Annotated in this window: 46 protein-coding genes (1 of these 46 running past the window's edge); 26 read left to right on the forward strand and 20 right to left on the reverse strand. The window is 61.6% G+C overall.

The features are described from left to right. Window positions 1-280 precede the first annotated feature (280 nt). Entirely contained in the window at window positions 281-898 is a 618-nt protein-coding gene (locus NPX02_RS13145) for a LysE family translocator (protein WP_260294144.1), read from the reverse strand. Between the two features lie 512 nt (window positions 899-1410). Between NPX02_RS13145 and NPX02_RS13150 the strand changes: the two genes are divergently transcribed. Together NPX02_RS13150 and NPX02_RS13155 are read left to right on the forward strand one after the other, a co-directional pair. Continuing rightward, the gene (locus NPX02_RS13150) at window positions 1411-2562 is read left to right on the forward strand and encodes an MFS transporter (RefSeq protein WP_260294146.1); all 1152 of its coding nucleotides are present in this window, start codon (window positions 1411-1413) and stop codon (window positions 2560-2562) included. Window positions 2563-2856: 294 nt separating this feature from the next. Continuing rightward, window positions 2857-5034 carry a malate synthase G gene (locus tag NPX02_RS13155; RefSeq protein ID WP_260294148.1) on the forward strand — a complete coding sequence of 726 codons (2178 nt, stop codon included), beginning with the start codon at window positions 2857-2859 and terminating at the stop codon, window positions 5032-5034. A 146-nt stretch (window positions 5035-5180) separates the two neighbouring features. On the opposite strand, the gene pckA is transcribed toward NPX02_RS13155, so the two are convergent. Further along, window positions 5181-6800 (reverse strand): phosphoenolpyruvate carboxykinase (ATP), encoded by a 1620-nt coding sequence (pckA, locus tag NPX02_RS13160; protein ID WP_260294150.1) that lies wholly within the window; start codon window positions 6798-6800, stop codon window positions 5181-5183. Window positions 6801-7167: 367 nt separating this feature from the next. Between pckA and NPX02_RS13165 the strand changes: the two genes are divergently transcribed. Next, window positions 7168-7722, forward strand: a complete 555-nt coding sequence (locus tag NPX02_RS13165; RefSeq protein WP_260294152.1) for an RBBP9/YdeN family alpha/beta hydrolase — start codon at window positions 7168-7170, stop codon at window positions 7720-7722. 136 nt (window positions 7723-7858) lie between these two features. Here NPX02_RS13165 and NPX02_RS13170 read toward each other — a convergent pair whose 3' ends face one another. The 3 genes from NPX02_RS13170 to NPX02_RS13180 form a co-directional block, all read right to left on the reverse strand. Further along, window positions 7859-8191 carry a hypothetical protein gene (locus NPX02_RS13170; RefSeq protein ID WP_260294154.1) on the reverse strand — a complete coding sequence of 111 codons (333 nt, stop codon included), beginning with the start codon at window positions 8189-8191 and terminating at the stop codon, window positions 7859-7861. Between the two features lie 77 nt (window positions 8192-8268). After that, entirely contained in the window at window positions 8269-9054 is a 786-nt protein-coding gene (locus NPX02_RS13175) for an SDR family NAD(P)-dependent oxidoreductase (RefSeq protein ID WP_260294156.1), read from the reverse strand. Then, on the reverse strand, window positions 9051-10565 hold the full coding sequence (locus tag NPX02_RS13180; protein WP_260294158.1) for an efflux transporter outer membrane subunit: 1515 nt from the start codon (window positions 10563-10565) through the stop codon (window positions 9051-9053). The genes NPX02_RS13175 and NPX02_RS13180 overlap by 4 nt, the downstream gene beginning before the upstream one ends. A gap of 92 nt (window positions 10566-10657) precedes the next feature. On the opposite strand from NPX02_RS13180, the gene NPX02_RS13185 reads away from it, so the two are divergent. The 4 genes from NPX02_RS13185 (at window position 10658) to NPX02_RS21620 (ending at window position 15839) form a co-directional block, all read left to right on the forward strand. Further along, entirely contained in the window at window positions 10658-11275 is a 618-nt protein-coding gene (locus NPX02_RS13185; protein ID WP_260294160.1) for a TetR/AcrR family transcriptional regulator, read from the forward strand. A gap of 84 nt (window positions 11276-11359) precedes the next feature. After that, entirely contained in the window at window positions 11360-12478 is a 1119-nt protein-coding gene (locus tag NPX02_RS13190) for an efflux RND transporter periplasmic adaptor subunit (RefSeq protein WP_260294162.1), read from the forward strand. After that, window positions 12475-15576: an efflux RND transporter permease subunit gene (locus tag NPX02_RS13195; protein WP_260294165.1), complete on the forward strand. Its 3102-nt coding sequence runs from the start codon at window positions 12475-12477 to the stop codon at window positions 15574-15576. The genes NPX02_RS13190 and NPX02_RS13195 overlap by 4 nt, the downstream gene beginning before the upstream one ends. Window positions 15577-15671: 95 nt before the next feature. Then, window positions 15672-15839: a hypothetical protein gene (locus NPX02_RS21620; RefSeq protein ID WP_418067335.1), complete on the forward strand. Its 168-nt coding sequence runs from the start codon at window positions 15672-15674 to the stop codon at window positions 15837-15839. A 255-nt stretch (window positions 15840-16094) separates the two neighbouring features. On the opposite strand, the gene NPX02_RS13210 is transcribed toward NPX02_RS21620, so the two are convergent. Both NPX02_RS13210 and NPX02_RS13215 read right to left on the reverse strand, forming a co-directional pair. Beyond that, a complete protein-coding gene (locus tag NPX02_RS13210; protein WP_260294170.1) occupies window positions 16095-18980 on the reverse strand; it encodes a bifunctional diguanylate cyclase/phosphodiesterase in 2886 nt (961 codons plus the stop codon). Continuing rightward, entirely contained in the window at window positions 18980-19921 is a 942-nt protein-coding gene (locus NPX02_RS13215; protein WP_260294171.1) for a substrate-binding domain-containing protein, read from the reverse strand. The genes NPX02_RS13210 and NPX02_RS13215 overlap by 1 nt, the downstream gene beginning before the upstream one ends. Window positions 19922-20461: 540 nt before the next feature. Between NPX02_RS13215 and NPX02_RS13220 the strand changes: the two genes are divergently transcribed. From NPX02_RS13220 to NPX02_RS13240, 5 genes are all read left to right on the forward strand, one after another. Then, window positions 20462-21541, forward strand: coding sequence for a TRAP transporter substrate-binding protein (locus NPX02_RS13220; protein ID WP_260294172.1), 1080 nt, complete (start codon window positions 20462-20464; stop codon window positions 21539-21541). A gap of 54 nt (window positions 21542-21595) precedes the next feature. Then, window positions 21596-22132 (forward strand): TRAP transporter small permease subunit, encoded by a 537-nt coding sequence (locus NPX02_RS13225; RefSeq protein WP_260294173.1) that lies wholly within the window; start codon window positions 21596-21598, stop codon window positions 22130-22132. A gap of 18 nt (window positions 22133-22150) precedes the next feature. Next, window positions 22151-23440 (forward strand): TRAP transporter large permease, encoded by a 1290-nt coding sequence (locus NPX02_RS13230; RefSeq protein ID WP_260294174.1) that lies wholly within the window; start codon window positions 22151-22153, stop codon window positions 23438-23440. A 166-nt stretch (window positions 23441-23606) separates the two neighbouring features. Further along, window positions 23607-24956 (forward strand): cache domain-containing protein, encoded by a 1350-nt coding sequence (locus NPX02_RS13235; protein ID WP_260294176.1) that lies wholly within the window; start codon window positions 23607-23609, stop codon window positions 24954-24956. 20 nt (window positions 24957-24976) lie between these two features. Continuing rightward, on the forward strand, window positions 24977-25624 hold the full coding sequence (locus tag NPX02_RS13240) for a response regulator (RefSeq protein WP_260294177.1): 648 nt from the start codon (window positions 24977-24979) through the stop codon (window positions 25622-25624). A 176-nt stretch (window positions 25625-25800) separates the two neighbouring features. Here the strand turns inward: NPX02_RS13240 and cfa are convergent, their stop codons facing one another. Then, entirely contained in the window at window positions 25801-26997 is a 1197-nt protein-coding gene (cfa, locus tag NPX02_RS13245; RefSeq protein WP_260294179.1) for a cyclopropane fatty acyl phospholipid synthase, read from the reverse strand. Window positions 26998-27266: 269 nt separating this feature from the next. Between cfa and NPX02_RS13250 the strand changes: the two genes are divergently transcribed. The 8 genes from NPX02_RS13250 to panP all read left to right on the forward strand — a co-directional run bounded on the left by NPX02_RS13250 (window position 27267) and on the right by panP (window position 34656). Next, window positions 27267-28601, forward strand: coding sequence for an NTP/NDP exchange transporter (locus tag NPX02_RS13250; RefSeq protein WP_260294181.1), 1335 nt, complete (start codon window positions 27267-27269; stop codon window positions 28599-28601). A gap of 3 nt (window positions 28602-28604) precedes the next feature. Continuing rightward, window positions 28605-29531, forward strand: a complete 927-nt coding sequence (locus NPX02_RS13255; RefSeq protein ID WP_260294183.1) for an aldo/keto reductase — start codon at window positions 28605-28607, stop codon at window positions 29529-29531. Between the two features lie 126 nt (window positions 29532-29657). Then, entirely contained in the window at window positions 29658-30308 is a 651-nt protein-coding gene (locus tag NPX02_RS13260) for a class I SAM-dependent methyltransferase (protein WP_260294185.1), read from the forward strand. Between the two features lie 119 nt (window positions 30309-30427). Beyond that, a complete protein-coding gene (locus NPX02_RS13265; protein ID WP_260294187.1) occupies window positions 30428-31543 on the forward strand; it encodes a methyl-accepting chemotaxis protein in 1116 nt (371 codons plus the stop codon). Between the two features lie 11 nt (window positions 31544-31554). Beyond that, the gene (locus tag NPX02_RS13270; protein ID WP_260294189.1) at window positions 31555-32040 is read left to right on the forward strand and encodes a hypothetical protein; all 486 of its coding nucleotides are present in this window, start codon (window positions 31555-31557) and stop codon (window positions 32038-32040) included. Next, window positions 32031-32564 (forward strand): EAL domain-containing protein, encoded by a 534-nt coding sequence (locus NPX02_RS13275; protein ID WP_260294191.1) that lies wholly within the window; start codon window positions 32031-32033, stop codon window positions 32562-32564. The genes NPX02_RS13270 and NPX02_RS13275 overlap by 10 nt, the downstream gene beginning before the upstream one ends. Window positions 32565-32572: 8 nt before the next feature. After that, on the forward strand, window positions 32573-32917 hold the full coding sequence (locus NPX02_RS13280) for an EAL domain-containing protein (RefSeq protein WP_260294193.1): 345 nt from the start codon (window positions 32573-32575) through the stop codon (window positions 32915-32917). A 77-nt stretch (window positions 32918-32994) separates the two neighbouring features. Then, window positions 32995-34656 carry a pyridoxal-dependent aspartate 1-decarboxylase PanP gene (panP, locus tag NPX02_RS13285; RefSeq protein ID WP_260294196.1) on the forward strand — a complete coding sequence of 554 codons (1662 nt, stop codon included), beginning with the start codon at window positions 32995-32997 and terminating at the stop codon, window positions 34654-34656. 257 nt (window positions 34657-34913) lie between these two features. On the opposite strand, the gene NPX02_RS13290 is transcribed toward panP, so the two are convergent. From NPX02_RS13290 to glgC, 6 genes are all read right to left on the reverse strand, one after another. Then, window positions 34914-35909 carry a glucokinase gene (locus tag NPX02_RS13290; protein WP_260294198.1) on the reverse strand — a complete coding sequence of 332 codons (996 nt, stop codon included), beginning with the start codon at window positions 35907-35909 and terminating at the stop codon, window positions 34914-34916. A 10-nt stretch (window positions 35910-35919) separates the two neighbouring features. After that, window positions 35920-37581 carry a glucose-6-phosphate isomerase gene (gene pgi / locus NPX02_RS13295; protein ID WP_260294200.1) on the reverse strand — a complete coding sequence of 554 codons (1662 nt, stop codon included), beginning with the start codon at window positions 37579-37581 and terminating at the stop codon, window positions 35920-35922. Window positions 37582-37838: 257 nt separating this feature from the next. Then, the gene (locus NPX02_RS13300; RefSeq protein WP_260294202.1) at window positions 37839-40337 is read right to left on the reverse strand and encodes a glycogen/starch/alpha-glucan phosphorylase; all 2499 of its coding nucleotides are present in this window, start codon (window positions 40335-40337) and stop codon (window positions 37839-37841) included. A 4-nt stretch (window positions 40338-40341) separates the two neighbouring features. Then, entirely contained in the window at window positions 40342-41841 is a 1500-nt protein-coding gene (gene malQ, locus NPX02_RS13305) for a 4-alpha-glucanotransferase (protein ID WP_335342564.1), read from the reverse strand. Beyond that, window positions 41838-43550, reverse strand: coding sequence for a glycoside hydrolase family 57 protein (locus NPX02_RS13310; protein WP_260294203.1), 1713 nt, complete (start codon window positions 43548-43550; stop codon window positions 41838-41840). Before NPX02_RS13310 ends, malQ begins: the two co-directional genes overlap by 4 nt. Continuing rightward, the gene (glgC, locus tag NPX02_RS13315; protein WP_260294204.1) at window positions 43540-44808 is read right to left on the reverse strand and encodes a glucose-1-phosphate adenylyltransferase; all 1269 of its coding nucleotides are present in this window, start codon (window positions 44806-44808) and stop codon (window positions 43540-43542) included. Before glgC ends, NPX02_RS13310 begins: the two co-directional genes overlap by 11 nt. Window positions 44809-45168: 360 nt before the next feature. Here glgC and glgB point away from each other — a divergent pair, with 360 nt between their 5' ends. Both glgB and glgA read left to right on the forward strand, forming a co-directional pair. Then, a complete protein-coding gene (gene glgB, locus NPX02_RS13320) occupies window positions 45169-47421 on the forward strand; it encodes a 1,4-alpha-glucan branching protein GlgB (protein ID WP_260294205.1) in 2253 nt (750 codons plus the stop codon). Continuing rightward, a complete protein-coding gene (glgA, locus tag NPX02_RS13325) occupies window positions 47418-48878 on the forward strand; it encodes a glycogen synthase GlgA (protein WP_260294207.1) in 1461 nt (486 codons plus the stop codon). Before glgB ends, glgA begins: the two co-directional genes overlap by 4 nt. Here the strand turns inward: glgA and NPX02_RS13330 are convergent. Together NPX02_RS13330 and NPX02_RS13335 are read right to left on the reverse strand one after the other, a co-directional pair. Further along, on the reverse strand, window positions 48875-49081 hold the full coding sequence (locus NPX02_RS13330; RefSeq protein ID WP_260294209.1) for an SAP domain-containing protein: 207 nt from the start codon (window positions 49079-49081) through the stop codon (window positions 48875-48877). The genes glgA and NPX02_RS13330 overlap by 4 nt on opposite strands. 272 nt (window positions 49082-49353) lie before the next feature. Continuing rightward, the gene (locus NPX02_RS13335; RefSeq protein WP_260294211.1) at window positions 49354-49824 is read right to left on the reverse strand and encodes a c-type cytochrome; all 471 of its coding nucleotides are present in this window, start codon (window positions 49822-49824) and stop codon (window positions 49354-49356) included. Between the two features lie 327 nt (window positions 49825-50151). On the opposite strand from NPX02_RS13335, the gene NPX02_RS13340 reads away from it, so the two are divergent. Beyond that, a complete protein-coding gene (locus NPX02_RS13340) occupies window positions 50152-50658 on the forward strand; it encodes an RNA polymerase sigma factor (protein ID WP_260294212.1) in 507 nt (168 codons plus the stop codon). Then, window positions 50655-51428 carry an anti-sigma factor family protein gene (locus NPX02_RS13345; protein WP_260294213.1) on the forward strand — a complete coding sequence of 258 codons (774 nt, stop codon included), beginning with the start codon at window positions 50655-50657 and terminating at the stop codon, window positions 51426-51428. Before NPX02_RS13340 ends, NPX02_RS13345 begins: the two co-directional genes overlap by 4 nt. Before the next feature lie 142 nt (window positions 51429-51570). On the opposite strand, the gene NPX02_RS13350 is transcribed toward NPX02_RS13345, so the two are convergent. From NPX02_RS13350 to NPX02_RS13360, 3 genes are all read right to left on the reverse strand, one after another. Continuing rightward, complete coding sequence (locus tag NPX02_RS13350; RefSeq protein WP_260294214.1) at window positions 51571-54411, reverse strand: AMP-binding protein; 2841 nt, start codon at window positions 54409-54411, stop codon at window positions 51571-51573. Between the two features lie 354 nt (window positions 54412-54765). Next, window positions 54766-55158, reverse strand: a complete 393-nt coding sequence (locus NPX02_RS13355; RefSeq protein ID WP_260294215.1) for a YybH family protein — start codon at window positions 55156-55158, stop codon at window positions 54766-54768. Between the two features lie 162 nt (window positions 55159-55320). Beyond that, on the reverse strand, window positions 55321-55731 hold the full coding sequence (locus tag NPX02_RS13360; protein ID WP_260294218.1) for a DUF4357 domain-containing protein: 411 nt from the start codon (window positions 55729-55731) through the stop codon (window positions 55321-55323). An 811-nt stretch (window positions 55732-56542) separates the two neighbouring features. On the opposite strand from NPX02_RS13360, the gene NPX02_RS21480 reads away from it, so the two are divergent. Continuing rightward, window positions 56543-56800: a hypothetical protein gene (locus NPX02_RS21480; RefSeq protein ID WP_335342565.1), complete on the forward strand. Its 258-nt coding sequence runs from the start codon at window positions 56543-56545 to the stop codon at window positions 56798-56800. Window positions 56801-56912: 112 nt separating this feature from the next. Here NPX02_RS21480 and NPX02_RS13370 read toward each other — a convergent pair whose 3' ends face one another. Continuing rightward, on the reverse strand, window positions 56913-57368 hold the full coding sequence (locus NPX02_RS13370) for a tellurite resistance TerB family protein (RefSeq protein WP_260294220.1): 456 nt from the start codon (window positions 57366-57368) through the stop codon (window positions 56913-56915). Between the two features lie 280 nt (window positions 57369-57648). Between NPX02_RS13370 and NPX02_RS13375 the strand changes: the two genes are divergently transcribed. Next, window positions 57649-57671 carry the 5' end (the start) of a pirin family protein gene (locus NPX02_RS13375; protein WP_260294222.1) on the forward strand. It continues 676 nt past the right edge of the window, so 23 of the gene's 699 nt are visible here — the first part of the coding sequence; the start codon lies at window positions 57649-57651; its stop codon lies off the right edge, out of view.

The raw sequence follows: 57671 nt of genomic DNA on the forward strand, positions 1-57671 counted from the left end.
GCAAAGAACGCAAAGAACGCAAAGAACGCAAAGAACGCAAAGAGCTACGATGACTTACCTGCACGTCAGGGCAAGCCCGGCAGGTGAAGGATCGGGAGGATACAAGCCGGTGTTTTCCTTCGTGTTCTTTGCGTCCTTGCCGGTTGAAATAAGGTTTTGGTTGTAGGTCGCGTTAGCCGAAGGCGTAATCCGATAGATCGGGCTTATTCGTCGGATTACGCTGCATTTCTCCGACCTGCGATCCTGATGGCTGAGCCAGGTGGGTAATCAGGTAACCCTATCAGTGCCGCAGCCCGATATAGGCACCGGCCGCCATCATGATGGAGCCGGCCACCCGGTTGAGCCCGCGCATCGCCCGCTCGGAACGAAACTTCTTGCGTGCCCAGGAGGCGCTGAGCGCGATCAGCAGCAGACCCAGCATCAACCCGACCAGGGTGATCACCGAGGCCAGAACGATATCCCGGGTGGTCAGCACGCTCAGGTCCATGAAGGTGGGCAGGAAGGCGATGTAGAACAGGATCACCTTGGGGTTGGAGGCCGAGATCAGGAAGCCCTGGATAAAACTCTTCACCTGATCGCTCGACTTCACCCCGGCCGCTTCGGTGGCCAGGCTGGGCCGGGTGCGCCACATCCGCCAGCCGAGATAGAGCAGGTAGGCGGCGCCCAGGATCCGGATCAGCGTAAACAGCCCGCCCCAGTGTTCGGCTACGGCGGCCAGGCCGTAGCAGGCGAAGACCAGGTAGACGATGTCGCTGATCGCCATCCCCAGCGCCAGGGTAACGCAGGCCGCCGTCCCCTCGGTCATGGCACGCGCCAGAATGGCGAACACCCCGGGACCCGGGGTGATGGAGAAGATGAAGATGGCCACGAAAAAGGCCAGAGCGCTTTCTGTCGACATGGGAGAGACCTGTATCCGCCACCTGATCTGCCTGAGGGTGTCGGAGTCGCGCGCCCGCTGTAGTGGGCACGCCACCAAAACCTCCGCGCGACTCCGACACCTGCGGCGATGAATTCGCCAGATCATAACCCATTGACACGGCCAAGACAGTCGCCGAGAAGACAATTTCAATCTCTTTTGTCCCCCGCACCTTCCGTTGCATGGGTAACTTGGGGGTCGTAACTTGAGGGGTCGGAGTCAAATTGAGTTCATGATTTTGGCTTAACCGTCCAGGCTTGATCCAATTTGACTCCGACCCCTGCGGCCTAAATACTGCGAACCCCGACCCTTGCGGCCTGATCGGTTGCAGATGAAACTAACCCTTCCCCGTCCCTGTTATTAATTACGCCGAAATCGGGTACCATGCGGCATCCGCCGAAACCGAAGGGAATCCATCGTGAGCGCAAATAATCCCAACCTGCCCCACTTGGCGCACCCCGCTGCTGGTCATCATCGCCGGCTGCCTGATCGCCATGATCGGCTTCGGCATCCGCTCGGTGTTCGGCCTGTTCCTGGAACCCATGACCCTGACCCACGGCTGGAACCGCGAGACCTTCGCCATCGCCATGGCGATCCAGAACTTGCTGTGGGGCATCGGCGTACCGGTAGCCGGGGCCATGGCCGACCGCTTCGGGCCGATGCGGGTGCTCTCCTTCGGCGCCCTGCTCTACGCCATCGGCGTCTGGGGCATGGCCACCACCGACAGCAGCCTGGGGCTGCACCTGTTCGGCGGTGTGCTGACCGGCCTCGGCATCGCCTTCTCCGCCTTCTCCATCGCCCTGGCGGCCATGGCCAAGGTGGTGGGGCCGGAGCGGCGCACCCTGGTACTGGGACTCGGCACCGCCGCCGGTTCCCTCGGACAGGTGGTCTTCTCGCCCCTCGGCCAGCAGTTCATCGCCGCCTTCGGCTGGCAGGCGGCATTGCTGATCCTGGCCGCCTCCGCGCTGTTGATCATTCCCTTTGCCCTGGTACTGCCGGACAGCCACACCCACCTGGGTGAACCGGCCTACGACCAGTCGCTGGTAGAGGCGCTACGCGAGGCGGCTGGGCATCGCGGCTTCGTGCTGCTCACCGTCGGCTTCTTCGTCTGCGGTTTCCACGTCGCCTTCATCACCGTCCACTTTCCCTCCTATGTGAAGGATCTGGGACTGGCACCGGAGGTGGGGGCCTACGCCCTGGCAATTATCGGCCTGTTCAATATTATCGGCTCGTTCCTCTCCGGTGCCGCCGGCACCCGCTGGAGCAAGAAGGGCGGTCTCGCCTTCATCTACTTCACCCGGGCGGCGGTCATCACCGCGCTGCTGCTGGCGCCGAAGACCCCCCTGACCATTTACCTGTTCGCCGCCGCCATGGGTATCCTCTGGCTCTCCACCGTACCCCTCACCTCCGGCATCGTCGCCCAGGTGTTCGGCGTGCGTTACATGGCCACCCTGTTCGGCATCGTCTTCTTCAGCCATCAGATCGGCAGCTTCCTCGGGGTCTGGCTGGGCGGGCGGCTGTATGACACCACCGGCACCTACAATGCCATCTGGTGGGCCGGGGTGGTGCTGGGGCTGCTGGCCGCCCTGATTCACCTGCCGATCAATGAACGTCCCCTGGCCCGACTGGCGCCCGAGCCCCGGTGAAACAAATCCGTAGATTCGCAAGGGTACATTCCATACACGATTTTGATAGACTGATTATTTGCCGTTATCACCCGAAACGGTGAAGTTGTTTACTGCAGGGTGCGGACAGCCGTCAGTGCTGCCAGGTGTCAGGTAAGGCCACTCCTCCCGGGAGACGACTATTATATAAAGATGTAGTCATTAGGCCGTGCCGGAATCCCGTGGCGCGGTGGCGGGTGAGCCGTTGCAACACCCCTGCAGGCACCCGGGATGACGGCATTTCCATTGGATTATCAACTGCGACAAGGGCATTACATGACAGCACGTACACAGATCGGCGGCTTGCAAATCGCCAACGTGATCAAAGAATTGGTAGAGAACCGGATCATACCGGGGAGCGGGGTTAACGCCGCCGACTTCTGGAGCCGACTCGAGCAGATCGTCGACGACCTGACCCCGAAAAACCGTGCCCTGCTGGCCAGGCGTGACCAACTCCAGGCGCAGATCGACCAGTGGCACCGGCAGCAGGCCGGCCAACCGCTGGATGCGGCCGCCTACAAGACGTTCCTGGTCGAGATCGGCTACCTGCTACCGGAGGTGGCGGACTTCACTATCGGGACCGAGAACGTCGACCCGGAGATCGCCGAGATGGCCGGTCCCCAGCTGGTGGTGCCAATCAACAACGCCCGCTACGCCCTCAACGCCAGCAACGCCCGCTGGGGCAGCCTGTACGACGCCCTCTACGGTACCGATGCCATCGCGCAGAGCGGCGACCTGGCGATCACCGCCGGCTACAACCCGGCGCGCGGCGCCAAGGTGATCGAGACCGCGCGCAACCTGCTGGATGAGGCGGTAGCGCTGGCGAACGGCAGCCATCGGGACGCCACCGGCTACCGCATCATCGACGGCGCGCTCACGGTCAGCCTGGGCGACGGCAGCGAGACCGGCCTGGCGCAGCCGGAAAAACTGGCCGGTTTCAACGGCGAGGCCGACGCCCCCAGCGCGGTGCTGCTGAAGAACAACGGCCTGCACCTGGAGATCCAGATCGACCGCAACTCGCCGATCGGTAAGGGGGATGCGGCCGGGGTGAAGGACGTGCTGCTGGAGGCGGCCATCACCACCATCCAGGACTGTGAGGACTCGGTCACCGCCGTGGACGCGGAGGACAAGGCGCTGGTCTACAGCAACATGCTGGGCCTGTTCATGGGCGACCTGAGCACCGACATGGAGAAGGGCGGCAAGACCATCACCCGCCACCTGAACCCGGACCGTAGCTACCGCACCCCCGACGGCGGCAGCCTGACCCTGCCGGGCCGCAGCCTGCTGTTCATCCGCAACGTCGGTCACCTGATGACCAACGAGGCGATCCTCGACCGCAACGGCGACGAGATACCCGAGGGCATCCTGGACGGCATGATGACCGCCCTGATCGCCCTGCACGACTTGAAAGGCAACGGCAAGTACCGCAACAGCCGGCGCGGCAGCATCTATATCGTGAAACCGAAAATGCACGGTCCGGAAGAAGTCGCCTTCACCTGCGAGCTGTTCAGCCGCATCGAGGAGGCCCTGGGCCTGGCGCGCAACACCATGAAGGTCGGCATCATGGACGAGGAGCGCCGTACCACGGTCAACCTGAAGGCCTGTATCCAGGCCGCCAGGGAGCGCGTGGTGTTCATCAACACCGGCTTCCTCGACCGCACCGGCGACGAGATCCACACCAGCATGGAGGCCGGTCCGGTGGCGCGCAAGGAGGCGATGAAACAGCTCCCCTGGATCAAGGCCTACGAGGACTGGAACGTGGACATCGGACTGCGCTGCGGGCTGCGCGGCAAGGCGCAGATCGGCAAGGGCATGTGGCCCATCCCCGACCAGATGGCCAACATGCTGCAGGCCAAGATCGCCCACCCGCTGGCCGGTGCCAACACCGCCTGGGTGCCCTCGCCCACCGCCGCCACCCTGCATGCCATCCACTACCACAAGGTGAACGTGGCCGAGCGCCAGAACGAACTGGCGAGCCGCGAGCTGGCCAGCCTGGACGCCATCCTGGAGATCCCGCTGATGGGCGACCGGAGCTACAGCGCCGAGGAGATCCAGCAGGAGCTGGACAACAACGCCCAGGGCATCCTCGGCTATGTGGTGCGCTGGATCGACCAGGGGGTGGGCTGCTCCAAGGTGCCCGACATCAACGACGTCGGCCTGATGGAGGACCGCGCCACCCTGCGCATCTCCAGCCAGCACATCGCCAACTGGCTGCGCCACGGCGTCTGCAGCGAGGCGCAGGTAATGGAGACCCTGAAACGCATGGCCGCCGTGGTGGACCGGCAGAACGCCGATGACCCCAACTACCGCGACATGGCACCCGGCTTCGACGGCGTCGCCTTCCAGGCCGCCTGCGACCTGGTGTTCAAGGGCACCGAACAGCCCAACGGCTACACCGAACCGGTGCTGCACGCGCGGCGCCGCGAGGCCAAGGCAAAGTACGGCCAGGCCTGATCGCTCCCGCACACGGGCGATTCGGACCCCGGACCACGCCACAGTGAAACCCGGGGAAAAAATATCCCGTAACAAATGGAAACGCCCGTCTTAGACGGGCGTTTTCATTGTTGCCTGCGCCGACCCGCGCCGGAGCGCCAGCGCGGTCAGTCGATCTGCGGACCCGCCGCCACCAGCCGTTTGCCCTCCGCCGCGTCGGTATAGCGACCGAAGTTTTCCGCGAACAGGTGGGCCAACGCCTTTGCCTTGGCATCCCACTCCGCCGCGTCGGCATAGGTGTCCCGGGGGTCCAGAATGCCGCTGTCACAACCGGGTAGCTCGGTCGGTACCTGCAGATTGAATACCGGAATGCTCTTGGTTGCCGCGTGCTCGATGGAGCCATCCAGGATGGCATCGATAATGGCGCGGGTGTCCTGGATAGAGATGCGCTTGCCGGAACCGTTCCAGCCGGTATTCACCAGGTACGCGGTGGCGCCCACCGCCTCCATGCGCTTCACCAGCTCCCTGGCATACCGGGTCGGGTGCAGTTTCAGGAACGCGGCCCCGAAGCAGGCCGAGAAGGTGGGGGTCGGCTCGGTGATGCCGCGCTCGGTACCCGCCAGCTTGGCGGTGAATCCGGAGAGGAAGTGGTACTCGGTCTGATCCGGCGTCAATCGGGAGACCGGTGGCAACACGCCGAAGGCGTCGGCAGTGAGGAAGATCACCTTCTGTGCATGCCCCGCCTTGGAGACCGGCTTGACAATATTTTCGATATGGTGGATCGGATAGCTGACCCGGGTGTTCTCGGTACGCGAACCGTCGCTGAAATCGATCTTGCCGTTCTCATCGACAGTCACATTCTCCAGCAGCGCATCGCGCTTGATCGCATGGTAGATATCCGGCTCGTTCTCCTCGCTCAGATTGATGGTCTTGGCATAACAACCGCCCTCGAAATTGAAAATGCCGTCATCGTCCCAGCCGTGTTCATCATCGCCAATCAGGGCGCGCTTGGGATCGGCCGAGAGGGTGGTCTTGCCGGTACCGGAGAGACCGAAGAAGATCGCCACATCACCCTGCTCTCCCACATTTGCCGAACAGTGCATGGAGGCGATGCCGCGCAGCGGCAGCAGGTAATTCATCATCGAGAACATGCCCTTTTTCATCTCGCCGCCGTACCAGGTGCCGCCGATCAGCTGCATCCGCTCGGTAAGATTGAAGGCGACAAAATTCTCACTGTTGAGGCCCTGACGCTGCCAGTGGGGATTAGTCGCCCTGGCGCCGTTCAGCACCACAAAGTCGGGCTCAAAGTGCCGCAACTCCTCCTCACTCGGCCGGATGAACATATTTTTCACAAAGTGCGCCTGCCAGGCCACCTCGGTGATGATGCGTACGCTGAGACGGCTGCTCACATTGGCACCGCAGAAGGCATCGATGACGAACAGGCGCTTGCCGGAAAGCTGCCGGGCAACCAGTTCCTTCAGTTCTCCCCAGGTCTCCTGGGAGAGCGCCTTGTTATCGTTCTTGCCGTGGTGCGACCACCAGAGGGTATCCTCGGTCGTGGCGTCGCGAACGATATACTTGTCCTTCGGGGAACGGCCGGTGAAATCACCGGTACTCACCGCAACCGCCCCAAGCTCGGTAACCACACCCCGCTCAAAGCCCTCAAGGTCGGTACGGGTCTCCTCCTCGAAGAGCTGTGCATAGGAGGGGTTATAGACAATCTCCGCCACATCGGTAATGCCAAATCGACTGAGATCCGCTGGGGCCGAAAGGCCTCTGGTCGGCATGTCCATACTATCTCCTGGCAACTGTTCACATTGAAGGGGATTCCGGCGGCTCATCCCGCTTGGTTTCAGTGCCCCAGAACACCGAACCCCGCCATGCCTTGCCAACAATCTCCCGGTCCACCACCCCGTATCCGGGGGAATAACACAGCAAGTTTAGCTGCTATAGCAGGTCTGGCAGGGTAATGATAGAAAATATTAATCATCTATAATTTTTTCTTATGATATCTATTTGTTGCCCTTAACAACCTGAAGTGGATGAACTGGCATAACCGAACCGACTGGTATCATAATCAGGCAGTCTTTTTCCGCCCCGCATTGGCAACCTATGCTCGGTCCTCATCCATACAACCCACGACCCGGTCAAACCATGCACACCAGCAACCCTATCCACCACATCATCGTCCCCGGTTACGGCAACTCCGGCCCCGATCACTGGCAGAGCCACTGGCAGCAGCGGCTGCCCAACAGCCGCCGCACCCGCCCCGCCAGCTGGGACTTCCCGGAACACGACGACTGGGTCGCCGCCCTGGACCGGGAAATCACCGCCGCCGCAGGCCCGGTGATCCTGATCGCCCACAGCCTGGGCACCATCACCGTGGCCGAATGGGCCGCTGAACACGCCTCGGACCGGGTCATCGGTGCCCTGCTGGTGGCCATCCCCGACGTGCAGCGCCCCGACCTGCCGGACGCCATCCAGGGCTTCTCCAACCCGCAACTCGCCCCGCTGCCCTTCCCCGCCATCGCCGTGCTGAGCCGCAACGACCCCTACTCCGCCCTGCAACGCGGCCGGCTGTTCGCCGAACGCCTGGGCGCCCGCATCGAGCTCCTCGGCGACTACGGCCACATCAACCACGAATCGGGTCTGGGGGAGTGGGAGCAGGGGCTGAAATGGCTGGATGAATTGCGTGCTGCGGATGAGTGATGCCAACGGTCTCAACGCGAATCAGGTTCGGCGCTGGATGCGCGACCCCGGCGATCAGTCAGTGCGCTGTCAGGAAGTGTTGCCAATCGCTCCCACGCGCTGATCATCCGTTGAGCGTCCGCAGGATGATGTGGCACTAATCCCGCAACTCACCCGAGCTTCCCAGAATCGAGCGGCGCGCACGCAGGTGCGGGTCGATCGTCGACTGCGATCCCGTCGCGAGTGCGGGCTGGAACGCGACGCCCGTCACGGGTGGCACGACAATTCGCTGACGCGCGAACTCATGCGGATCCGTCGGCGCCAGCGCCGCAGTTGCCGTCGTGCTGCGGATGGCTGCCGAATGCTGTGTCACGCTCAGTATCAACTGCCGCGCCTGCTCGTGAGGGTCCAGCGGGCGACCGGCATCGGCCAGCGCGGTGTGGGCGGAAAGGACGAGGGCGATGCCGGACAATGCCAGAGTCGAGTTCATGATGAGTCTCCTGTTCAGGTGATGCGGTGGGCGGGCGGCACCGTTGGCGCTTGGCACCGCTCGGCCGGAAATACGTGTCATCCGTTCATGGCACGCGACAAAAAGGCCTGGTGCAACCAGCGTGGCGTCGCCCACGTGAGGATCACGAGGGCCTTGTTCGCCCAGCCCGGCACGACGCTGATGCGTCCGGCCTGCAAGGCGCGGATACCGGCGCGCACCACGGTGGCCGGCTGCATCATCAACCCCTTTAGCGCGGGTGTGATCTTCATCTGCGCCGCGGTGACGAAGCCGGTGTCCGACACGCCCGGGCAAAGCGCCGTCACCGTGACCCCATCGCGCTTGAGTTCGCGATGCAGCGCTTCACCCAGGCGCAACACGTAAGCCTTGGCAGCGGCATAGACGGCGAAGTTCTGCACCCCCTGGTAGGCCAGCAGGCTGGCCACCAGCAGGATCTTCCCGCGTCCGCGTGCCCGCATGTCTTGCGCAAAGACGTGGGTAATCGCGGTCAGGCTCGTCACATCCAGCTGCACCATTGCCATCGCCGCGTCCAACTGGCTCTCCACGAACGGGCCTTGCAGTCCATGGCCGGCGTTGTTGATCAGGATGTCGATCGCAATGCCTCGCTCGCGGAGGCCCCGATGCAGTTGGGTGACCGCCGCAATATCCGAGAGATCGACCTGCTCCACCACGACGTCGATGTCGTACTGTCGGCGTAGTGTCTCGGCGAGTGCTTGAAGCCGGGCCAGCCGGCACGCCACCAGGACCAGCGAATGGCCCTGCTCGGCATATTGGCGGGCGAACTCCTCGCCGAAGCCGCTCGATGCGCCCGTGATGAGCACCCATGAATTGTCTGTTGTGGTCATTTTGCTTTCCTGCTGTCGGGAGTGGCGATGTCGTTGGTGGAGAGGTCGCTGTAGAGGCGGTTGCTGCTTGCATTGGGCGCCTCCCATCCGCCCCCCAAAGCGCGGAAGGCGGCGATGGCGGCGCGCGCAACCTCGGTTTGCGCCTGTGCTTTCGCGTCGCGCGCCTGCAGCAGCTTGCCATCGGCATCGAGCACCTCGATCAGGCTGACGCCGCCGCCCTGGTAGGCGGCAAGCGAGTTCTCGCGCGCACGGGCGAACGACAATTCACCCCGCGTCAGGACGCCGACCTGGGCCTCGCGTTTGACCAGCGCGGAGAAGGCGTTCTCGACATCCTCGGTCGCCCGTAACACGGCCATCCGGTAGGCCGCCAGGGCTTCGGCCTCCTGGCCACGCGCCGCGGCGATCTGCGCGTCGACGCGGCCGAAGTCGAACAGGCGCCAGCGCAGTCCGAGGATGCCCTGGGCCTGACTGGCGGCCCCGGCGAAGAGGTTGCCACTCGCGATCGCGGTGGCGCTGCCCAGCAGGGCGGCGAGCGAGAACTTGGGGTAGTACTCCGAGACCGCCACGCCGATGCGCGCATTGGCTGCGGCAAGGCGCCGCTCGGCGACAATGAGATCGGGCCTGCGCCGAAGCACCTCGGCCGGGGTGCCGGTCTCGGCCAGCCCCGGAGCGACCGGGACCGGCGCCACCGGGGCCAACTCCCTGCGGTAGGTTCCCGGCTGCACCCCGAGCAGCACGTCCAGCGCGTTCATCGCCGTATCAAGGCCAGCCTCCAGGACGGGGATCTGCGCCTCGGCCTGGGTAAGCGAACCCTCGGCCTGGTTCATCTGGAGCTCGGCGGCGATCCCCTTTTCGTACTGGAGCGTGACCATGGCGAGCAACTGGCGGCGGGTCTCCACCTGCTGTCCGGCGATCGCGATGCGCGCCTGCAAGCCCCGGATCGTGACGTACACGTCCGCGGTCTGCGCGGCTACGGCCAGCCGCGTCGCCACCGCACCGGCTTCAGAAGCCTCGTACGCCGCGCGGGCGACCTCCTGCCCTCGGCGCAGACCGCCGAACAGGTCGGTTTCCCAACTCGCACCGAGGTTGGCCTCGTAGGCACTGCCGCTGCGATCGAAGCCTGGCATGGCGTTGAGCACCTGCCCCAGCGGGGTCTCGACCGACTGGTAGCCTCGCTCAGCGCTTATACTCACGTTGGCCGCCGGAAGCAGCCCCGCATCGGCGTGGCGCAGCGACGCGCGCGACTGGACGACACGTGCCGCCGCTTGTGCGATGTCCAGATTCTGTTCAAGGGCCAGAGAGACGAAGCGCGTCAGCAGAGGATCATCGAAGGCGGACCACCAGACCGTGAGGTCTGCCTTGTGCTGAACCAGCCGCTGATTGACACTTTCCTGCCCGAAGAAGGTGGACGACAGTGCGATCTCGGGAGTTCTGTAGTCGGGGCCAACGGCGCAACCCGTCAAGATGCCGACATTCAGAAGAAGGGCGAGAGAGCGGGGATGTGCGATCATGAGAGTCCTTCGGGTAGTTGAACTGTTCGAGTGACTATTATCCGTATTAGTCACTAATTGTCAAACTGTAGAATATGAGGTATTGTTTTCCCATGAGTGAAATTGAGTCTTCCACCCCGCAGGCGCGTGGCCCTGCCGACCACAGCGTTCGAGAGCAGATCGTCGAGGCAGCCGGAGAGCACTTCAGCCACTACGGCTACGAGAAGACCACGGTCTCCGACCTGGCCAAGTCGATCGGCTTTTCCAAGGCCTATATCTACAAGTTCTTCGATTCCAAGCAGGCCATCGGCGAGGCCATCTGCGCCAGGACCCTGAGCGCCATCATCGCCGCGGTCGAAGAGGCGATGGCAGGCGCGCCCACGCCGACGGAAAAATTCCGCAGGATGTTCAAGACCTTGGTGTCGACCGGCGTGAGCCTATTCTTCAACGATCGCAAGCTGTACGACATCGCCGCGTATTCCGCCGGCGAGGGGTGGCCGTCCGCCCGCGCCTATTGTGAGCGCATCCGGCAGATCCTGACGGAGGTGGTCCGCGAAGGGCGGGAGAGCGGCGAGTTCGAGCGCAAGACGCCGCTCGACGAGACGGTGCATGCGATCGATCTCGTCATGCAGCCTTATGTGAATCCGCTCCTGCTCCAGTACAACCTTGATGTTGCCGACGAGGCGCCGGTCCAGCTTTCCAACCTGGTGCTGCGCAGCCTGGCCCCATAGCCAGTTCAAAAATCTGGGTTGTGACTATTGACAATATTAGTCACTCGCTAGAGAATAAAGGCCTTCGCGTTACCGGAGGTCGCCATGCTTCAGCACCGTAATATTTCCCTCGCCGTCGTCGCTCTGCTGCCCTTAGTCCTGGCTGCGTGCAGCGACGCCACTTCTTCAATTGATCCACGGGCCCGGATCCCCCTGGTGCGGGTAGCGCCGGTGGCGCCCGCCGTCCAGGCGGAGCGTTCATTCACCGGAGTCGTCGCGGCGCGGGTTCAGAGCGATCTGGGCTTCCGCGTTCCCGGCAAGATCCTGGAGCGTTTGGTCGATACCGGGCAGGCCGTCAAGCGCGGCCAACCGCTGATGCGCATCGATCCGACGGACTTGAAGCTCGCCACGCGCGCCCACGACGAGGCCGTTGCCGCCGCCAGGGCGCGGGCGCACCAGACCGCGGAGGACGAAGCGCGCTATCGCGACCTCGTCGCCACGGGCGCGGTGTCGGCTTCCGCCTACGACAAGGCCAAGGCGGCCGCCGATTCGGCGCGAGCGGAGCTCAAGGCGGCCAAGGCCCAGGCCGACGTTGCCCACAACGAAACGGGCTACGCCGTCCTGCTCGCCTATGCGGACGGCGTGGTGGTGGACACCCTGGCGGAGCCGGGCCAGGTCGTCGGTGCGGGCCAGGTTGTCGTCCGCGTGGCGCATGCCGGGCGCCGTGAGGCGGTCATCGCGCTCCCCGAAACCCTGCGCCCGGTGATCGGCTCCAACGGCCGGGCACGCTTGTATGGAAACGGGCTGACGGGCGCCGCGAAGCTTCGCCAGTTGTCCGACGCCGCCAACCCTCAGACGCGGACCTTCGAGGCGCGCTACGTACTGGAGGACCGCCTGGCAGACGCGCCGCTGGGCTCAACCGTCTCCATCGAGATTCCTAACGGCCAGTCCGCCCCGGCGCTACAGGTGCCGATCGGTGCGATCTTCGATCCGGGCAAGGGGCCCGGCGTATGGCTGGTCGAAGGGGAAACGCCTCGGGTCACCTGGCGTCCCGTGCAGGTCGCCGGCCTCAGTGAAGATGCCGCTCTGATCGTCGACGGCCTTGCTGCGGACGATCGCGTCGTCGCGCTCGGCGCGCACCTGCTGCGCGAAGGTGACCACGTGCGGCTGGCTGAAGGCGAAGTCACACCAAGCGTGGCGGCGACCGGTGGGGAACGGCAATGAGCGGCCTCAACCTCTCCGCCCTAGCCGTACGCGAGCGTCCGGTCACCCTGTTCCTGCTGGTGGCGATTTCCGTCGCTGGAATCCTGGCCTTCCTGAGCTTGGGCCGGGCGGAAGACCCCCCTTTCACGGTCAAGCAGATGACCGTGATCACGTCCTGGCCGGGGGCCACGGCCAAGGAAATGGAGGAACTGGTCGCCGAACCCCTGGAAAAGAGGATGCAGGAACTACGCTGGTATGACCGGACCGAGACCTTTACGCGCCCGGGCCTGGCCTTCAGCACGGTCTACCTGCAAGATAGCGCCCCGCCCGCCGACGTTCCCGATCAGTTCTATCAGGCACGCAAGAAGCTCGGCGACGAGGCCGGCAGCCTTCCGCATGGCGTTATTGGTCCGATGGTGAACGACGAATACGCCGACGTGACCTTTACGCTCTATGCGCTGAAGGCCAATGGCGAGCCGCATAGAAGCCTGGTCCGCGATGCGGAGGCCCTGCGCCAGCGGCTGCTTCACGTGCCAGGCGTCAAGAAAGTGAACATCATCGGCGAGCAGGCCGAAAGGATCTTCGTCGAGTTCTCCCAAGACCGCCTCGCAACCCTGGGCGTGTCCCCGCGCGACCTCTTCGCAGCGCTCAATAGCCGCAACGCGATGACGCCAGCAGGCTCGGTCGAAGCCAAGGGTCCGCAAGTCTTCATCCGGCTGGACGGTGCGATCGACGACCTGGAGGCGATCCGCAATACGCCCGTCGTCGCGCAGGGCCGTACGCTGAAGCTCGGCGACATTGCCGACGTGAAGCGGGGGTACGAAGATCCGGCGACCTTCCTGATCCGCAACAACGGTGAGCCGGCCCTGATTCTCGGCGTGGTCATGCGCGAGGGCTGGAACGGCCTCGATCTGGGCAAGGCGCTGGAAGCGGAAGCGGCGGCCATCAACGCAGCGATGCCGCTCGGCATGAGCCTGTCCAAGGTGACGGACCAGTCGGTCAATATCCAATCGGCCGTCGACGAGTTCATGCTCAAGTTCATCGCTGCCCTCGGCGTGGTGATGCTGGTGAGCTTCCTCAGCATGGGATGGCGGGTCGGCATCGTCGTTGCGGCGGCGGTGCCGCTGACGCTGGCGGCGGTGTTCGTCGTCATGGCCGCCACCGGCAAGAACTTCGACCGGATCACGCTCGGTTCCCTGATCCTGGCCCTGGGGCTGCTGGTCGACGATGCGATCATCGCGATCGAGATGATGGTCGTGAAGATGGAGGAGGGCTACGAGCGGGTACACGCAGCGTCCTATGCGTGGAGCCACACCGCCGCGCCCATGCTCGCCGGGACCCTGGTGACCGCGATCGGCTTCATGCCCAACGGCTTCGCCAAGTCGACCGCCGGCGAGTACGCCGGCAATCTGTTCTGGATCGTCGGCATCGCGTTGATCGTGTCCTGGATCGTCGCCGTCGTATTCACCCCCTACCTGGGAGTGAAGTTGCTACCGAACTTCGAACCGCGCGCCGGCGGTCACGACGCGATCTACGGCACACTGCGCTACGAGCGCTTCCGTCGCCTGCTGGGATCGGTGATCCAGCGCAAATGGCTGGTCGCCGTGAGCGTGATCGGTGCCTTTGTGATCGCGGTGATGGGCATGAGTGTCGTGAAGAAGCAGTTCTTCCCCACTTCCGATCGGCCCGAGGTGCTGGTCGAAGTGCAGATGCCCCATGGCACTTCCATCGAGCAGACGAGTGCCGCCTCCAAAAAGGTCGAGGCCTGGCTGGCCAAGCAGCCGGAAGCCAAGGTCGTGACCGCCTACGTCGGACAGGGCGCGCCGCGCTTCTACCTCGCCATGGCGCCGGAACTGCCCGACCCCTCGTTCGCGAAGATCGTCGTGTTGACGGGAGGCGCCGAGGAGCGCGAGGCGCTCAAGCACAGGATGCGCCAGGCGGTGGCCGACGGGCTGGCACCGGAAGCCCGCGTGCGGATTGCCCAACTGGTGTTCGGACCCTACTCGCCCTACCCCGTCGCCTTCCGCATGATGGGGCCCGACCCCGACAAACTGCGCGACATCGCGGCACAGGTGCGTGGCGTGATGCAGGCCTCTGCGCAGATGAGAACGGTCAACACCGACTGGGGCGAGCGTGTGCCGACGCTGCATTTTTCGCTCGATCAGGATCGCCTGCAGAGCATCGGCTTGACGTCCACCGACGTGGCTCAACAGCTGCAGTTTCTGTTGAGCGGCATCCCGATTACCGAGGTGCGCGAGGACATCCGTTCGGTACAGGTCACGGCCCGCTCGGCCGGAAACACGCGGCTAGATCCGGGCAGGATCACTGACTTCACCCTGGTGGGCGTGACCGGCCAGCGGATTCCATTGTCCCAGATCGGAAAAGTGGACGTCCGCATGGAAGATCCGATCCTGCGCCGCCGCGATCGCACACCGACGATCACCGTGCGCGGCGACATCGCCGAGGGCTTGCAGCCGCCGGACGTGTCCACCGCGGTATGGAAGGATCTTCAACCCGTCATCGCCAAGTTACCGGCCGGCTATCGGATCGAAATGGGTGGCTCCATCGAGGAATCCGGCAAGGCGAATCGCGCCATGGCGCCGATCTTCCCCATCATGATCGCCCTCACGCTGATTACGATCATCTTCCAGGTGCGCTCGATCTCCGCGATGATGATGGTGTTCGCCACCGCGCCGCTGGGCCTCATCGGGGTGGTGCCCACCCTGCTGTTGTTCCAGCAGCCGTTCGGCATCAACGCGCTGGTCGGCCTGATCGCACTGTCCGGAATCCTGATGCGCAACACGCTCATCCTGATCGGTCAGATACACGACAACGAGAAGGATGGAGTGACGCCCTTCGATGCCGTGGTAGAGGCCACCGTGCAGCGAGCGCGTCCGGTCATCCTGACCGCGCTCGCCGCCATGCTGGCGTTCATACCGCTCACCCAGTCGGTGTTCTGGGGAACTCTGGCCTATACCTTGATCGGTGGCACCTTCGCCGGCACGGTTCTAACCCTGGTGTTCTTGCCGGTGTTGTACGCGATCTGGTTCAAAATCAGGCCGGCGGCGGGGAACGGACGGGCCGTTCCTGCGATGCGAACGGAATCTGTCACGGCCTAGGGCACGTCAGTCTCCCTTTCCGTGACCCGGCACGGGAGACTGACTTCTCCGCCCTGCAACGGGGCCGGCTGTTCGCCGAACGCCTGGGCGCCCGCATCGAGCTCCTCGGCGACTACGGCCACATCAACCACGAATCGGGTCTGGGGGAGTGGGAGCAGGGGCTGAAATGGCTGGATGAACTGATCACAACGGCGGGCCAAACCCACACACTCTCTATCCAACACGAAGGCGTAACTAGTTTCTATACTGAAGCTTGTTGGTGATGGCTTTCCACATGCGTTTTCTATGGACTGGAATCGATAACGCACAGACCAACGGAAAGGGCCGAGGTACCACTCCACGGCGCCCCCGGAGATCCCCATCTACGGCTATGTCTATGCTTGCAGGACGGGAAAACTGCTGGAAGTTCCTGAAGCGACAGCGGCCGGCAAGACACGCCAGGAGTCTGTTCCGGTAAAAAACGGGACGGCGGGAACGGCTTTTATTCCCTCTGTTCGGCGTCGATAACGGGGGAGGGTTCAGCGATCGTGGACTTGACGGCTGCGGCTATCGCTATCGAGCCAGGCACTGAATCCTGCGGCGGGGAGCGGCTTACTGAAGTAGAAGCCCTGGATCAGGTCACAGCCGTGGGCCTGCAGGAACTGTAACTGCTCCAGGGTTTCGACGCCCTCCGCCACCACCTGCAGGCGCAGGCTGTGGGCCATGGAGATGATGGAGAGGGTCAGTTCGGCATCATCCGGGTCGGTAGTCAGGTCGCGAATAAAGCTGCGGTCGATCTTCAGGATATCGAAGGGAAAGCGTCGCAAATAGCTGAGCGATGAGTATCCGGTACCAAAATCGTCCAGCGCCAGGGTCACACCCAGACCCTTGAGCTCCCGTAACAGGGCCTCCTTCTCCTCCGGGTGCTCCATCAGCAGACCCTCGGTCAGCTCCAGCTCCAGCATCGCCGGCGGCAGGCCGCTCTGTTCAAGCGCCCGGCGCACCACCGGGACGATCCTGCCGTCGCGAAGCTGCAGCGGCGAGACGTTCACCGCCATGCGAAACGGTAACTGACGTTCGCCGAACCAGGTGTACGCCTGGCGACAGGCGGTGAGCAGGATCCATTCGCCGATTTCGTGGATCACCCCGAGATCCTCGGCCAGGGGGATGAACTTGTCCGGCGGCACCTGACCCAGCACCGGGTTGTGCCAGCGTAACAGCGCCTCGGCCCCCAGCAGCTCAGCGCCGTCGGCACTCACCTGGGGCTGATAATGGAGTGACAGCTCGCCGTTCTTCAGGGCATGGCGCAGACGCGATTCCATCTCCAGGCGTCGCAGGGCATTCTCGTTCATTGCCGGCGTGAAGAAGCGGTAAGTGTTACGACCGCTGTCCTTGGCGTTATACATGGCGGCATCGGCGTTGCGCATCAGGATCGGTGAATCCTGGCCATCCGTGGGATAGAGGCTTATTCCCAGACTCGCCGTGATATAGATATCCCGCCCCTCCAGCCTGATCGACTGCTCCAGGGTTCGAATGATCTTTTCAGCGATATTGCCGGCCTCATCCTGCCCCGTCACATCGGGGATAACCACCAGAAACTCATCACCGCCCAGTCTGGCAAGGGTATCGCCACCGCGCAGCACCTGGCCGAAGCGATGGGCGATCTTGACCAGCAGCGCATCCCCCACCGCATGACCGAGGGTGTCGTTGACCTTCTTGAAGTTGTCCAGATCGATAAAGATGACTGCCACGCTGAGCTCATGGCGCCCGGCATAAGCGAGCGCCTGGGAGAGGCGGTCGAGCACCAGCAACCGATTGGGCAGTTCGGTCAGGCTGTCATAATTCGCCTGGCGCAACAGCTGCTCCTCATAGGATTTGCGCAGGGTGATGTCCTCCTTGACCGCGATCAGGTGGGTGACCTGGTCGTGGCCGTCCTTGACCGGCGCGATCACCGCCTCTTCCCAGTAGATCTCCCCGTTCTTGCGCCGGTTGCACAGCTGGCCGCGCCAGACGCTGCCGCCGAGTACCGTATCCCAGAGTTGTCGGTACCTTTCCAGGGGGGTGTTGCCGGACTTGAGCAGGCTGGGTTTTACACCCAGCGCCTCCTCGCGGCTGTAGCCGGAGACCTCCACGAAATGGGCATTGACATACTCAATCCATCCGTCGGGATCGGTGATCATCACCGACACCGGACTCTGCTCGACGGCCAGGCTGAGCTTGCGCAGGCCCACCTCTCGGCTCTGCAGCGCCCGACTCATCTCATTGAACGAGCCCGCCAGCTCCCCGATCTCATCCCGGCTTCCCCGGGTATTCAATTCGATGTAATCGCCCCGCCCCAACGCCCGCACCCCGGAAGCGAGCCGTTCCAGGGGCTGGGAGATATTGCGGCTGAGCAGGAAAAAGCCCGCCGGCAGCACCAGCATGGCCATCACGATCAGCACCGCGATGATCGAGGTTTTGAATACCTCGAAACTCTTCATCAGCTCATCCTTGCTGATGCCGAAGACGAAGACAACCGGCTGCGCCCCCTGCAGCGATAATTTGCCGACGCCGAGAAAATGTTTGTCGTCGTGCCGCCACAGGGGTTCCGAACGGGTAAAATCTGCATTATCCAGCTGCGGCAGATCGGTGGCGGCACCCGGGGTGACCCCATCCAGCCCACCGTAGCGAAGCCGTTCTCCGACCGAAAACATGAACTCGGCGGTGCTGTGCTGCCGGATATGTTCGACAAACGCGTCATCCAGATACTCGATTATCCGCACCACCCCCAGCAACCGGTGGGTTCCATCCGGGAATGTCCGGGTGACCGGCATAAAGGCATCGATCACCAGCTGGTCATCGAGCAATCGGAACAGCAGGGTACGTACCGTCGGCAGGTGCTCCGGCAGTGACTGGAGCTGGTTGAAACGGCTGTCCCGGAGCAGTTCCCCCTGTTCGATCCCCAGGTAAGTGAGCACCCCATCCCGGACGCTGGTATAGCCCCCGCTCTTACCCCCGGTCGGAGACGCACAGTTGCAGGCGATCAATTGCCGTTTACTGTCATAAATGGAGATATGCTGCAGGTTGCTGGCCATCGCCTGTTGCGACAGCAAGCCGGCAAGACGCCGCTTCTCGCCATCGAACACCAGCGGCTGATAGTCACCAACATTCTGATAGGTATCCACCAGGCTGGTGATGGAGACCACATCTGCTCTGGCGGCCAGCAGGGAGACCTGGTGTTCCAGTTTGACCTGGAGGCCGCTCAATTCGCTGACGAGGGTATGAAAATCGATGGCGATCTTTGCCCGGGCACTCGCCTCATACTGCCGGGAGATCAACAGCGACAGGGTAATTCCCAGCAGCAACAGGGAGAGCAGGATGGCGCCAAACCAGAACAGCAGCAGCTTCTGTCTGATCTTAAGATTGAGCAGGGAGACGACCCTCATCAGAAGATTGGCTCGATGGCGTCGACATTCTCATGCGTCACCATCAGCGAATCCACCGTGACCTCCTTGGGTACCGTCTCGCCGCGCAGAATACGTATGGCGTATTCCGCCCCTTCCCTGCCGAACGTGGGATAGGTGAAACTGGCGGCCTGCTCTCCGGCACGGATGGCCTCCCGCGCCTCGCCGATATAGTCAATGCCGGTAATGGGAATCGCGGCCGGATCCCGGCCCGCCTGCTTCAGCGCAATACGCGCGCCGGTGGCCATGCTGTCACTCTGGGCATAGATGGCATCGAATTCGATCCCCTCGGCCAGGGCCTCCTCTACTGCCTTGATCGCCAGGTGGCGCAGTGAGTCGGCGCGCTTGATCGCGGCGATCTCGATACCGGGATAGTTGGCCAGTTGCTCCCGGAACCCCTCAGTGCGGTCGATCCCCGGGGTCGAGGTGGGGATGTGCTGCAGCACCAGGATGCGCCCCTTGCCGTGCAGCCGTTCAGCGAAGAAATCGGCCGCCTGGCGGGCGATCCGACGGTTGCTGGCGCCGATAAAGAGGCTGTAATCGTCGCCTATGGTACGGCGGCTCAGCAGGATCACCGGGATACCGGCGTTGTAGACGCTGGAGATGACCGGCGCCATGGCCTCGGCATCGCGCGGGCTGGTGATCAGCAGATCCACTCCGCGCGCCCGCAGGTTCTCGATATCCACCACCTGCTGGGCGGTCTTGCCGCCGGCATCGGTATAGACGAAACGGATGAAGGGATAACGGGCGAACTCCCGTTCGATATCCCGCACCTGGGCGGCCCGCCAGTCGTTGGCCATGTGATCCTGGGCAAACCCCACCAGGAAAGTGCGGTCCCCCGGCCACTCCCCGGCGCGGACCATCGACGCCATCGAGAACAGTCCCAACAGGACAAACGCGGCGGCGATCAATCGCCCCGACAAAGAAACACCACGATTCATTATTTTCATGATTGCCGATACTACTTGAGGCCCCCCGCCTCTCCGCGCTATCAGTAATACAACTATCGGTATAACCAATCTAAACTTTAGGGTTTTATGAACTGAATTTCAATCCCAATCTCGAAAGGGCGTTCCAGCGGTCCGCTCTCGGGCGGTCAGAGCGGTAGTTATTTCTTCGCAGATCTCAGAGGGGGCTCCCGGGGAACGGGGCTGACCTGAAATCGCACGCAGGTGTAGGAGTCAAGCCGCTCGGAATGGATCATCCGATTCCCGGAAACACGCGGCTTGACTCCGACACCTCTCTACCAGCTTCCATCAACGGGATGCACCTGGGTGTTATTACCTACCGGCACTCGGCAATAACCGCCCCGCCACTCGGTAGTGTCCGGTGCCGGTCTGCGCACTATTGCGAGTAGCCGCCTCCTCTCCCGGTTGTCAGCATGAATAAGCGGCCCCAAGCCGTGTTTGAGTCCTGACAATAAACCGCCGATCAACGCATCGGCCGAGAGAGGATCCGTTACCATGTTCAAATCCCGATTAACCCGAAAACTGCTGGCGGCCGCGGTCTGCGCCGTGGCGCTGATCAACCCCGCCTTTGCCGCCGAGAAGAGCTACCGGCTGAGGCTGGCCGAGACCTGGCCCTCCAATTTTCCGATCTTTGGCGATGCCACCAAAAACATGGCGGCGATGGCGGAGAAGATGTCCAACGGGCGCCTGAAGATCAGCATCGACTCCAAGAACAAGCACAAGGCACCCCTGGGGGTGTTCGACATGGTGCGCGCGGGCCAGTACGACATGGGCCACTCCGCCTCCTACTACTGGAAGGGCAAGGACCCCAACACCCTGTTCTTCACCACCATGCCGTTCGGCATGACCGCGCCGGAGCAGTACGGCTGGTTCTACTTTGGCGGCGGCATGGAGCTGATGAAGAAGGTGTATGACAAGCACGGCGTGCTCTCCTTCCCGGGCGGCAACACCGGCAACCAGATGGGCGGCTGGTTCCAGAAGGAGATCAACTCGGTGGAGGATCTGCAGGGCCTGAAGATGCGTATCCCCGGCTTCGCCGGCGAGGTGCTGGCCAAGCTGGGCGCCAAGCCGACCAACATCCCGGCGGGCGAACTCTACACCGCCCTGGAGCGCCGCACCATCGACGCCCTGGAGTGGGTCGGCCCCTCGCTGGACCTGCGCATGGGCTTCCACAAGATCGCCCCCTACTACTACACCGGCTGGCATGAACCCGCCACCGAACTGCAGTTCATGATCAACCAGAAATCCTGGGACAAGCTGCCGGCCGATCTGCAGGAGATCCTGCGCGTGGCCATGCGCACCGCCGCCTATGACATGTACGTGCAGTCCTATCACGCCAGCGGCGAGAACTGGGCGAAGATGAAGAGCGAATACCCCGAGATCAAGATCAAGACCTTCCCCAAACCGGTGATCGCGGCAATGGAAAAAGCCAACAGCGAACTGCTGGCCGAGCAGGCCGCCGGGGACCCACTGGCCAAGGAGATCATCGACTCCCAGGCCAGCTACCTGAAGCAGGTGCGGGTGTGGAGTGACATCTCCGACGTCGCCTACCTCAACAGTCAATCCACTCAGTAATGCCACAACCGCCGGACGGCCGCCAGGCGGCCGTCCGGTCTTCGGGGTCGATTTATGTTTCTCATGCAACTGGAAAAGGCCATCAACGGCTTCTCGGATCTGTTGGGCAGGATCGCCGGGGCGTTGTTGATCGGGCTGCTGCTGAATGTTTTTTACGACGTGGTGATGCGCTACCTGTTCAACGATGTCTCCATCGGCATGCAGGAGCTGGAGTGGCACCTCTACGCCAGTGTGTTCCTGCTCGGCGTCTCCTACGCCCTGCGCCACGACGGCCACGTGCGGGTCGACCTGATCTATGAACGTCAGTCGGTCAACGCCAGGGCGTGGATCGACCTGCTCGGCAGCCTGCTGTTCCTGCTGCCGTTCACCCTGCTGGTCTGTTACTACGGCGTGGATTTCGTGCGCGAGTCCTTCGCACTGGGGGAGCAGTCGGGCGATCCCGGCGGCCTGCCCTACCGCTGGCTGATCAAGTCGATGATCCCGTTCGGCTTCTTTGCCATGACCGTCAGCGGCGTCGGGATGATCCTGCACTCGGTCAACACGCTGCTGGGGCGGCACCCGCAAGCCCCCCATGAAGAGTCCTTTTTCTGATCCGGCAGGTAGAGTGCAATGATTGGTATCGTTATGTTTTTCGCGGCCCTGGCGCTGCTGCTGCTGGGCTTCCCGGTGGCCTTCACCTTCGGCGGCGTGGCGCTGCTGTTCGGCCTGTTCGCGGCCGGCCCGGACCTGTTCGCCTTCATGCCGTTCCGTATCTACAGCATCATGGAGAACACGGTGCTGATGGCCATCCCGCTGTTCATCTTCATGGGCATCATCCTGCAGAAAACCCAGTTGGCGGCCCAGCTGCTGGAGTCGATGGGCAAGCTGTTCGGTGGCGTGCGCGGCGGGCTGGCCATCTCCACCATCCTGGTGGGCGCCCTGCTGGCCGCCTCCACCGGCGTGGTGGGTGCCTCGGTGGTGGCCATGGGCCTGATCTCCCTGCCGGTGATGCTCAAGTTCAACTACGACAAGCGCCTCGCCTGCGGCACCATCTGCGCGGCGGGCACCCTCGGCCAGATCATCCCGCCCTCGATCATCCTGATCATCCTCGGTGACGTGATGGGCATCCCGGTGGGCGACCTGTTCAAGGCCGCCGTCGGCCCCGGCCTGGTGCTGATCGGCTCCTATGTCGTCTATATCCTGATCAAGGCATTCCTGCACCCGGAGGTGGCCCCGGCCATGCCAATGGATGAGGATCTGAACCACCGGCACGAACAGTATCTGCGGGCGCTGAAGGCGGTGTTGCCGCCCCTGGTGCTGATCCTGGTGGTGCTGGGATCGATCTTCGCCGGTATCGCCACACCGACCGAATCCTCCGCCCTGGGCGGCTTCGGCGCCCTGCTGCTGGCCCTGTTCTACCGCCAGTTCAGCTGGAGCATGCTGTTCGAGTCGGCCCTGGAGACGGTCAAGGTGACCGCCATGGTATTCGCCATCCTGCTCGGCGCCACGGCCTTTTCCATGACCTTCACCTACTCCGGCGGCGACCTCATCGTGGAGGAGATCCTCGGCGGCCTGCCGGGCGAGCAGATGGGATTCCTGATCCTCTCCATGCTGGTGATCCTGGTGCTGGGCTTCTTCATCGACTTCGTCGAGATCTCCTTCATCATCGTGCCGATGCTGGCGCCGGTGGCCGACAGCCTGGGGATCGCCCCGCTCTGGTTCGCCATCCTGATCGCGATGAATCTGCAGACCTCCTTCCTGACACCACCGTTCGGTTTCAGCCTGTTCTACCTCAAGGGGGTGGCGCCGCCGGCGGTACGCACGGTCGACATCTACCGCGGGGTGCTGCCGTTCATCCTGATGCAGATCGCTATCCTCGTCTCCATCCTGCTGTTCCCCGGGCTGTACGGGCTGAGCTGATGCGCGGAAGCGGAATTGCTTGCGATTCCGCTTCCGGCCTTGTTCCACTCCCGTGTGGTCTACCCCGGGGATTCAACTCCGTATTACTGCGTATTTTTCCCCCGCGGGCGTTACATGGGCGGCTTTTTTTGTCAGGATAGGGCCGTATCACACTGCGTAGTCTTTTATGTCCCTGAAAACCAAAATATTGCTGCTGGCCATACTCCCCCTACTGCTGGTGGCCAGCCTGATCACCCTGATCAATGTGAATCAGGCCCACACCCTGTCGGAGGAGGAGATCCACACCTTCGAGGAGAATCTGCTGGCGTCGAAAAAGCGCGAGCTGAAGAACTACGTCAGCCTGGCCCTCACCTCCATCGACCATATCATCCGCGATCAGAACCTCGACGAGCAGACGGCCCGCGACGGGGTAAAACGGATTCTGAATGAACTGACCTACGGCGAGGATGGTTATTTCTTCGTCTATGACCGTAACGGGATCAATCTGGTACACCCGATCCTGAACGAGATCGTCGGACGCAATCTCTACGACCTGCGGGACAGCAACGGCGACTACGTAATCCGCAACCTCCTGCGCATCGCCGCCGAGGGCGGCGGCTTCCACCGTTACCTGTGGAACAAGCCCTCATCCGGCCGGGAGGAGGAGAAGCTCAGCTACGCCGTCCAGGTCCCCGGCTGGAACTGGATGCTCGGCACCGGGCTCTATATCGACGATATCGCCAGCGAGGTGGAGAAGATCCGGGCCCAGGTCAATATCAATATTCGCAACACCTTTTTCACCATGCTGATGGTGATCGTCGGCACCGTCATCATCATCACCCTGATCGGCATCGCCATCAATCTGCACGAGAGCCGGCTGGCCGATATCCGGTTACGCGAACTGGTCCACCGCTCGGTTCGCTTCCAGGTGAATGAACGGCGGCGCTTTGCCCGGGAACTGCATGACGGCATCAATCAGTTGATGGTGTCGGTGAAATTCCGCATCGAATCGGCCATCAGCAAGCTCCAGAAGGGTCACGCCACGGCCCTGGAGGACCTGAAGAGCGGTGCCGGCGTGCTCAATGACGCCATCCAGGAAGTACGGCGCATCTCCCATGACCTGCGCCCCCGGTTGCTGGACGATATGGGCCTGGGGGTGGCGCTGGAGAGCCTGACCGGCCATTTCAGCGAGCGCACCGGCATCATGACCGATCTCGCGCTGGAACTGGCGGATGAGCGATTGCCGGAGGATATCGAAATCACCCTCTACCGGGTGGTGCAGGAGGCGCTGACCAATATCGAGCGCCACGCCGGCCTGTGCAAGGTGCAACTGAGGCTGCAACAGCGCGGCGGCAATGTCACCCTGGACATTCGCGACGACGGCTGTGGTTTCGACCCCCAGACGAATCACTTTGACGAAGGCATCGGCCTGCGTAATATGCGTGAACGTATCGAACTGCTGGGTGGCGAGTTCAGCCTCATGAGCCGGACCGGCGAAGGCACCCGCCTCAAGGCCCGGCTGCCCGATGAACCCTGATCCGTGATGGTACCTGGCCAATGAACGAGCACACACCGATACGCGTATTGCTGGTGGACGACCACCCCCTGGTGCGGGACGGCATCAGCTCGCGCCTGCAGGAAGAGCCGCACATCGAGGTGGTGGGCCAGGCCGGCAACGGCCGGGAGGCGATAGCACGGGCCCACGAACTGTGCCCCGACGTGGTGCTGATGGACATCACCATGCCGGTAATGGACGGGCTGGAAGCCACCCGCCGCTTCAAGGCGGAACTGCCGGAGGTCCGGGTCCTGATCCTGAGCATGCACGACGATCAGGAGTACATCGTCAAGCTGATGCACGATGGGGCCAACGGCTATGTGCTCAAGGATGTCTCATCCGACGAATTGATCAAGGCGATCGAGGCGGTCCACCAGGGCAGCACCTACTTCAGTGCTGGCGCCTCCCAGAGCCTGTTCAACAATTTCCATGGCAGACCGGGCGGGCACGAGCCGGTATTGACCCGCCGCGAGGAGACCGTGCTCAGGCTGATCGCCGAAGGTCAGTGCAACAAGGATATTGCCCGCAGCCTGAATATCTCGGTGAGGACCGTCGAGACCCACCGCCAGAACATCAAGGGCAAGCTGGATATCCACACCGCCGCCGGACTGGCCCGCTACGCCATCGAGCACAAGCTGGTGGCGCTGTAGTATTACTTCAATGTAACTACTCACGGGGTGAGTAGTTACACTTCAATTTTATAAAGTACTTTTGTAGGGTGGATAAGCCGGTAGGCGCATCCACCATTGCTGCGGTGGATGCGCTGTCGCTTATCCACCCTACAAAACTGTACAACCAAGCGGCCCTTGCTACCCGGATCAAATCCTCAGCGCAACGAGCGATAGACCGCGGTGCGTCGCCGCTTGGTCAACACCAGCTGCCACAGCTGACCCTGGCGCGAGCGGAAGAAGCCGGCGCAGCTGTGCAGATAATATTTCCACATGCGGTAAAACGACTCGTCATAGCGCGCCTGCAATGACGGCCAGGCAGCGTCGAACCTGTGCCACCAGGCCATCAGGGTGAGATCGTAGTCGCGGCCGAAACTGTGCCAGTCCTCGAGGATAAAGTGCGGTTGAAAGGCCGCCGCGAGGCGTCCCGGGGAGGGAATTTTTCCATTCGGGAAGATGTACTTGTCGATCCAGGGATCGGTAGCGGCCGTGTCCGCATGTTCGCCGATGGTGTGCAGCAGGAAGATGCCCTGCTCCTTGAGCACACGGTCGACGGTGTCGAAAAAGACCGCGTAGTTTTTCGGCCCGACATGCTCGAACATGCCGACCGACACCACCCGGTCGTAGCTCCCCTTGAGGTCCCGGTAATCCATCAGTTCCAGGCGTACCGGCAGGCCGCGACAGCGCTCCCGGGCCAGCATCAGTTGCTCACGGGAGACCGTGATCCCGTCCACCATGACCCCGTAGTGCTCGGCGGCATGCCGCGCCAGGCCGCCCCAGCCGCAGCCGATGTCCAGCAGACGCAGGCCGGGTCGCAAATTGAGTTTATGGCAGATCAGATCCAGCTTGGCGATTTGCGCCTGTTGCAGATTCTCCGCCCGCGCCCAGTAGCCGCAGCTATAACTCATGGTTGGATCAAGCATGGCGGTATAGACGTCGTTGCCGATGTCATAGTGCCGCTCGCCGACCTGGAAGGCGCGCCGTCGCGACTGGCGGTTGAACAGGAGATTCTTCAGCAACGCGGAGGCCCAGTGCAACCGGGCGCGTCGATTCACCCGCTGTTCCACATTCCGTGACAACAACCGGCTGATGGTTTCGTCCAGCCGCTGCGCGGTCCACAGGCCATCGACAAAGGCCTCACCGAATCCCAGCGATCCCTGCATCAGGATGCGTCGGTAGACCGACGGGTGGAACACCTGGATATCCCACGGCCGGTTGCCGTTGAAGCGCACGTCCGCCTCCGCGGCCAGATCGCGCAGGATGGGGGGAGGCGCGGGCCGCTGTTCCGGGTTCCCGCCGCTATCGGACCACTGATCCGACGGTCCGCCAGAAATAAGATCTCCTATCTCAACCATTGCCTTCTCCCAAAACAATCCATCCCCAAATACGGTACAAATAACCGGAATAGAGCGCGGCGGTATCAGCTACAAATATAGCGGATTCAACCGGAAGCGGAAGCCTCCGCACCCGTTTCACCCCGAACGCCAGGCCCGAACAGGGTCGGAATGCCGTCCCGCGTGCGGCAAAACGCGCCACGCAAACCGCCCCAGGGGGTTAAAATATCGGCTGCCGCCAGGTACGGGTTATAGTTGTCTTGATTACACTTCTAAAGGTGCACGAAGCATTGGCGATTTACCAAAAACAATCACGCATTCACGGTCTGTTGCTGAAGTCGGTACAGGTTGAGCCAGCCGAAGTGACGGCGCTGCTGTGGTCGTTCAGCTACTTCTTCGCGCTGTTGTGCGCTTACTACATCGTCCGGCCGATGCGCGATGAGATGGGCATACTGGGTGGGGTGGAGAACCTGCAGTGGCTGTTCACCGGCACCCTCATCGCCATGGGCGCGGCGGTCCCGCTGTTCGGTTGGGTCAGCTCGCGGTTTCCCCGGCGCCGCTTTCTCCCCTACGTCTACGGCTTTTTCATTCTGGTGATGCTGCTGTTTTATCTGCTGATGGATGAACAGCGGGCCTCGCCCGCCGTGGCGCGCGCCTTTTTTATCTGGGCCAGCGTATTCAATCTGTTCGTGGTCTCCGTGTTCTGGAGTTTCATGGCGGATATCTACAGCAATCGCCAGGCACGCCGACTGTTCGGTTTCATTGCCGCCGGTGGTACCGTGGGCGCGCTGGCCGGCCCCGCCCTGACCACGCTGCTGGTGCAACCACTGGGCGCCAGGAACCTGCTGCTGGTCTCGGCACTGCTGCTGTCCTGGGCCATCATCTGCATCGCCCGGCTGTCGGCCTGGTCGGAGGCCCATCCGGCGGATGACCGCACGGCTGATGACGGAACCACCACAGCCGCCGCGGATGACCCACTGCTGGGTGGTAGCATCTGGGCCGGTATCACCCTGGTTGTTCGCTCCCCTTACCTGCTGGGCATCTGCCTGCTGATGCTGCTGTTCACTACCCTGGCAACCTTTCTCTACCTGATGCAGGCGCAGATCGTGCGTGATGCCTTCGGCGACTCGGCCCAGCGCACCGCCGTGTTTGCCGCCATCGACCTGGCGGTCAACGGCCTGACTCTGATGCTGCAGCTGTTCCTCACCAGTCGGCTGATCAAATGGTTCGGCCTGGCCGTGGTACTGTCCCTGGTTCCGCTGTTGCTCGCCGCCGGTTTCGCCCTGCTCGGCCTGGCGCCAGTGCTGCTGGTGCTGCTGCTGGTGCAGATCATCCGGCGCGCCGGCAATTACGCCATCATGCGCCCGGCCCGCGAAATGCTATATGTTGTATTGACCCGGGAGGAGAAGTACAAGGCGAAGAATCTGATCGATACCGTGGTTTATCGAAGCGGCGATGCGCTGAGCGCCTGGGTCTACGCCGGCATGCGCAGCCTGGGCATGAGCCTCACCGGGGTCGCCCTGGTCGCGGTGCCGCTGGCCCTGCTCTGGGCCTGGATCGCCTTTGGCCTGGGCCGGCAGCAGGTAAAGCTGGCCGCCGCCCGGCCACGTATGGAAGAGGTGTAGTGTATGCGCCATCTGTCCCCGATGAATCGACGGCGGTTTATCCAGACCGCGGGTACCCTCGCCGCTAGCATGATCCTGCCCGCTGGAGCGGTGGCACAGCCAGAGACGCTACGCAAGGCGATCCCCTCCAGTGGCGAGCTGTTGCCGGTGATCGGCATGGGTACCTCCCGCACCTTCGAGGCCGCCGGCGACAGCGCCCTGCTTGCGCAGCTGCAGGCGGTGACCCAGCACTTCTTCGACATGGGGGGCGGCATGATCGACTCCTCGCCCATGTACGGTTCGGCCCAGCAAGTGATCGGCCGGCTGCTCCCCGGGGTGACCGGGGAGAGGAATCTGTTTGCCGCCACCAAGGTGTGGATCGACGGCCGGGAGAGCGGCATTCGGCAGATGGAGGCGTCCCGGCAGGCGTGGGGCATCCCGCGCTTCGATCTGATGCAGATCCATAACCTGGTGGACTGGGAAACCCACCTGCAGACCCTGCAACAGATGAAGGCCGAGGGGACGATCCGTTATCTCGGCATCACCACATCGCACGGTCGCTATCACGATGCGCTGCAGGATATTCTGCAGCACCACGCCTTTGATTTTGTGCAACTGACCTACAGCCTGGGCAACCGCGAGGCGGAGTCACGGTTGCTGCCCATTGCCCAGGAACGGGGGATCGCGGTGATTGCCAATCGGCCGTTTCAGCGCGGCAGCCTGTTCCGTCGGGTCAAGGGCCGACCGCTGCCGCCCTGGGCCGCGGAATTTGACTGTGCCAGCTGGGGACAGTTCTTTCTCAAGTTCGCCGTCTCCCATCCCACGGTCACCTGTGCCATACCGGCCACCAGCAAGGTGAAGCACATGCAGGACAACATGCTGGCCGGCCGCGGCCGGCTGCCCGACGAGGCGCAGCGCCGACGGATGATCGACTATTTCGAATCGCTGTGACACGGACGCGCCATCAATTCACCGTTAATTTAGCCAAATCGGGGGAATACCTGTACAGTGCAGGCCCCTCATGCGTCGAATAGCCCAGGTTAATCGTGCGTTTTAACCCGAACCTGGCGATTATTCATGACTTCGATGCGCGTACGCTACCAGACCATAGAGTTTGGCGATCTGGACATCCATCTGCGCACCCTGCGCGACCGCCAGCAGTTTCACGATAAGGACGGTGCAGCGGAGCAGTTGGGCATCTCTTCCGCCCTGTGGCCGCTGTTCGGCGTGGTCTGGGACTCCAGTGAGGTGCTTGCCCACCACATGCTCGATTACCGAATTGGCGGTAAGCGGATTCTTGAAGTGGGTTGTGGCATTGCCCTGGCCAGCCTGGTACTGAACCACCGGCTGGCGGATATCACCGCCACCGACTATCACCCGGAAGCGGGGAAGTTCCTGGCAAAAAATGTGCAGCTGAACGCGGGCAACGCGATCCCCTTCGTGCGCACCGCCTGGGAAGACGAGGCCAGCGACCTGGGCGAATTCGATCTGCTCATCGGCAGTGACCTGCTGTATGAGCGCTCCCATGCCGAGTTATTGTCCGGTTTCATCGATCAGCATGCCAAGCCCCATTGCGAGGTGGTGCTGGTCGATCCGGGACGCGGCAATCACGCCCGCTTCAGCAAACACATGGTAAATCGGGGCTACACCCACAGCCAGGAGCCGCCGGAAAATCCGGACTATCTGGCCCAGCCGTTTCGCGGCCAGATCCTCAGTTACAGTCGCTAGGAGCCTGTCGGACTTGTCCGATCGTAGCGGGGGAAAGCCGGATTTATAAGTTGCATTTAATATACCTATTAAATTAGGATAACCCCATCAACCACGCTGCCATTGATGAGGAGTGATCCATGAGTCTATTCGCGCCCCTGCTCTCCCGGGTGACCGGAAACGGAAACACCCCGTCGCCCGCCCAACTGATGGAATATGAACTGCAGCAGCTGCGCGACGAGCTGGCAACCAGCCGTCACCAGGCCGCTGAACAGCAGCGCCTGGCCGAGCAGCGGCAAGACGCCCTGCAGGCGGAGCGGGAGGCCCGGGCCCACTACGAGGCGGAGCTGCTGTCGCTGTCGCTGCGCATGCGCCGGATGCGCAAATCCTTCGAATGGCTGGACGAGAACCTGCTAAAAAGCAGCTCTGCCATCGGCCAGGCGGTGGTGGTCTCCCACGGTGCCCGCGAGCGCATTGAACAGCTCGCCAGCGAGCTGACCGGCCTGACCCGGCTGCAGGGCCAGCAGCTCTCCACCTTCGAGGGCCTGTTCAGCGAGATCCGCCAGATCTCCGCCATCGTCGGCAATATCAGCAAGATCGCCGAACAGACCAACCTGCTCTCCCTGAACGCCGCCATCGAGGCGGCACGGGCGGGCGATCACGGCCGCGGCTTCACTATTGTCGCCGGCGAGGTGCGCACCCTCTCCGCCACCACCGGGGCCTCGGCGAAGGAGGCCGACGGCTTCCTCAAGGGGCTGGCCAGCACCTCCACCGAACTGGGGGAGATCAATCGCACCCTGTCGGCCAATGTGGATAACATCGCCCAGGGTACCGTCAGCACCCTGGATGACCTGGGTGCCCAGCTGCAGCGGATCAGCGCCACCCAGGCGGACCTGGAGAGCGCCAACTGGCGCTCCAAGCTGGAGCTGGCGATGATCGACGAGACCTTCCTGCGCAACGACATCATCAGCTATGTCAGCAATCCCGCCGGAGAGCGCCTCACCGACATCCCCTCCTCGCGGGAGTGCGGCATCGGCAAGTGGTACTACGCCGATGAGATCCGCCAGCGGTTCCGCGGCGACCGCCTGTTCCTGGCCCTGGAGGAGCCCCACGACCGGGTCCACCGGCATGCCGAGCGCGCCGTGGCGCTGACCGACCAGGGCGAGCGCGCAGGCGCCAAGGAGCAGATCGGCCTGATGGAGGCGCAATACCTGATCGTCGAGCGGCTGCTGCTCGATCTGGTGGCCAAGGGCTAAGGGGGGCAGCTATGGAACGTCCCCTGGTCTGCAAACATCTGACCGCCTCGCTCACCGGCCCCGAGCACCTGGCGGCATGGTCGCAGGTACTGCTGCGGCATCATCAGGATATCCAGACGGAGATCGAACAGGTGGCCACGCTGCTGGCGCAGCCGCTCTGCCACCTGCATCGCATCGAGGCGCGGCTCCGGCGCCTGAGCCGCGCGGTGTTGATGCATCTGGAACTGGAGGCCTGTTTTCTCGATCCGGCGGTGCGCGAGGTGTCGGGCTCCGGAGGCGCGAAACTGCAGGCCCTGCGCGACGGCTACGAGAGCCTGCGGCGCGCCGTCATGGCGACCGCCGACTTCCTGCAGCGCGAGAAACTGAGCCACCCGAGCCTGACCCTCAGCACCGAACAACAGCACGCGATCACCCGCCTGATGGACGAGATCCGTGCCCGACTGCGGGCCGAGGACCGGGATTACCAACAGTTCCGCGAGGGTCGAACATGCACATGAATCTGCGCCTGGGCGGGCACAACCTGGTACTCACCTGGCACCAGCAGGGACTGGTGGCCGGCGCCCTGAACGGCCTGTATGGGCGGGAGATCCTGACCCGGGCCCACTGTGCCGAGAGCGGCGAGCCGGTAGCGCCGCAGCGCCTGTTTTCCCTACTGAAGACGGCGCCGCAACGCCTGCTGGAACTGACCGCGCGGCAGATCCGGCAGGTCATGGCCGTGGACGCCCAGTGGCAGCTCGACGGCTCGCTCTGGTTCAACCTGGCCGGTGAGCTGCTTGAGGATGAGCGGCTGTTCGAGACACTCCTGGAAGCCACCCTGCTAGCGCTGCCAACCGCCCAGCGTCAACGCCTGGTGCTGGAGGTGGCCGAGGACGCGCTGGACAGCAGCCTGATCCTGGAGCGGGCGCACACCCTGCGCCGCCACGGCTTTCTCGTGGCCATGGACGACTTCGGCGCCGGCTACTCCAATCTCGGGCGTCTGCAGGAGGGGGATTCGATATCATCAAGCTCGATCTGGGGCTGATCCGGGACGTGCCGGAGCGGATCTGGGCGGCCAACTTCTATCGCGAAGTGGTCGATCTGGCGGCCTCCAGCGGCAGCCTGGTGGTGGCCGAGGGGATCGAGCGCCAGACCCAGTCCGACTTCGTGCGCTGGGCCGGGGTCGACATCATCCAGGGTTTTCTGTACTCCCGGCCGCAACCGCTGCTGGCTGAAAGCAACGGCGGGATGCCTCGCCGGTCGACGACTTCCGCTCACGCAATGGCTGATCCGGGGCCTGGAGAATACCCAATCATTTCAACCGATACCAATTCCATATTTTCTCAGTCTAAACATAGGGATGGTCGGCATCTAGCGGACCTGACCAATGATGCGTAGCAGCAAAAAATACTCGACAGGGGGCGAATCAGGCTCTACATTCATCCCCTGGCAATCAGCAGAGTGTTCCAATAGCGATGATGACCCCAGGCAAAGCGAGTGACCATAAACACGCGGTCGCCAATCTCCATAACCTTTACCGGATCTTCACCGTACCGGAATCACCCGACTCCACGCTGGGCAAGATCGACCAGGAGATCTCCCAGAACCTGACCGGCTTTCTGCGTGATCGCATCGTGGCCACGGAACAGGATCTGGCGGTCATCGAGCAGGACTTCTCCTCGCCGCGAATCCCCGAACAGCCCAGCTTCGTCTCCGACTATACCGAGTTCCTGCTGGACACCCTGGTGGCCCAGTCGGTGCATACCGCCGCCCCCGGTTTCGTCGGCCACATGACCTCCGCGCTGCCCAGCTTCATGCTGCCGCTGTCGCGCATCATGACGGCACTGAACCAGAATCTGGTCAAGATCGAGACCTCCAAGGCGTTCACCCCGCTGGAGCGGCAGGTGCTGGGCATGCTGCACGCCCTGATCTACAGCAACGACGATGCCTATTACCAGCGCTGGATGCACGACCGCGACAGCGCCCTGGGGGCCTTCTGCTCCGGCGGCACCCTGGCCAACATCACCGCGCTCTGGGTGGCGCGCAACAAGCTGTTCCCGGCCACCGAGGGTTTCCGCGGGATCGCCCGGGAGGGCTTCTACAAGGCGCTCAAACACTACCAGTGTGAAGGGGTGGCGGTACTGATCTCGCAACGCGGCCACTACTCCTTCGGCAAGGCGGCGGATCTGCTGGGGATCGGCCGGGACGCCATCATCGCCATCCCCACCGACCGGGACAACCGCATCGATATCGACCGGCTGCTGGAGACCTGCGACCACCTCCGGCAACAGCGCATCCGGATACTCAGCCTGGTGGGCATCGCCGGCACCACCGAAACTGGCAACGTGGACCCGCTGGAGCGGTTGGCGGATATCGCCGGGCAGGAGGGTTGCCATTTCCATGTCGACGCCGCCTGGGGAGGCCCCACCCTGTTCTCGGAGGCGCACAAGTCGCTGCTCAAGGGGATCGAGCGGGCCGACTCGGTAACCATAGACGCCCACAAGCAGCTCTATGTGCCGATGGGGGCCGGCATGGTGCTGTTCAAGAACCCCTGCTCGCTCACCAGTATCGAACACCATGCCGAGTACATCCTGCGCAAGGGCTCCAAGGATCTGGGTAGCCATACCCTGGAGGGGTCGCGTCCCGGTACCGCCATGCTGGTGCACTCGGCGCTCAATATCATCGGCCGCAAGGGCTACGGGCTGCTGATCGACAAGGGGATCGACATCGCCCGGACGTTCGCCACCATGATCGAGGACGATGCCGATTTTGAACTGGTCACCCGCCCGGAGCTGAACCTGCTCACTTACCGCTATGTGCCGGCCTGGGTACAGGCGGCGCTACGCAACGCCCCGGCGGAGCGGCGTACCGAGATCAACCGGCAACTCAATGCCCTGACCAAACAGATCCAGAAAAGCCAGCGTGCCGCCGGCAAGAGCTTCGTCTCCCGCACCCGGCTCTCACCGCTGCAGTACGACCTTGACACCATCACCGTGTTCCGGGTGGTGCTGGCCAATCCCCTGACCACCGCGGAGATCCTGCGCGAGATGCTGGCCGAGCAGAAACAGATCGCCACGGAGGATGAGCAGGCGGCGGCGATGCTGCACAGCATCGATGAGCTGATCGCCGGTACCTGAGCATCCGCGTGGGCACAAAAAACGTGCCCACTCTACCATCTACGGGCCGATGAACACCGGGTGGACGAACCCGTTCGTAGGGGCAGGCCCCCGTGCCTGCCCTTTCCCATCGACATCCGCCGCGCATGGGGTGCAAGGTCTGCCTGTCTGCTTGATGGGTTACGTCGTTCCCCCTCCACCCATCCTACGTTTTCAGCATCCACGTGGACAACAACTCCCAGGGGTCGGTGGGCCCGCCCCGCCCTATAGGTGGTGTTTCACTCGTGGCCGCCCTGCTGGCGGGCATAGGCCACGGCCCCGTCGAGGCCGGCGGTGCCGGAGTTGACCAGCGCCACCGTCAGCTGCTCCAGATAGTGCTGCATGGGCCCCTTGTTGCACAGGGCCCGGAGAAAGCGCGGGTCCCCCAGCAGCGGCTGCAGTACCGTCACCACGCCGCCGGCCAGGTAGATGGCATTGAGCGGAAAGTAGTGCAGCGCCACATCCCCCACCACCGCCCCGAGGATCTCGACAAAGCTGGCCAGGGCCCGGCAACAGAGCGGGTCATCGGCGGCCAGGGCGTGCCGGCTGATCAGCGGCGCCGGGTCCTCCAAACCCGCCATCTGCTCCCGCAGCCGGTCTGATTCGGGCTCCCCCAGGACGTCGCGGTAGAAACGGTAGAGAGTGAAGATGCCGCGCCCGGAGAGCAGCATCTCGACACTCACGTGGACATGCTGCTGATGCAGCCAGGCGAGCAGGCGCTCCTGCTCGGCCGTGGCCGGGGCGAATCCGGCGTGCCCCGCTTCGCTGCTGAAGGCCAGGTAGCGGTCGTCGCACCAGACCAGGTGCGCGGCCCCGAGACCGGTACCGACCCCCACCACCGCCGCATTCAGCGGGGCACCGGCGGTACCCTGTTGCAGTACCACCAGCGACTCCGGGGGCAGCCCGGGCACGGCATGGGCCACGGCGGCCAGGTCGTTGATCAGGAACACCGAGCGGGCGTTCAGCAGGGCGGCCAACGCGCCGGTGGATATCTCCCACGGCAGGTTGGTGATGGAAGCCCGGCCGTCGAACACCGGACCGGCGACGGCCAGGCAGACGGCGTCGAAGACCTTGGCGAGGCCCTGCTGCGCGAGGAACTCCTCGATTACCGGAATCAGTCCGCTGTAGCGGGCGCAGGCATAGCGCTCGATGCGTCTGATCGGACGCTGCGGATCGTCATCCACATAGATCAGACGCGCGTGGGTGCCACCGATATCACCAGCCAGTATTCTCATTCCATGCTCGTCAGGTCGGCGGTTTGTTCACCGGCCGATGCCGCTTGTAGTAGTTGATCAGGCCGTTGGTGGAACAGTCATGACTGGTAACCTCCTGCGCGTCATTCAGTTCCTGGCGAATGGTCGATGCCAGCTGCTTGCCCAGCTCCACCCCCCATTGATCGAAGGAGTTGATATTCCAGATCACCCCCTGGACGAATATCTTGTGCTCATACAGGACGATGAGCGAGCCCAGGGTCTTCGGGTCGAGGGTCTTGAACAGCAGGGTGCTGGTCGGTCGGTTGCCGGGAAACACCCGATAGGGCAACAGCCGCTCGATCTCCGCCGGATCCAGCCCTTTCTCGCCCATCTCCCGGCGCGCCTCCGCGGCCGTCTTGCCGCGCATCAGCGCCTCGGTCTGGGCGAACACATTGGACATCAGCGCCCGGTGATGGCGCTGGATGCAACGGACGGTATAGATGGGGGCCAGTATATCGGCCGGGACCAGCTTGGTTCCCTGATGCAGCAACTGGAAGAAGGCGTGTTGCGCGGCGATGCCGATCTCGCCGAACAGCACCGGGCCGGTGGAGTAGTCCACCGCCTGGCCGGAGCGGTCCACGCACTTGCCGTTGCTCTCCATGTCCGCCTGCTGCAGATAGGTGGGAAAACAGTGCAAGTGCTGGTCATAGGGGAGGATCGCCATGCTCTGGGCATTGAAGAAATTATTGTACCAGACCCCGAGCATGGCCATGATGACCGGGATGTTCCGCTCCAACGGGCTCTCCCGGAAGTGCACATCCACATCGCGTGCGCCTTCCAATAGCAGGTCGAACTGCCGGGAGCCGATGGCGATGACGATCGCCAGGCCGATGGCGGACCAGAGCGAGTAGCGTCCGCCGACCCAGTCCCAGATGCTGAAGATATTCTCCTCGGCAATACCGAACTCCCGGGCCAGCGTGGCATTGGAGGTGACCGCCGCGAAATGGCGTTGGATCTGCTCGTCCGATCCGACTTGGTGGATGAACCACTGGCGGGCCGTTTCGGCGTTGACCATGGTGTCCTGGGTGGTGAAGGTCTTGGACGAGATGATGAAGAAGGTGGTCTCCGGATTGAGAAATTCCAGCGCGTCATTGATGTGATTTTCATCCACGTTGGAGACGAAATGCACATCCAGATCGTGGAGCGTGTAGGGACGCAACGCCTCGGTGACCATCAGCGGCCCCAGATGCGAACCGCCGATGCCGATATTCACCACGTCGGTGATCGGCTGGTTGGTCACGCCGCGCCAGTCGCGGGTGCGGATCGCCTCCGCCAGCCGGTTGACGCGCTGCCGCTCATTGCGGATCTGGCTGACCACATCGACCCCGTCCAGGACGATCTTATCCTCCGCCCTGGCCCTTAACGCGGTATGCAGGACCGCCCGGTGCTCGGTGTGATTAATGGCATCGCCGCTGAACAGCCGTTCGATCCAGCGCGGCAGTTGCGCCTCCTCCGCCAGCTTCAGCAACAGCCCGAGAGTCTCGGCCGTTATATGATTCTTCGAGTAGTCATAAAGGATGTCGTTGAGCCGCAGCGAAAAGCGGTCGAACCGCTGCCGGTCGCTGTCGAACATATCGCGCATGTGTTGCCGGCGGACCTCCGCATAGTGACGCTTGAGTGCCAACCATACTTCCGTTTCGGTTAGATCTGACATATGCACCTCTTCCCTCTCAGCCCAGACAAATCCCCCTTGTTGCTGTTTTTTTAACGGGACGGTTCACCTCGGGGTTTGTTCAACCAGGACGTAGGATGGGTGGAGCGCCCCAATGAACGCTCCGCCAACTCCCGCTCCGGCGCGCAACCCATCGCGCACCCGCATCCGCATCCGCAGATGGGTTACGGCGCGCCCGACCACCGTGAACAGCCGTCAACAGGGGTGCCGCGCCTCCACCCATCCTACAGGCTGTTTTTTTAACGGGCCGGTTGATCCAGGGGTCTGGCCTGCAGTTTCCAGATCCCTTCATTGTATTCACTGATGGTCCTGTCGGTTGAAAAACCGCCGCTGCAGGCGGTATTGGAAATACTCATACCCACCCAGCGATTACGCTCCTGATAGGCCCGTGACACCTGCTCCTGGGCATCGATATAACTCCTGAAATCCGCCAGGGTCAGCCAGGGATCCTGCGGGTTCTCCAGGGAACCGACCACCTCGTCAAAGATATTCGACTCGAAGGTGCTGAAGTGGCCGCAGCGCAGCAGGTGCATCACCCGCCCCAGATCCTCATCCTGCCCGATCAGCCGGGCGGGGTCATAGTTGGCACCTGCCCTGTCGACCTCTTCGGCATTCAGGCCGAAGAGGAAATAGTTGTCCTCCCCCACTGCCTCCATGATCTCGATATTGGCCCCGTCGTAGGTGCCGATGGTGATGGCGCCATTCATCATGAACTTCATGTTGCCGGTGCCCGACGCCTCCTTGCCGGCGGTCGAGATCTGTTCGGAGAGATCCGTTCCAGGACAGATCACCTCCATTTTTGAAACACCATAATTGGGGATGAATGCCAGCTTGAGCAGACCATTCACCTGCGGGTCGTTGTTCACCACCTCCGCCACATTGTTGATCAGCTTGATGATGTTCTTGGCCATCCGGTAACCGGGAGCCGCCTTGCCGCCGATGAGGATACAGCGCCGGGTCCAGTGCCCGATATCGCCGCGCTTGATCCGGTCATACAGGTGAATCGCGTGCAGCACGTTCAACAGCTGGCGCTTGTATTCATGGATCCGCTTCACCTGTACGTCAAACAGCGCCTCGGTGTCGAAATCAACCTGGCAGTAGTGCCTCACCATATCCGCCAGGCGCTGCTTGTTGGCCTGCTTTACCTCATGCCAGCGCTGCCTGAAGTCGGCATCTTCCGCATACTCGCCGATCGCGGCGATCCTGGCGTAGTCATGCACCCAGTCGGGACCGATCTTCTCGGTGATCAACGCACTCATCCCGGGATTGGCATAGGCCACCCAGCGCCGCGGCGTCACCCCATTGGTCTTGTTATTGAATTTCTCCGGCCACAGTTCGTAGAAATCCCGGAACAGGCCACCGGTCAGCAGGCGGGAATGCAGGGCGGCCACCCCATTCACCGAGAAACTGCCGACAATGGCGAGATAGGCCATGCGCACCTGTTGGGTATCCCCCTCTTCAATAATGGACATCCGCTGCTGACGCTGCGTTTGTCCGGGCCACTTCATGGCGACCAAGCGCAGAAACCGGGCGTTGATCTCGAATATGATCTGCAACAGACGCGGCAGCAGGCTCTCGAACAGCGCCACCGGCCACTTCTCCAGCGCCTCGGGCAGCAGGGTGTGATTGGTGTAGGCCATGCAGTGGCTGGTGATCTCCCACGCCTGATCCCAGCCCAGCCCCTTTTCATCCATCAGCAGCCGCATCAGTTCGGCGACCGCGATGGTGGGGTGGGTGTCGTTGAGATGGAAGACATTCCGCTCCCGGAAGTGTTTATAATCCGGCCCCTCGGAGAGCTCCCACATCCGCAGTACATCCTGGAGGCTGGCCGAGGCGAGGAAATACTGCTGTTTCAGGCGCAGTTCCTTGCCGTTTTCACTCACGTCATTGGGATACAGCACCATGGTGATATGCTCGGCATTGGTCTTCGCCTCCAACGCTTCGGCATAGCTGCCCGCATTGAAATCGTCCAGATTGAAGTCGCTGGTGGCACTGGCCGACCACAGGCGCAGGGTATTGATGGTGTGGTTTTTATGGCCGGAGATCGGGACATCATACGGAATCGCCAGCACATCGGTGGTATCCACCCAGGCGCTGCGCCGCTTTCCCTGACTGTCGGTGACACCCTCCACCCGGCCGCCGAAGCGGATCAGGCTCTTGAACTCGGGGCGTTCAAGTTCCCAGGGGTTGCCATCGCGCAACCAGTGATCCGGCTCCTCCACCTGGAATCCGTTCTCGATCTCCTGCCTGAACATGCCGTACTGGTAGCGGATGCCATAGCCGATGACCGGCAACTGCAGGCAGGCACAACTGTCCATGAAGCAGGCGGCCAAGCGCCCCAGCCCGCCATTGCCCAGCCCGGCGTCCACCTCCTCCGACTTGATCTCTTCGAGATCCAGGGCCAACCGGTGCATCGCCTCCGCGGTTTCACTATCCAGTCCGAGATTGAGAATATGGTTGCCCAGCGACCGTCCGATCAGGAACTCGAGCGACAAATAATAGGCCCGCCTCACCCCCGGCTCATCATAGCGCCGCCAGGTATTGCGCCAGTCGGTCATGACCCGGTCGCGGATGGTAAGGGCCAACGCCTCGTATTCGTAGAATGGCACGCAGCCGATAAAGCGACCGAGATGCTGGGTCAGATAACGTTGAAAATCACCGGCAATGGCCTCGCTGTCGGAGGGCAGATTCTCGACCTCGAACAGCTCCTCATTGCATCCTTTCGGCACACTGGGCATGTCTTCACCTCTGGTACAGGGCTATGAAACGGGTGAGCTGTTCCGTCAACTCCGGCGTGACCTGCTGCCAGGAGAAGCGCCATCTCCAGTTGCCGCAGATGGTTCCCGGCATATTCATCCGCGCACGGGAGTCGAGCAACAGGACATCCTGCATGGGCAACACGCAGAGGAAGGAGACCGAGGAGAGCGCCATGCGCAGCATGGCCAGCGTCCGCTCCTTCGGCGCGTCGCTTAGACAACCGCTGTAGGCTGAAAAAAAATCACTGTTGTACTGCTCTTCCTCCTGAACCCAACCAAAGGTCGTGTCATTGTCATGGGTTCCGGTATACACCACATCGCCCGGACGATGCCGGTGCGGCAGATGGGGATTGGCGCTATTGCCGTCGAAGGCGAACTGCAGCACCTTCATCCCCGGCAGGCCGAAGGCATCCTTCAGCGCGTTCACCCGATCGGTGATCACCCCCAGGTCTTCGGCTACCAGCGGCAGCGCGGGATAGTAGTCATGCAGCTCCGTCAGCAGCGCCGCGCCGGGCACATCACGCCAGTGGCCGTTGATGGCGGTTTCGTCCCGTGCCGGGATCTCCCAGCAGGCATCGAGGCCGCGGAAGTGATCCACCCGGATCAGGTCAAACAGCTGCAACAGGGTGTCCAGGCGATCCTTCCACCAGCCGAAGCCGTCGCGTCGCATCCATTCCCAGTCATACAGGGGATTGCCCCACTTCTGTCCGGTGGGGGAGAAGGCATCGGGCGGCACGCCGGAGACAAACGCCATGCCGCCGTCCTCATCCACCTGAAAATTGTCCCGTTGCGCCCAGACATCCGCGCTGTCAAGGGCGACGAATATCGGCATGTCACCAAATATCCTGACATCGTGGCGCGCCGCATATTCGCGTATTTCATGCCACTGGGTAAAAAAGATGAACTGTTCGAATACCACCTGATCGATCGCTTCCGCCAGTTTGCCGGCGGCCTGTGCCAGCGACTCCGGATTACGCCGACGCAACGCCGGCGGCCACTGGTACCAGGGCTTCCCTCCCTGGCTGTTTTTGAGCACGACAAACAGCGCAAAGTCATCCAGCCAGGATTGATTCCGCCGCCGGAACTCGCTCAGCCGATCCGTCCAGACGCCCCCCGAAGCCCGGACAAAGCGGACATGCGCCTGTATCAGGCAGCGTGAACGGTACTGTTCATCCGTTAGCGGCAGATGGATGTCACCGAGGTCGAGCCAGCCGCGATCAACCAGCCAGTCGAGGCTGATCAGATCCGGGTTTCCGGCATGCGCCGAAAAACACTGGTAGGGTGACTTATCCTCATGCGTCGGACAAAGCGGCAACATCTGCCATACCTTGATGCCGCAGGCGTGCAGGAATTCGATGAAGCGATACGCCTCATGGCCGATATCACCACCGGCGAGCGGCCCCGGCAGGGAGGTCGGATGTAGCAGGATGCCCGCGCAACGTGACTTATCCATCGCCGCCTGCTCGCCGGAGAAGGGTCCGGTCACTCCTGTCTACCCGGCCGCATCGCACCTCCCATGGCGGGTCTCCCGGTACCCACGGAGAAGGCCCGGGTCAGGTAGTCCGGGGATTCCACTTCCAGCAACTGGTAAAGGTTGCTCAGGTGCAGCCGGAAGAGTTCGTCAAACATCGACACGGCTTCCGCCGAGTTGTATTCACCCAGCCACCAGAACCAGTCCGAGCTTTCACAGGTGGCCAACTGCAGGGTGGCGGCGCGGTAACGCTCCGCATCCAAGGTGCCGGCGCTGACCACCTTGTCATAGGTCTTCTTTGCTTCCACGAGCATGTCCCAGGCGCGATTCTTGCTCTTCTCCCCGATCCAGGTGGAGAAGGTCCCATAGACCCAACTGCCCGCCACGACCCGCTCCAGCCTCGCCTTGCTGGTCTGCTCCCGCTGCAGGTATTCGCTGTAGGTGGTCAGCCTGAGCCCTTTATGGCTGCCCAGTTTTTCATACAGCGCGGATAGAAAATAATAGCCATTTTCCGGATAGTGCTCCCAGGCATTCTCCCCATCCATAATGATGGATACCACCGGCGCAGTCCGGTCGGCGCAGTGCCGGGCGATGGTTTCCAGGTGATGCACCAGGTTGGCCACGGCATCGTCCGCATGCCAGTCGGAATACTTGAAGCCGATCAGATCGGAAAGGCCGTCATCGCGGAAAAAACAGGCAATCCGACTGTCCCGGTAATAATAGACATCCTGGATGCAGGGCGGCTGCTCCTGCCGTGACTTGTTGAGGGAGTTCCGCAGGACCGTCTCTCCGCTGGCCAGCCACTTCAGCCCGAGATCATCCACCAGCTCGATAGATTCGCCACTGATACCGCCCTCGGAGGGCCAGCAACCGGCCGGTGCAAAACCAAAATGCTTTTTGAACACCGCCAACCCCTGCTCCATGTGCCAGCGACACCGTTCCGCCCCACCCGGATAAACCGGCGACAACGGGAGTTGGATATCCGGCTGGGACTCCTCGGCACACTTCAGATCCATCAGCAGGGGCATCATCGGGTGGGCATAGGGTGTCACCGACAACTCGATGCGTCCGCTCTCGGCCAGACGCCGGTAGCGGTCAATCACCCCGTTGAGCAGTTCATGGATCAGCTCAATCAACAGGTGTCGGTCGTGTATGGTGTAATTGCAGGCACGGTTCATCAGCGGTTTCACCCGGCTGTCGTTCCTGCGCACGGACTCCCCCAGCCAGGCCAGGTGATACCAGACCAGGAGATCGATGAAATATTGCTCCGAGTAATAGGCGAGTTTTTCCGGGGCCTTTATCGCGCTCAGCGCCATATCCGCCAAGGTCTTGAACTGCGGGTAGCGCTCGATCAACCGCTGCCGGTTGGCGCGCAGGCAGGAGTTGACCAGTTTCATTTGTCGATGGGTATCAAGGTGAAGGACCGGGTCGATCAGCGCCGCCAGCAAGGGGTCGCGGAGCGACTTTCCGTGATGCAGATAATGCTCCAACTGGCTGGCATAGTCTTCGATCTGTTCCAGCAGTATGGGGGCGAAATTGACCACCGCGCGGGCCGACCGGTTATTTTCCAGATGCGCCACCATGTCGACATAATCCTTGATGGTGTGCAGATAGGTCCACGGCTGCTGATACTCGCCGTTTCTCAGATCACGGTAATCCGGCTGATGCATGTGCCAGTAGAGGATAACGTTCAGTTGCGTAGGTTGTGAATCTTTAGCGGACATGATGAAGCGACTGACCCAGCATTTCCGGTATCACCAGGACCACCCCGTTCGGTGACACGTAATATTTTTCCTGATCCTTCTCGAGGTCCTCCCCAATCACCGTCCCGTCAGGGATCTCGCACCCCCGGTCGATGACCGCCCGGCGAATACGGCAGTGCTTGCCGATGGTGACATCCGGCAGCACCACGGAGGACTCCACTTCCGAGTAATCGTTGACGCTGACATTAGAGAACAGCAGCGACCGCCTGACCGTGGCCCCCGAGAGAATGCACCCCCCGGAGATCATGGAATCGATGGCCGTGCCGCGACGGTTCTCCTCATCAAAGATGAACTTGGCCGGCGGTAACTGCTCCTGGAGGGTCCAGATCGGCCAATCTTCATCATACAGATTCAGCTCCGGGGTGACGTCGGTCAGCTCCAGGTTGGATTCCCAGAACGCATCCACCGTCCCCACGTCACGCCAGTAGGCCTGGACACGGTTGTCCGAGTCGGTGAACGGATAGGCGCAGACGCGGTAGCGGCCGATGATGCTGGGCAGGATATCCTTGCCGAAGTCATGGCTGGACTTGGGATCGTCGGCATCACGGATCAGCTGCTCATACAAAAAGCCGGTATTGAAGATGTAGATACCCATCGAGCACAGGGCATAACCCTCCTTGCCGGGCATGGACTCGGGAAATTCCGGTTTCTCAAGGAATTTAGTGACGCACATATCCTCATCCACGGCCATGACCCCGAAGGCCGACGCCTTATCCACCGGCACCTCGATACAGCCCACGGTGACATCGGCGTTAAAGTCCACGTGCCTGGCCAGCATGGTGCCGTAATCCATTTTATAGACGTGATCACCGGCGAGAATCAGCACATGATCGGGGGAGTGGGTGCGAATGATATCCAGGTTCTGATAGACCGAGTCCGCGGTACCCGAGTACCAGGCCTCCTCAATTCGCTGTTGCGCGGGCAGCAATTCGACAAACTCACGCAACTCGCCGCGAAAATGCCCCCATCCTCGCTGAATGTGCAGGTTTAACGAGTGGGATTTATACTGGGTCAACACCCCGATGCGGCGTATGCCCGAGTTGACGCAATTGGACAATGAAAAATCAATTATCCGGAACTTGCCGGCAAACGGCACCGCCGGCTTGGCGCGCCATTTCGTGAGATGCTTCAGGCGTACCCCCCGCCCGCCGGCCAATATCAGGGCCAGGGTATTGCGGGTCAGGTAACTGATAAAGCGGGGTGAATTTTTATACCTCATCGACTTTCTTTCCCTGTTCCAGTCAGCGTATGTTTATCTGAAAATTGACCATCAGTGGCGTGGTTGATCCTCCGACCTTGTGGATTACCCGGATTGAATTGATAACCGGCTAGGGTGTATTTCAGCCTGCGGATCCCCGAGGAAACGTCTGCGGTTCCCTTGCTGTTCCAGCCCTCGACCTTCGCCCACGTCACACCTCCTAAAGCGTAGTTATAAAATGTAAATTATCCAGTCAAAATTGCCCTGCCATGATGTTCCGCCGACAAACCGCCGGTTTATGCAGTAGAATTGTTTTACATAGATAATATTTATAGTTACGGAATTAACAGTGAACAACTACCGTTACAAGAAGGCAACGTGATGACGCCGTCCACCGATGAACCGGCCACCAAAAAACTGGACAGTCGGGCACAGAGCTATCTCGCTACGGTCAGGCAGGATCTCGAACTGATTGCCAAGGCGGCGCATTATAACCCCTGCGCCATACTGGGCACACAGAAACATCCTCCGGACAGCCCGCTGCTGCTCTATTCGCCCGATACCCTGGAACTCTCCCTGGAGGCCTCCCCGGAACCTTCCCAGGAGCAGCCGGAGCACACCCTGCCGCGAGTCGGCGATAGCGACTTTTTTATCTATACCGGGGATCTTCAGGCACTCCCCCGGCACTACAGGGTGCGGCGCCTGGACACCCAGCAGCATATCAGCCGCTTTCACGACCCTTACAGCTTTCCCCCGCAGATTTCCGATTACGACCTGCACCTGTTCTCCGAAGGGAGGCACTTCCATATCTACAATATCCTCGGTGCCCACTTCAGGTGCATTGATGGCATAGACGGCATCCACTTCGCCACCTGGGCACCCAACGCCGAGCGGGTCAGCGTGATCGGTGACTTCAATCACTGGGACGGCCGCCGCCATCCCATGTGCTCCCGTGGCCCCAGCGGGGTCTGGGAACTGTTCATACCCGGCCTGCCCCAGGGTACGCTCTATAAGTACGAAATCCGTAACCGCGATTCCGGGGCCATCCTGACCAAAACCGATCCCTATTCACAGCAGATGGAACTGCGCCCGCGCACCGCCTCGCTGGCCACGCAACCGCCCCCCCACCCGTGGCAGGACGACGCCTGGATGGCAGCCAGGGCCGACCGGGCGTGGCTGTATGAACCGCTGTCGGTCTATGAGTGTCACCTCGGCTCCTGGCAACGCAACGCGGAGGGGCGCTTCCTCAGCTATCGGGAACTGGCACACCGGCTGGTGGCCTATCTCGCGGAGACCGGCTTTACCCATATCCAGCTGCTGCCGATCACCGAACACCCGCTGGATGCCTCCTGGGGTTACCAAACCACCGGCTATTATGCGCCAACCAGTCGTTTCGGCGAGGCCGATGAGTTCCGCTACTTTGTCGACTACTGCCACAGCCATGGGATCGGCGTACTGCTGGACTGGGTGCCGGCGCACTTCCCCAAAGATGAGCATGGCCTGGCCCGCTTCGACGGCTCCGCGCTCTATGAACACGAGGACCCGCGCCGCGGCGAGCACCGCGACTGGGGCACCCTGATCTACAACTACGGCCGCAACGAGGTGAAAAACTTCCTCCTCGCCAGCGCACTCTACTGGCTCGAGGAGTACCACATCGACGGCCTGCGTGTGGACGCCGTCGCCTCCATGCTCTATCTCGACTATTCACGCCAGGAGGGTGACTGGCTACCGAACACCCATGGGGGTAACGAGAACCTGGAGGCGATCGCCTTTCTCCGGGAACTGAACAGCGTCGTTCACGAGCGCTTTCCGGGCGCGCTGATGATCGCCGAGGAGTCCACCGCCTGGCCGCAGGTGACCCGGCCGGTCCACCTCGGCGGGCTGGGGTTCGGTATGAAGTGGAACATGGGCTGGATGCACGACACCCTGAACTATATGCAGCAGAACCCGATCTACCGCCGCTATAGCCATGACCAGCTCACCTTTGGGCTGCTCTACATTTTCACCGAGAACTTCATCCTGCCGTTTTCACACGACGAGGTGGTGCACGGCAAAAGCTCGCTGCTGAACAAGATGCCGGGGGACGAATGGCAGCGCTTCGCTAACCTGCGCCTGCTCTATACCTACATGTTCTCCTATCCGGGGAAAAAGCTGCTGTTCATGGGGTGTGAATTCGCCCAGGGAGACGAGTGGGACCACGACACGACCCTGGACTGGTATGTGCTGCAATACCCCCTGCACCAGGGGGTCCGACAACTGGTCAGCGACCTGAACCGGCTCTACCGGAGCCTACCGGCACTGCACCGCTACGACTTCGATCATGAGGGATTCGAGTGGATCGACTGCCACGACTCGGATCAGTCGGTGCTCTCCTATCTGCGCAGGGCCGGTGATGAGCATGTGCTGGTGGTGCTCAATTTCACCCCGGTGATCCGCACCGGATACCGCATCGGCACCCCGCTCGCCGGCGCCTACCGGGTACTGTTCAACTCCGACTCGCTCCATTATGCCGGCAGCAACGCCGGCAGCGGCGAAGTGGTGATGGCCGAAGAGACGCCCTGGATGGGCCGGCCGGCGTCGTTAAGCCTGGACCTGCCACCTCTGGCCGGCCTGATGCTCGTCACAACAACATGAACAAAATCCTGTACCTGACCAGCGAGCTGTTTCCGTTGATCAAGACCGGTGGCCTCGCCGACGTCGCCGGGAGCCTGCCGCCGGCCCTTACCCGACTGGGCCAGGAGATGCGGGTCCTGCTGCCCGCTTACCCGGAGGTGATGCGCAAGGTCAAGCAGCCGAGCCTGCTGGCCAGCACCCGGTACTATAACCAGGAGGTCAAACTGCTCGAAACCCGGTTACCGGAGAACGGTCTCTCCCTCTGGCTGGTGCACTGTCCGGCGGCGTTCGACCGCCCCGGTGGCCCCTACATCAACGGCAACGGCGAGCCCTGGCATGACAATGCCCTGCGCTTCGCCATCTTCTGCCTGGTGGCCGTGGATATCGCCCTGAACCGACTCAACCTGAACTGGCGGCCCGACATCGTGCATGGCAACGACTGGCAGTCCGGACTGGCCCCGGCGCTGTTGCAGCTGCACTCCCGCAGGCCGGCCACCCTGTTCACCATACACAATCTGGCGTACCAGGGGCTGTTTGATCATCAGACCTTCCTCGACCTGGACCTGCCGGCGAGTCTCTGGCACCCCGACGGACTGGAGTTCTACGACCAGCTCTCGTTCATCAAGGGCGGGCTGGCCTTCGCCGACCGCGTCAACACCGTCAGCCCGACCTACGCCCGCGAGATCCTGCAGGCGGAATTCGGCTGTGGCCTGGAAGGTCTGCTGCAGCATCGCCGCCACCGGCTGTCCGGCATCCTGAATGGCATCGACAGCCGGGTCTGGGACCCGAAGCACGACAAGTATCTCAAGGCGCCCTACGGCACGGAGAATCTGGAACAAAAAAGCATCAACAAGACCCTGTTGCAGCAGCAACTGGGCCTGCCGGTCGACTCCGACATTCCGCTGATCGGCATGATCAGCCGGCTGGTGGAACAAAAGGGCCTGGAGATCATTCTGCAGGGCATGGCCGATCTGCTGGCGTTGCCGGTGCAACTGGTCATTGTCGGTACCGGCGACACCCATTACGAACTCCAGCTCAGCCACTGGGCAAACCGCCACCCCGACCAGCTCAAGGTCATTATCGGCTATAACGAACCGCTGTCGCACCGCCTGGAGGCCGCCGGTGACCTGTTCCTGATGCCCTCATCATTCGAGCCCTGTGGGCTGAACCAGATCTACAGCCTGCGTTACGGCACCCTGCCACTGGTAAGCAATGTCGGCGGTCTGGCGGATACCGTGGTCGATGCGGATGCGGAAAACATTAAAATCGGCACCGCCAACGGTTTTGTCGTCCCCAGCCAGACTGCCGATGACCTCCTGGCCACCCTGCGCCGGGCACTTGGGCTGTGGCAGACCGATACCTGGCGTCAGCTGCAGCTCACCGCCATGGGTAATGACTACTCCTGGCGCAGCAGTGCCAGGCACTACCTGGATCTTTACCACCTGGCACTGGGCGACCGGCGCGGGGCGATAGGCTAGCTGTGCAGCTTTTTTGCGGCGGAGAAGCAATCCTCACGCCAGCGGCACATCGACTGATCGCACTCCCCCGTCACCGCCGAGGCGAAACAGTCGAAGTTGCCCTCCCGCCGCTGTATGGAATGGATGATTTTCATTTTACTGATGCCCCCGGTCTTTAGCCCCAGATCCTTTGCCACCCGGCGCACTTCCTGCATATTCACCATATTCTCCTCCTTAGGGTCCCTCTCCTTACCGCCGACATTGCCGCCGATGTTCCAGAGCGTAGCACATGAAACCGACCACTCCAGACTGCCAATAGAGTTTGTAGCCTGGATGGCGCCCGGCCAGGGGTGCTTGACAGGCGCCCACCCTACGCGACTGATGTTGGGGTTCGTGCCTCACCCCAACCTACGGCATGAGCCAGCTGGGTAATCAGGTACCGGGTTGCTCGACCCGTGGGTGGGTGGGTGCCTCGTCGCTCCGCCAGCCGCGGGTTTCAGGACTCCTTCTTTTGGCGGAACTTCTTGTGACAACCGCCGCAGGTCTCGGCGGTCTTCTTGAACTGCGCCAGCATCGCCTTCTCATCCCCCGTCGCTGCCACCTGTTGCAGCTTGTCGGCCTCGTCCTGCAGGTTCCGGTAGTTGCTCAGGAACTCGTCCCAGTTGTCCCAGATCTCCGGCTTGGCATCGCTCTCCTCGATCGATCCCTCGGGAAAGCCCTCGGAGACGTCGAGCCGGGTGGCGTTGGCCAGGCCCTCGGCGCGACTCTTGAACCGGGCGGCATCAAACGGGATCTTCCCCTTGGCCATGGCGCCCATCGGCTGCACATACCACTTGAAGGTGGTCATCACCGAGGCCCTGAAATCAATCGCCGCCTGGGTGGACTCCTGAGCCATGCCGGAGGTGCTGGCAGCGCCGCTGGCGAGGAGACAGGTGATCAGGGCGGTTTGCATAAGACGCTTGTTCATGATTTTCTCTCCCTATTAGCGCTCTGTGTTGTTGTTTTCCGAAAAAGCCTGTTCCTGGTGATAAACAACCGGGGCCGGGGTTTATTCCATCCCGTGGCCGAATGCTACATGGTTTAGCCCAGAACCACCGTCATCCCGGCGAATGCCGGGATCCAGGCGGCTCGATGGAGGCGGTTTTCCTGGATTCCGGCCTGCGCCGGAATGACGGAAACAGGTGTATCCCAGCTTAACTAAGCGCCATTCACCCCGTGGCCGATTTGTTTGGGAATAAATGCCGCGCCCGGGTGTTAACTACAATAGTAGAAATTTATGCAACGGGAAGAATCCATGTCCTCATTCGGACAACTCATCAGCCAGCAGATCCCAAGGCTGCGCCGTTACGCCCGGGCTCTGCTCGCGGATCCGGGGACGGCGGATGATCTGGTGCAGGACTGCCTGGAGCGCGCCTGGTCGAAACAGCGGCTGTGGCGTGATGAAGGCGACATTCGACCCTGGCTGTTCACCATCATGCATAACATATACGTCAACGACATGCGCAGCCTGAAGCGCCGCCCCGGCTTTGAGACCCTGACGGCCATGGCCGAGCCGCCCGGCCAGGAACGGCCGGAAAATCTGCTGGCGCTGCAGGAGCTGGAGCGGGCGTTGCACCAGCTGCCGGATAAACAGCGACAGGTGCTGCTGTTGATCGGGCTGGAGCAATTCAGCTACGAAGAGGCGGCCTCGGTACTGGGGATACCCCTGGGCACCGTGATGTCGCGGCTGTTTCGCGCCCGGGAAAATCTCCGGACCACGCTTCACGGGGAGCAGAAGTCGCACCTCAGGAGGATCAAGTGAACGAACGGCAGCCGCAAGTCACCGAACAGGATATACACGCCTATGTCGATGGACGGCTGGAGCCGGCACGGTACAGCGAGGTCGAGGCCTATCTGAATGAATCGGATGAGGCGCGGGCGCAGGTCGCCGGCTATCAGCAGATCGACCAGGCGCTGCACACACTCTACGATCCGGTGCTGGATGAACCGGTACTGCCGCACCTGGGGCTACCGGCCAACCCGGACCGCTCCTACCGGCGCCTCGGCCGGCAAATGGCCGCGATGCTGGCGACCCTGGTGATCGGCGCCATCGGCGGCTGGTTTGGCCGGGGTGGACTCGACAACCAACCGGCACAGACCGCCAGCCTGTTCAGCAACGCCTATATGGCGCACGTGGTCTATAGCCCGGAGGTACGTCATCCGGTGGAGGTCGATGCCGAACAGGAGCAGCACCTGGTCACCTGGCTCTCCAAACGACTGCAGGCACCGGTACGGGCCCCCGTGTTGAGCGAGCTGGGTTATCAGCTGCTGGGGGGGCGGCTGCTGGCCAGCGAGGGCGAACCGGCGGCCCAGTTCATGTACGAGAATGCCCAGGGAAACCGGCTGACCCTATTCATCCGCCGCAACCGGCAACAGGCCGGCGACACCGCTTTCCGCTTTGACCGCAACAACGGCATCCAGGGTTTTTACTGGATCGATGGCGAGCTCGGCTACGCCCTGATCGGCGAAGCCGACCGGCAGTTGATCTCCCGGGCGGCCCATCGGGTATACGAACAGCTGGCGCTGCATTAGTAATACATCAATTGGATAAAGTACTTTTGTAGGGTGGGCACGTCTTGCGTGCCCACGCGGATACTCGACTGACTACGGTGGACAGCGGGCCGGGCAATGGCATCCGGGCGGATGACCATGAGTTCCACGTAACTTCGACCGCTTATCCTTCAACCTTTGCAACCTCCGGCTCGCCGCAATAGCGCAGGATCTGTTTCCTGGCCAACGCCCTCAGCTGAATGGCCGTTTTCCACCGATCACCCGTCTCCTTTTCCGGCAATTCGTCAGGCTCGATAGCCTCACCAATCGTCACTGCGATTCGACCGCGGCGGGTAAATCGAGAGTTACCCCTCAATATGGAGCGGGTCCCTCGTATCGCTATCGGGATGATCGGCACTTTGGCCTCGGCCGCGGTGAGAAATGCCCCCATATGGAAGTTGAGCAGACCGGGGATCTCTTGGAATGTGCCCTCCGGGAAGATGAAGAGCGACTCCCTCCTCTGGAGGGACTCCACGAGACGTTGAGCGTCGATCACGCCACGCGCCTTGTCAATACGCTCCACATACTCGACGCCCATTCTGTTCAGGAACAGTCTTGAAACAAGGCTCTTCTTCAATTCACTCTTGGCGGCATATCTGAACCTGCGCGGGATCGCGGCCACCATCAGCACACCATCCAGGTAACTTGCGTGGTTGGCAACATAGACACAAGGCATTCCCGGCTGCGGCAGGTTTTGCAGACCCTCTACCTTGATCCTGGTGCCTGTCAGGAGTGCCAGGCTCTTTGCCATGACGCGCATCACCGACCAGCGCCAACTCATGACCGGCAGGGTAACAACGGCAACCCAGCCAAAAGCGGCCAATGCGTAAAAAAGCACCCAGGCGTAAGCGGCATACAGATAACTGACGATAGCCTGTTTCAAGCGAAGCCATACGGGCAACAGGGAACGCATGGCCGTGCGCAGCACCTGTAGCCAGACGGCAGCCTGTCTCTTCTCCAGCTCGCCCCGCTCATACATCTCCTGGCATGCTGAACGCCTCACCTTGCCGCTGGATGTCTTCAAAACGGTATGCGGAGGGGCAAGTATGACCTCATCTGGTGGCAGGCCGATCAGATCACTCGCCACAGAGGTTATCTCTTTCTCTATAGACTGCCTGGCCCTCTCATCCTGCTGCCGCGTCTCGGCAATCAACACCAGACGTTCGGTACCGGTACGCGGCTCCCGCGTACCGAAAGCGACCACGCAGCCCTTGCGCACGCCCTCGATATTGCTGACCACCTCCTCCACCTCCTGTGGATAGATATTCCTTCCCGCCCTGATAATCAGATCCTTGCTCCTGCCTGTGACGAACAGATAGCCATCGGCGAGGTAAGCAAGATCGCCCGTATCCAGCCATTCATCCCTGAATAGTTGTTGCGTGGCTTCCGGGTTTCGGTAATAGCCGCTGGTGGATGAAGGCCCCTGAAACTGGAGAGCCCCTTCATGCCGCTCCGGAAGCGGCTTGCCATCGCGATCGACTATGCGAATAGCGTGTCCGGGCAAAGGTTGTCCGCCGGTGACGAAAGAGAGCGCACTGCTGTCCGACACATCCGACTGTCTGGCATGTGCTGTATGGGTAAACGCCTCTCTCTGCACATAGTCGATACGCGGCACGGTATGGAGTGGCGGAAAGGCGAGCCCCACCGAGGATTCGGCAAGGCCGTAGACAGGCATCATCGCTTCTGCCTTGAAACCTGCCTGAGAGAGGCGCCGGGTAAAGCGGCTAATGGTATCCGGACTCACGGGCTCCGCGCCGTTAAAGGCACACCGCCAATGACTCAGGTCAAAACCCTTCAACACCTCATCGGGCACCCTTTTAAGTACCAGTTCATAGCCAAAATTGGGGGCGGCCGACAGTGTGCCCCGATAGTGATGCATGGCCCATAGCCATCGCTGCGGACGCGTCAGGAAGGTGAGCGGAGACATCACGATGAAGCTGAACGCAAAGTACATGCTGCCTAGCCAGGCACCGATCAGACCCATGTCGTGATAGAGCGGTAACCAACTGACGAAGACATCGTTGGAGTCGGCCTCCACAGCCTCACCCATGGCGCGAATATTGGCCAGCAGGTTGGCATGCGTGAGCACTACCCCCTTGGGGCTGCCCGTACTGCCGGATGTGTATTGAATAAAGGCGATATCAGAGGAACCGATAACCGGTCGCACATACTCTCCAGGCTGCGCCAGCAAGTCAGAGACCGTTGTAATATCACGCAGGCTCACGACTTGTGATTTCAGCAGTTGCCCGATCATTCTTGCTTCTGAAACCGTGATCAGCATCGATGCCTGGCAATTGTTGAGAATGCCGCTGTGCCGCCGCAAATGATCTTCCAACTGGCTACGTCTGGCGGGTGGATAGATCGGGACAGGGATGCCCCCCGCCATGAGGACGGCAAAGAAACCGAAAAAATACTCCCTGCCGGTTGGCAGCATAATCGCAACGCTTTCGCCTGTTTGCAGCCCCCGCTGCTGAAGGGCAGCCGCGACTCTCGTAGCGCCCTCCCATAATTGTCGATAGGTCACCGTGTCCTGCTCGTCTTCATCACCCAGGATACGGATATGCATTCGTTCAGGATGGCGCTCCAGATGCCACTCCAGTACCTCGACCAGGGTTCGGGCGCTGGCGGGCTGGCCCTGGATCCTCTTTGTTTCATGCCCGGTAAATTCGGGTACGGGAACCGCCTCGGCACGTCCACGGGCTGCACTGATGGCCCGCAGCAGGTCTCGTGGTGTTTCAACCTCGGCAAAGACCGATTGTGGGAGCGCGATATCAAAGCGCTGTTCGATCCGTACAATAAGCTCTACCCGGCCAAGACTGTCCAATCCCAGATCCTTGTCCAGGGAACTGTCGAGCGACAATGCCAAGGTCCGCCCCCTGGAGAGCTGTAGCTCCTCCACCAGCTCTTCAACGACCGCGAGCAGACTGGCTGAGAGGTTATCCTCGCTTGCTGTTTCAGTATTCATTCTGTCTGCCATTAATCCTGGAGACGACGTTATCCGAGTACTAAATGACCAAAAAATCAAAGCATTACCTGATTAGAAAGAAAGGTCAGCCAAGTTTCGTCATTCCGGCGCAGGCCGGAATCCAGCCGCAACTCGAGGTGCCAGCAAACCCTGGATTCCCGCCTTCGCGGGAATGACGGGTGCTGATGCTTCGGTCCGGTACGCGTAGCTGACGTTCATTGCTAATCAGAAAGCATTATGATCGGCAGTCTGGTGTTTTCCGGCCTGTTCTCCAATTTTAATGGTAGGTGATAAAGCGGGATTCAGAGGGGATTCAGAAATCGGGGATTCAGGACATCCATCATTTATTCATTCTCACTTCTCCACCGGGGACAACGTATGGGCATCGCGGGCCAAGAGCCAGCGGCCGTCGGGTTGTTTGCGGTATAGCGTAATACGGTGCCCGGCGAGTTGCGTCGCTTTCCCGCCAGCGCGCGGGGTCACGGACAACGCGTCCCGGCTCCGCGTGTAGGCGACTTCGCCGACGACCACGACTTCCTCCAATTCGCTGATGCAACCGATCCGAATCTGTTGGTGGGCGGCCGAGAAATTACTGGAAAATCCATCCCTGCCGAACGGCGCTTGGCCCGGATTGAGAAACACGACATCGTCCGCCATCAAGGTGAGCAAGCGGACAAGATCACCGGCGTTTACGGCATCGATCCAGGTGGAATGCACCTCGCGGATTTCTCGTTCATCAGGTCCCATCTGCAACCTCCGTCGCCAAACAGCATGATCATGCGGCAGTCAAAATGCCAGAGTTCGTCTCTTCGTGAGGGAAAATAGATGCGTCCCCGTTCGCTTGGCCTCATGCGCCTTTCCGTCTGAGTTGTTACTCTGAACCCGAATTCTGTAATTCTGTGAATTCTGTTATGCGCTTTTCTTCCTCAAGTTCGCAATGACTTTCCAGCGGTTTGCACCGGGCAACTTGCACTCCCAAAAGCGCCAACCATTAACCGGATTACCTGTAATTGACACTGCGGCGGCAGAAGGAGAAGTAAAACGCTCACCGTTTACAATTAATGCCCCGTTTTCTACCTTGCCGATATGTCGCTGGCCTTTATAGGTGGCCCTGAATTCAGTACCGGACGGAAAGGACACGCCCTTAGATACCCACGGGAATCGGCCTGCCTCAACTGGCTGTGGCCCGGCCGGCGTGACAGGAACCGTCTGATTAAGGCTCAGAAGCCCCCGAATGACGTCATTTTCAGTTACAGATTCAGACGTGCGACGAACCGTAAGTTCTTTAAAAACCTCGAAATCTACTTCAATCGTTGCCATAGCTCCGTACCCCATAATAGCGATAGTAGGAGTAATAGTAGCATTTATAGCAAACATATCAAGGCGCTATTGGCGCATAACCTGATTATGCGTCTCGCGCATTTTCTGAGAAATGTTGCTCGCGCATTATGTGTAAAAAGCGACTTTTCGTTCTACGCATTATCCTGCCTTTTTTAGTCTATTTGACTCGGCTGGAACACTGGATCGGAGGTGTATTCAGCATCCCGCCAACAGGATATTCCTTAGATTCTCAGCAGGCTATCAAAGATTCGCGGGAAGGTGAAACAGTTTCTCAAATGGCAACAGGGGTGGGAGGGCCGCCGATGAGATGCCGCGATTTTAGGTGGCATCGGTCCGCCGGCTATGCCACCCGGTGTGTTTCCTGACGTTTAATCTTTTATTTCATCAGGTTAAGGGCGAACCCGCACTGCGCAACTTCCGTATCTTGATGTATGGTCATCACGCTGCGCATCCATGCAGTTTCCATTCGATTGCACATCATCTACCTCCAGATTTTTGTCTTAACTATTTGATTAATAAGAAACTATTACGCTATCGTTCTATTCTGTTTTATATTCAATGATCTATTCATGCGTACCTCTGTCGACGATCTCGTGCAGTTACACTCTGACCGGGACCCCATGGCCTCGCTGGCCCTGCAGGCAGCGCTTGGAATCAGCCAGCCAACGGTGTCGCGCCTGATTGGTGCCGCCAGCAGCCGGGTGCTCCGGCTGGGGCACGGCCGGAATTCACGCTATGCGGCCGTCCGGGAGGGTGACCGGCGCCGACAGACGAGCGCGTGCCCCCGGCGGTGGTCGGTGAAATCACTGCCTTGGCGGGGACGGCCGCCGTCGCGGTGTTTTCGGGGGAGCTGTGGCTACTCGGCGAGGAGGGCAATGGTGAATTTCCGGGCCTGCCCTACTTCCTGCACGATCAGCGTCCGCAGGGGTTTCTCGGGTGGCGGATCGCCAACAGCGACATGCACCTCGGCAACCTGACGCTGGCACCCGGGCAAAACCGTTTCAGGCTCCACCCGGTCTATGACATGGTGCCCATGCGTTGGCTATAGGGCGCCCCATGGGCGCCAGCGGCGGGCACGGCCCGCCCTATGGTTCTCGAACATCGCCAGCACGGGATAGTAGTGAGTCTCATGGTGGCCGGAAATACGGCCCGACAGGCGGCTAGGGATTGGCCACCCGGTGCTTGGCGGCGATGAACTCGGCATGCGGGACATACAGCAGATCCGCCAGGCGGCGTATCACGTACTCTTCGTAGTGATGCAGTTCGCTGTCGGAGAAGGCCACCCGCCAGAGCGCCTCGATCAGATCCACCTTTTGCCGTTGCGAATAATGCTGGTTGATCAGGCGGGTAAACTGGAAATAGTCGGTGGAATCGGCATGCTCCGCCTCCGCCAGGTCCAGCAGTTCATCCGCCTCCCCCGGCGCCAGCCGGAAGTGCTCCTGAACCGCCGACAGCAGCGCGGCCTTCTCATCGGGATGCTGTTTATAGTCCGACTCGGCCACTTCGAACAGCAGCACCGCCACCGCCAGCCGCAGGGCGTGCTCCGGGTCCCGGTCCATCGCGGATGAATCGGGGGCCAGGTGGGTTTCAAAAAACTGTTTGATCTTCTCTATCATAATAAATACTTCGCTTGCGCCAGCGGCGGCCACGCCTGAGTCTCAACCTCCAGGGGCATACCGGACAAAACGGATGGCACCGCCAACCTTGGACCCCACTCCGGCCTCGATGTTTCGCGGAGCCCCGTGAACCGGCACTGCCAGGGCGCGGTGGGCGTTCCGTTGCACAGGCCGCCCCGGCTGCCGCCGCGCCGGATGTCCTGCCGGGAGGGACGGCGGCAGGGGCGTTACAAAGGGTACCGAACAACTACACTGTAGTCATCAACAAGGAGTCTGAACCATGAAACAGATCAGAGCGGCAGA

Source organism: Sedimenticola hydrogenitrophicus (assembly GCF_025175675.1).
GTDB lineage: Bacteria > Pseudomonadota > Gammaproteobacteria > Chromatiales > Chromatiaceae > Sedimenticola > Sedimenticola hydrogenitrophicus.

Bases quoted from the DNA above. Each gene is read 5' to 3' on its own strand.
- NPX02_RS13145 (WP_260294144.1), bottom strand. From the start codon at position 898: ATGTCGACAGAAAGCGCTCTGGCCTTTTTCGTGGCCATCTTCATCTTC.
- NPX02_RS13150 (WP_260294146.1), top strand. From the start codon at position 1,411: ATGATCGGCTTCGGCATCCGCTCGGTGTTCGGCCTGTTCCTGGAACCC.
- NPX02_RS13155 (WP_260294148.1), top strand. From the start codon at position 2,857: ATGACAGCACGTACACAGATCGGCGGCTTGCAAATCGCCAACGTGATC.
- pckA (WP_260294150.1), bottom strand. From the start codon at position 6,800: ATGCCGACCAGAGGCCTTTCGGCCCCAGCGGATCTCAGTCGATTTGGC.
- NPX02_RS13165 (WP_260294152.1), top strand. From the start codon at position 7,168: ATGCACACCAGCAACCCTATCCACCACATCATCGTCCCCGGTTACGGC.
- NPX02_RS13170 (WP_260294154.1), bottom strand. From the start codon at position 8,191: ATGAACTCGACTCTGGCATTGTCCGGCATCGCCCTCGTCCTTTCCGCC.
- NPX02_RS13175 (WP_260294156.1), bottom strand. From the start codon at position 9,054: ATGACCACAACAGACAATTCATGGGTGCTCATCACGGGCGCATCGAGC.
- NPX02_RS13180 (WP_260294158.1), bottom strand. From the start codon at position 10,565: ATGATCGCACATCCCCGCTCTCTCGCCCTTCTTCTGAATGTCGGCATC.
- NPX02_RS13185 (WP_260294160.1), top strand. From the start codon at position 10,658: ATGAGTGAAATTGAGTCTTCCACCCCGCAGGCGCGTGGCCCTGCCGAC.
- NPX02_RS13190 (WP_260294162.1), top strand. From the start codon at position 11,360: ATGCTTCAGCACCGTAATATTTCCCTCGCCGTCGTCGCTCTGCTGCCC.
- NPX02_RS13195 (WP_260294165.1), top strand. From the start codon at position 12,475: ATGAGCGGCCTCAACCTCTCCGCCCTAGCCGTACGCGAGCGTCCGGTC.
- NPX02_RS13210 (WP_260294170.1), bottom strand. From the start codon at position 18,980: ATGAGGGTCGTCTCCCTGCTCAATCTTAAGATCAGACAGAAGCTGCTG.
- NPX02_RS13220 (WP_260294172.1), top strand. From the start codon at position 20,462: ATGTTCAAATCCCGATTAACCCGAAAACTGCTGGCGGCCGCGGTCTGC.
- NPX02_RS13225 (WP_260294173.1), top strand. From the start codon at position 21,596: ATGTTTCTCATGCAACTGGAAAAGGCCATCAACGGCTTCTCGGATCTG.
- NPX02_RS13230 (WP_260294174.1), top strand. From the start codon at position 22,151: ATGATTGGTATCGTTATGTTTTTCGCGGCCCTGGCGCTGCTGCTGCTG.
- NPX02_RS13235 (WP_260294176.1), top strand. From the start codon at position 23,607: ATGTCCCTGAAAACCAAAATATTGCTGCTGGCCATACTCCCCCTACTG.
- NPX02_RS13240 (WP_260294177.1), top strand. From the start codon at position 24,977: ATGAACGAGCACACACCGATACGCGTATTGCTGGTGGACGACCACCCC.
- cfa (WP_260294179.1), bottom strand. From the start codon at position 26,997: ATGGTTGAGATAGGAGATCTTATTTCTGGCGGACCGTCGGATCAGTGG.
- NPX02_RS13255 (WP_260294183.1), top strand. From the start codon at position 28,605: ATGCGCCATCTGTCCCCGATGAATCGACGGCGGTTTATCCAGACCGCG.
- NPX02_RS13260 (WP_260294185.1), top strand. From the start codon at position 29,658: ATGACTTCGATGCGCGTACGCTACCAGACCATAGAGTTTGGCGATCTG.
- NPX02_RS13265 (WP_260294187.1), top strand. From the start codon at position 30,428: ATGAGTCTATTCGCGCCCCTGCTCTCCCGGGTGACCGGAAACGGAAAC.
- NPX02_RS13270 (WP_260294189.1), top strand. From the start codon at position 31,555: ATGGAACGTCCCCTGGTCTGCAAACATCTGACCGCCTCGCTCACCGGC.
- NPX02_RS13275 (WP_260294191.1), top strand. From the start codon at position 32,031: ATGCACATGAATCTGCGCCTGGGCGGGCACAACCTGGTACTCACCTGG.
- panP (WP_260294196.1), top strand. From the start codon at position 32,995: ATGATGACCCCAGGCAAAGCGAGTGACCATAAACACGCGGTCGCCAAT.
- NPX02_RS13290 (WP_260294198.1), bottom strand. From the start codon at position 35,909: ATGAGAATACTGGCTGGTGATATCGGTGGCACCCACGCGCGTCTGATC.
- pgi (WP_260294200.1), bottom strand. From the start codon at position 37,581: ATGTCAGATCTAACCGAAACGGAAGTATGGTTGGCACTCAAGCGTCAC.
- NPX02_RS13300 (WP_260294202.1), bottom strand. From the start codon at position 40,337: ATGCCCAGTGTGCCGAAAGGATGCAATGAGGAGCTGTTCGAGGTCGAG.
- NPX02_RS13310 (WP_260294203.1), bottom strand. From the start codon at position 43,550: ATGTCCGCTAAAGATTCACAACCTACGCAACTGAACGTTATCCTCTAC.
- glgC (WP_260294204.1), bottom strand. From the start codon at position 44,808: ATGAGGTATAAAAATTCACCCCGCTTTATCAGTTACCTGACCCGCAAT.
- glgB (WP_260294205.1), top strand. From the start codon at position 45,169: ATGACGCCGTCCACCGATGAACCGGCCACCAAAAAACTGGACAGTCGG.
- glgA (WP_260294207.1), top strand. From the start codon at position 47,418: ATGAACAAAATCCTGTACCTGACCAGCGAGCTGTTTCCGTTGATCAAG.
- NPX02_RS13330 (WP_260294209.1), bottom strand. From the start codon at position 49,081: ATGGTGAATATGCAGGAAGTGCGCCGGGTGGCAAAGGATCTGGGGCTA.
- NPX02_RS13335 (WP_260294211.1), bottom strand. From the start codon at position 49,824: ATGAACAAGCGTCTTATGCAAACCGCCCTGATCACCTGTCTCCTCGCC.
- NPX02_RS13340 (WP_260294212.1), top strand. From the start codon at position 50,152: ATGTCCTCATTCGGACAACTCATCAGCCAGCAGATCCCAAGGCTGCGC.
- NPX02_RS13350 (WP_260294214.1), bottom strand. From the start codon at position 54,411: ATGAATACTGAAACAGCAAGCGAGGATAACCTCTCAGCCAGTCTGCTC.
- NPX02_RS13355 (WP_260294215.1), bottom strand. From the start codon at position 55,158: ATGGGACCTGATGAACGAGAAATCCGCGAGGTGCATTCCACCTGGATC.
- NPX02_RS13360 (WP_260294218.1), bottom strand. From the start codon at position 55,731: ATGGCAACGATTGAAGTAGATTTCGAGGTTTTTAAAGAACTTACGGTT.
- NPX02_RS13370 (WP_260294220.1), bottom strand. From the start codon at position 57,368: ATGATAGAGAAGATCAAACAGTTTTTTGAAACCCACCTGGCCCCCGAT.